The 56,871-nt window shown below is 55.5% G+C and carries 50 protein-coding genes, 1 tRNA gene and 7 pseudogenes (2 of these 58 only partly in view); 17 read left to right on the top strand and 41 right to left on the bottom strand.

Annotation, left to right across the window (positions count from 1 at the left end; all coding sequences use genetic code 11):
- Positions 1 to 519: pseudogene (locus tag BDD14_RS25170) on the top strand (IS6 family transposase) (it extends 183 nt beyond the left edge of the window).
- Between the two features lie 312 nt (positions 520 to 831).
- Here the strand turns inward: BDD14_RS25170 and BDD14_RS25165 are convergent.
- Both BDD14_RS25165 and BDD14_RS33855 read right to left on the bottom strand, forming a co-directional pair.
- Complete coding sequence (locus BDD14_RS25165) at positions 832 to 1,062, bottom strand: site-specific integrase (RefSeq protein ID WP_165420236.1); 231 nt, start codon at positions 1,060 to 1,062, stop codon at positions 832 to 834.
- Between the two features lie 99 nt (positions 1,063 to 1,161).
- Complete coding sequence (locus BDD14_RS33855) at positions 1,162 to 1,293, bottom strand: hypothetical protein (RefSeq protein WP_278045507.1); 132 nt, start codon at positions 1,291 to 1,293, stop codon at positions 1,162 to 1,164.
- 755 nt (positions 1,294 to 2,048) lie between these two features.
- Between BDD14_RS33855 and BDD14_RS25160 the strand changes: the two genes are divergently transcribed.
- The 5 genes from BDD14_RS25160 to BDD14_RS25140 all read left to right on the top strand — a co-directional run bounded on the left by BDD14_RS25160 (position 2,049) and on the right by BDD14_RS25140 (position 11,782).
- Positions 2,049 to 3,485 (top strand): hypothetical protein, encoded by a 1,437-nt coding sequence (locus BDD14_RS25160; protein ID WP_130422290.1) that lies wholly within the window; start codon positions 2,049 to 2,051, stop codon positions 3,483 to 3,485.
- A gap of 494 nt (positions 3,486 to 3,979) precedes the next feature.
- Positions 3,980 to 7,246, top strand: coding sequence for a TonB-dependent receptor (locus BDD14_RS25155; protein ID WP_165420235.1), 3,267 nt, complete (start codon positions 3,980 to 3,982; stop codon positions 7,244 to 7,246).
- A 90-nt stretch (positions 7,247 to 7,336) separates the two neighbouring features.
- On the top strand, positions 7,337 to 8,911 hold the full coding sequence (locus BDD14_RS25150; protein ID WP_130422286.1) for a hypothetical protein: 1,575 nt from the start codon (positions 7,337 to 7,339) through the stop codon (positions 8,909 to 8,911).
- Positions 8,912 to 9,151: 240 nt separating this feature from the next.
- Positions 9,152 to 10,231 carry a glycoside hydrolase family 27 protein gene (locus tag BDD14_RS25145; protein ID WP_242618185.1) on the top strand — a complete coding sequence of 360 codons (1,080 nt, stop codon included), beginning with the start codon at positions 9,152 to 9,154 and terminating at the stop codon, positions 10,229 to 10,231.
- A 207-nt stretch (positions 10,232 to 10,438) separates the two neighbouring features.
- A complete protein-coding gene (locus tag BDD14_RS25140) occupies positions 10,439 to 11,782 on the top strand; it encodes a hypothetical protein (protein WP_130422282.1) in 1,344 nt (447 codons plus the stop codon).
- A 720-nt stretch (positions 11,783 to 12,502) separates the two neighbouring features.
- Here BDD14_RS25140 and BDD14_RS34035 read toward each other — a convergent pair.
- A pseudogene (locus tag BDD14_RS34035) lies at positions 12,503 to 13,228 on the bottom strand (peroxidase family protein); the annotation flags it as partial.
- On the opposite strand from BDD14_RS34035, the pseudogene BDD14_RS34680 reads away from it, so the two are divergent.
- Both BDD14_RS34680 and BDD14_RS25125 read left to right on the top strand, forming a co-directional pair.
- A pseudogene (locus tag BDD14_RS34680) lies at positions 13,220 to 13,327 on the top strand (DDE-type integrase/transposase/recombinase); the annotation flags it as partial. The pseudogenes BDD14_RS34035 and BDD14_RS34680 sit on opposite strands and share 9 nt — an antisense overlap.
- A gap of 7 nt (positions 13,328 to 13,334) precedes the next feature.
- Positions 13,335 to 13,631, top strand: coding sequence for a LysR family transcriptional regulator (locus tag BDD14_RS25125; RefSeq protein ID WP_207231827.1), 297 nt, complete (start codon positions 13,335 to 13,337; stop codon positions 13,629 to 13,631).
- Between the two features lie 96 nt (positions 13,632 to 13,727).
- On the opposite strand, the gene BDD14_RS25120 is transcribed toward BDD14_RS25125, so the two are convergent.
- Complete coding sequence (locus tag BDD14_RS25120; protein ID WP_130422278.1) at positions 13,728 to 14,048, bottom strand: hypothetical protein; 321 nt, start codon at positions 14,046 to 14,048, stop codon at positions 13,728 to 13,730.
- Between the two features lie 11 nt (positions 14,049 to 14,059).
- Here BDD14_RS25120 and BDD14_RS34675 point away from each other — a divergent pair, with 11 nt between their 5' ends.
- From BDD14_RS34675 to BDD14_RS25105, 3 genes are all read left to right on the top strand, one after another.
- A complete protein-coding gene (locus BDD14_RS34675) occupies positions 14,060 to 14,449 on the top strand; it encodes an IclR family transcriptional regulator domain-containing protein (RefSeq protein WP_165420234.1) in 390 nt (129 codons plus the stop codon).
- Positions 14,450 to 14,774: 325 nt separating this feature from the next.
- Positions 14,775 to 15,035 (top strand): STAS domain-containing protein, encoded by a 261-nt coding sequence (locus BDD14_RS25110; RefSeq protein ID WP_130422276.1) that lies wholly within the window; start codon positions 14,775 to 14,777, stop codon positions 15,033 to 15,035.
- 61 nt (positions 15,036 to 15,096) lie between these two features.
- Positions 15,097 to 16,518, top strand: a complete 1,422-nt coding sequence (locus BDD14_RS25105; RefSeq protein WP_207231826.1) for a hypothetical protein — start codon at positions 15,097 to 15,099, stop codon at positions 16,516 to 16,518.
- 599 nt (positions 16,519 to 17,117) lie between these two features.
- On the opposite strand, the gene BDD14_RS25100 is transcribed toward BDD14_RS25105, so the two are convergent.
- The 9 genes from BDD14_RS25100 to BDD14_RS25060 form a co-directional block, all read right to left on the bottom strand.
- Positions 17,118 to 18,107: an L-lactate dehydrogenase gene (locus tag BDD14_RS25100; RefSeq protein WP_130422274.1), complete on the bottom strand. Its 990-nt coding sequence runs from the start codon at positions 18,105 to 18,107 to the stop codon at positions 17,118 to 17,120.
- A gap of 116 nt (positions 18,108 to 18,223) precedes the next feature.
- On the bottom strand, positions 18,224 to 19,291 hold the full coding sequence (locus BDD14_RS25095; RefSeq protein WP_130422272.1) for an NAD(P)H-dependent flavin oxidoreductase: 1,068 nt from the start codon (positions 19,289 to 19,291) through the stop codon (positions 18,224 to 18,226).
- A gap of 219 nt (positions 19,292 to 19,510) precedes the next feature.
- Positions 19,511 to 20,035 (bottom strand): cupin domain-containing protein, encoded by a 525-nt coding sequence (locus tag BDD14_RS25090; RefSeq protein ID WP_130422270.1) that lies wholly within the window; start codon positions 20,033 to 20,035, stop codon positions 19,511 to 19,513.
- Between the two features lie 110 nt (positions 20,036 to 20,145).
- The gene (locus tag BDD14_RS25085) at positions 20,146 to 21,489 is read right to left on the bottom strand and encodes an MFS transporter (protein WP_130422268.1); all 1,344 of its coding nucleotides are present in this window, start codon (positions 21,487 to 21,489) and stop codon (positions 20,146 to 20,148) included.
- Positions 21,490 to 21,710: 221 nt separating this feature from the next.
- On the bottom strand, positions 21,711 to 21,983 hold the full coding sequence (locus tag BDD14_RS25080) for an STAS domain-containing protein (protein ID WP_130422266.1): 273 nt from the start codon (positions 21,981 to 21,983) through the stop codon (positions 21,711 to 21,713).
- Positions 21,984 to 22,287: 304 nt separating this feature from the next.
- Positions 22,288 to 23,169 (bottom strand): universal stress protein, encoded by an 882-nt coding sequence (locus BDD14_RS25075; RefSeq protein ID WP_130422264.1) that lies wholly within the window; start codon positions 23,167 to 23,169, stop codon positions 22,288 to 22,290.
- Positions 23,170 to 23,394: 225 nt separating this feature from the next.
- Positions 23,395 to 25,017, bottom strand: a complete 1,623-nt coding sequence (locus BDD14_RS25070) for a DHA2 family efflux MFS transporter permease subunit (RefSeq protein WP_130422262.1) — start codon at positions 25,015 to 25,017, stop codon at positions 23,395 to 23,397.
- A 12-nt stretch (positions 25,018 to 25,029) separates the two neighbouring features.
- Positions 25,030 to 26,271: an HlyD family secretion protein gene (locus BDD14_RS25065; protein ID WP_165420233.1), complete on the bottom strand. Its 1,242-nt coding sequence runs from the start codon at positions 26,269 to 26,271 to the stop codon at positions 25,030 to 25,032.
- Positions 26,272 to 26,311: 40 nt separating this feature from the next.
- Entirely contained in the window at positions 26,312 to 27,811 is a 1,500-nt protein-coding gene (locus BDD14_RS25060; RefSeq protein ID WP_130422258.1) for a TolC family protein, read from the bottom strand.
- Positions 27,812 to 27,943: 132 nt separating this feature from the next.
- Here BDD14_RS25060 and BDD14_RS25055 point away from each other — a divergent pair, with 132 nt between their 5' ends.
- Entirely contained in the window at positions 27,944 to 28,531 is a 588-nt protein-coding gene (locus BDD14_RS25055; protein WP_130422256.1) for a TetR/AcrR family transcriptional regulator, read from the top strand.
- 1,145 nt (positions 28,532 to 29,676) lie between these two features.
- Here BDD14_RS25055 and BDD14_RS25050 read toward each other — a convergent pair.
- Together BDD14_RS25050 and BDD14_RS25045 are read right to left on the bottom strand one after the other, a co-directional pair.
- Positions 29,677 to 30,354 carry a response regulator gene (locus BDD14_RS25050; protein WP_165420232.1) on the bottom strand — a complete coding sequence of 226 codons (678 nt, stop codon included), beginning with the start codon at positions 30,352 to 30,354 and terminating at the stop codon, positions 29,677 to 29,679.
- A gap of 43 nt (positions 30,355 to 30,397) precedes the next feature.
- Positions 30,398 to 30,640 (bottom strand): hypothetical protein, encoded by a 243-nt coding sequence (locus BDD14_RS25045; protein WP_130422252.1) that lies wholly within the window; start codon positions 30,638 to 30,640, stop codon positions 30,398 to 30,400.
- A 312-nt stretch (positions 30,641 to 30,952) separates the two neighbouring features.
- Between BDD14_RS25045 and BDD14_RS25040 the strand changes: the two are divergent.
- A pseudogene (locus BDD14_RS25040) lies at positions 30,953 to 31,131 on the top strand (Tn3 family transposase); the annotation flags it as partial.
- Positions 31,132 to 31,957: 826 nt separating this feature from the next.
- Here BDD14_RS25040 and BDD14_RS25035 read toward each other — a convergent pair.
- The 3 genes from BDD14_RS25035 to BDD14_RS25025 all read right to left on the bottom strand — a co-directional run bounded on the left by BDD14_RS25035 (position 31,958) and on the right by BDD14_RS25025 (position 35,933).
- Entirely contained in the window at positions 31,958 to 34,783 is a 2,826-nt protein-coding gene (locus BDD14_RS25035; RefSeq protein WP_130422248.1) for a sigma 54-interacting transcriptional regulator, read from the bottom strand.
- A gap of 68 nt (positions 34,784 to 34,851) precedes the next feature.
- On the bottom strand, positions 34,852 to 35,115 hold the full coding sequence (locus BDD14_RS25030) for a hypothetical protein (protein ID WP_130422246.1): 264 nt from the start codon (positions 35,113 to 35,115) through the stop codon (positions 34,852 to 34,854).
- Between the two features lie 68 nt (positions 35,116 to 35,183).
- The gene (locus tag BDD14_RS25025; protein ID WP_130422244.1) at positions 35,184 to 35,933 is read right to left on the bottom strand and encodes an SDR family NAD(P)-dependent oxidoreductase; all 750 of its coding nucleotides are present in this window, start codon (positions 35,931 to 35,933) and stop codon (positions 35,184 to 35,186) included.
- Positions 35,934 to 36,163: 230 nt separating this feature from the next.
- Here BDD14_RS25025 and BDD14_RS25020 point away from each other — a divergent pair, with 230 nt between their 5' ends.
- Positions 36,164 to 36,502, top strand: a complete 339-nt coding sequence (locus tag BDD14_RS25020) for a winged helix-turn-helix transcriptional regulator (protein ID WP_130422242.1) — start codon at positions 36,164 to 36,166, stop codon at positions 36,500 to 36,502.
- A gap of 174 nt (positions 36,503 to 36,676) precedes the next feature.
- Here BDD14_RS25020 and BDD14_RS25015 read toward each other — a convergent pair whose 3' ends face one another.
- The 5 genes and pseudogenes from BDD14_RS25015 to BDD14_RS24995 form a co-directional block, all read right to left on the bottom strand.
- On the bottom strand, positions 36,677 to 37,153 hold the full coding sequence (locus BDD14_RS25015; protein WP_130422240.1) for a nuclear transport factor 2 family protein: 477 nt from the start codon (positions 37,151 to 37,153) through the stop codon (positions 36,677 to 36,679).
- A gap of 102 nt (positions 37,154 to 37,255) precedes the next feature.
- The gene (locus tag BDD14_RS25010) at positions 37,256 to 37,633 is read right to left on the bottom strand and encodes a VOC family protein (protein ID WP_130422238.1); all 378 of its coding nucleotides are present in this window, start codon (positions 37,631 to 37,633) and stop codon (positions 37,256 to 37,258) included.
- A gap of 27 nt (positions 37,634 to 37,660) precedes the next feature.
- Positions 37,661 to 37,981 (bottom strand): annotated as a pseudogene (locus BDD14_RS33840) (NAD(P)H-dependent oxidoreductase); the annotation flags it as partial.
- An 11-nt stretch (positions 37,982 to 37,992) separates the two neighbouring features.
- Positions 37,993 to 38,370 (bottom strand): FMN-dependent NADH-azoreductase, encoded by a 378-nt coding sequence (locus tag BDD14_RS33835; protein WP_207231823.1) that lies wholly within the window; start codon positions 38,368 to 38,370, stop codon positions 37,993 to 37,995.
- 470 nt (positions 38,371 to 38,840) lie between these two features.
- A complete protein-coding gene (locus BDD14_RS24995) occupies positions 38,841 to 39,881 on the bottom strand; it encodes an aldo/keto reductase (RefSeq protein WP_130422236.1) in 1,041 nt (346 codons plus the stop codon).
- Between the two features lie 315 nt (positions 39,882 to 40,196).
- Between BDD14_RS24995 and BDD14_RS24990 the strand changes: the two genes are divergently transcribed.
- Complete coding sequence (locus BDD14_RS24990; RefSeq protein WP_130422234.1) at positions 40,197 to 41,171, top strand: AraC family transcriptional regulator; 975 nt, start codon at positions 40,197 to 40,199, stop codon at positions 41,169 to 41,171.
- Positions 41,172 to 41,318: 147 nt separating this feature from the next.
- Here BDD14_RS24990 and BDD14_RS24985 read toward each other — a convergent pair whose 3' ends face one another.
- Positions 41,319 to 41,873, bottom strand: coding sequence for a TetR/AcrR family transcriptional regulator (locus BDD14_RS24985; protein ID WP_130422232.1), 555 nt, complete (start codon positions 41,871 to 41,873; stop codon positions 41,319 to 41,321).
- Between the two features lie 168 nt (positions 41,874 to 42,041).
- Here BDD14_RS24985 and BDD14_RS24980 point away from each other — a divergent pair.
- A pseudogene (locus BDD14_RS24980) lies at positions 42,042 to 42,242 on the top strand (SDR family NAD(P)-dependent oxidoreductase); the annotation flags it as partial.
- A gap of 276 nt (positions 42,243 to 42,518) precedes the next feature.
- Here BDD14_RS24980 and BDD14_RS24975 read toward each other — a convergent pair.
- From BDD14_RS24975 to BDD14_RS24945, 7 genes are all read right to left on the bottom strand, one after another.
- Positions 42,519 to 43,427: a hypothetical protein gene (locus tag BDD14_RS24975; protein WP_130422230.1), complete on the bottom strand. Its 909-nt coding sequence runs from the start codon at positions 43,425 to 43,427 to the stop codon at positions 42,519 to 42,521.
- Between the two features lie 11 nt (positions 43,428 to 43,438).
- On the bottom strand, positions 43,439 to 44,176 hold the full coding sequence (locus BDD14_RS24970) for a hypothetical protein (RefSeq protein WP_130422228.1): 738 nt from the start codon (positions 44,174 to 44,176) through the stop codon (positions 43,439 to 43,441).
- Positions 44,177 to 44,277: 101 nt separating this feature from the next.
- The gene (locus tag BDD14_RS24965; protein WP_130422226.1) at positions 44,278 to 46,926 is read right to left on the bottom strand and encodes a VirB4 family type IV secretion system protein; all 2,649 of its coding nucleotides are present in this window, start codon (positions 46,924 to 46,926) and stop codon (positions 44,278 to 44,280) included.
- Positions 46,917 to 47,120 carry a hypothetical protein gene (locus BDD14_RS24960; protein WP_130422224.1) on the bottom strand — a complete coding sequence of 68 codons (204 nt, stop codon included), beginning with the start codon at positions 47,118 to 47,120 and terminating at the stop codon, positions 46,917 to 46,919. The genes BDD14_RS24965 and BDD14_RS24960 overlap by 10 nt, the downstream gene beginning before the upstream one ends.
- 4 nt (positions 47,121 to 47,124) lie before the next feature.
- Positions 47,125 to 47,466 carry a hypothetical protein gene (locus BDD14_RS24955; RefSeq protein ID WP_130422222.1) on the bottom strand — a complete coding sequence of 114 codons (342 nt, stop codon included), beginning with the start codon at positions 47,464 to 47,466 and terminating at the stop codon, positions 47,125 to 47,127.
- Between the two features lie 10 nt (positions 47,467 to 47,476).
- Positions 47,477 to 47,926, bottom strand: coding sequence for a hypothetical protein (locus BDD14_RS24950; protein WP_130422220.1), 450 nt, complete (start codon positions 47,924 to 47,926; stop codon positions 47,477 to 47,479).
- 9 nt (positions 47,927 to 47,935) lie between these two features.
- Complete coding sequence (locus BDD14_RS24945; protein ID WP_130422218.1) at positions 47,936 to 48,325, bottom strand: hypothetical protein; 390 nt, start codon at positions 48,323 to 48,325, stop codon at positions 47,936 to 47,938.
- Positions 48,326 to 49,370: 1,045 nt separating this feature from the next.
- On the opposite strand from BDD14_RS24945, the gene BDD14_RS32040 reads away from it, so the two are divergent.
- Positions 49,371 to 49,538: a hypothetical protein gene (locus BDD14_RS32040; protein ID WP_165420231.1), complete on the top strand. Its 168-nt coding sequence runs from the start codon at positions 49,371 to 49,373 to the stop codon at positions 49,536 to 49,538.
- Positions 49,539 to 49,867: 329 nt separating this feature from the next.
- Here the strand turns inward: BDD14_RS32040 and BDD14_RS24940 are convergent, their stop codons facing one another.
- The 10 genes and pseudogenes from BDD14_RS24940 to BDD14_RS24895 form a co-directional block, all read right to left on the bottom strand.
- Positions 49,868 to 50,422, bottom strand: a complete 555-nt coding sequence (locus BDD14_RS24940) for a hypothetical protein (protein WP_130422216.1) — start codon at positions 50,420 to 50,422, stop codon at positions 49,868 to 49,870.
- A pseudogene (locus BDD14_RS34670) lies at positions 50,419 to 50,894 on the bottom strand (lytic transglycosylase domain-containing protein). The gene BDD14_RS24940 and the pseudogene BDD14_RS34670 overlap by 4 nt, the downstream one beginning before the upstream one ends.
- A gap of 5 nt (positions 50,895 to 50,899) precedes the next feature.
- Entirely contained in the window at positions 50,900 to 51,820 is a 921-nt protein-coding gene (locus BDD14_RS24925) for an AAA family ATPase (RefSeq protein ID WP_130422212.1), read from the bottom strand.
- Positions 51,813 to 52,094, bottom strand: a complete 282-nt coding sequence (locus BDD14_RS24920; RefSeq protein WP_130422210.1) for a hypothetical protein — start codon at positions 52,092 to 52,094, stop codon at positions 51,813 to 51,815. The genes BDD14_RS24925 and BDD14_RS24920 overlap by 8 nt, the downstream gene beginning before the upstream one ends.
- 190 nt (positions 52,095 to 52,284) lie before the next feature.
- Positions 52,285 to 52,518 (bottom strand): helix-turn-helix transcriptional regulator, encoded by a 234-nt coding sequence (locus BDD14_RS32585; RefSeq protein ID WP_207231822.1) that lies wholly within the window; start codon positions 52,516 to 52,518, stop codon positions 52,285 to 52,287.
- A gap of 92 nt (positions 52,519 to 52,610) precedes the next feature.
- Positions 52,611 to 53,720, bottom strand: coding sequence for a tyrosine-type recombinase/integrase (locus tag BDD14_RS24910; RefSeq protein WP_165420230.1), 1,110 nt, complete (start codon positions 53,718 to 53,720; stop codon positions 52,611 to 52,613).
- A 255-nt stretch (positions 53,721 to 53,975) separates the two neighbouring features.
- A tRNA-Asn gene (locus BDD14_RS24905) sits at positions 53,976 to 54,050 on the bottom strand.
- A gap of 21 nt (positions 54,051 to 54,071) precedes the next feature.
- Positions 54,072 to 54,245, bottom strand: coding sequence for a hypothetical protein (locus BDD14_RS32035; RefSeq protein ID WP_165420229.1), 174 nt, complete (start codon positions 54,243 to 54,245; stop codon positions 54,072 to 54,074).
- Positions 54,246 to 54,255: 10 nt separating this feature from the next.
- On the bottom strand, positions 54,256 to 55,653 hold the full coding sequence (gene uxaC, locus BDD14_RS24900; protein ID WP_130422206.1) for a glucuronate isomerase: 1,398 nt from the start codon (positions 55,651 to 55,653) through the stop codon (positions 54,256 to 54,258).
- Between the two features lie 212 nt (positions 55,654 to 55,865).
- Positions 55,866 to 56,871: the 3' portion of a hypothetical protein gene (locus tag BDD14_RS24895; RefSeq protein WP_130422204.1), read on the bottom strand. 788 nt of this gene lie beyond the right edge of the window; only the last 1,006 of its 1,794 coding nucleotides appear in the window; the start codon falls outside the window, past its right edge; it ends in the stop codon at positions 55,866 to 55,868.

The raw sequence follows: 56,871 nt of genomic DNA, 5'->3' as shown, positions 1-56,871 counted from the left end.
TCGCTATGCACGCAAAGCTGGCCGCTCGTGGCGCGTCGACGAGACATAGACGAGACATATCTGAAGGTGCGCGGCCGATGGGTCTATCTCTACTGTGCCGTGGACAAGGAGGGCAATACAGTCGACTTCCGGCTGAGTCCAAAGAGAGACGTTGCGGCGGCCAAGGTATTCTTCCGCAAGGCGCTCCGCACCCACGGGCGTGCTCCCATCAGCATCACTCTGGATGGCTATGCCGCATCCCAACGAGCAGTGCGCGAGATGCCGAGCGAAAACGAGGTATGGAAGCACACCAAGCTGCGAACATCGAAATACCTAAACAATCTCGTCGAGCAGGATCATCGCGGGATCAAGTCCAGAACTGGACCCATGCTCGGATTCAAGCGCTTCGACTATGCTGCCATCACCATTGCCGGAGTTGAGCTACTACGTCGTATTCACAAAGATCAATTCGCCCTCGGCCCCTTACGTCTCAAAGACCACGCTGCGCCCGCTCTCTGGAACGCTGTCCTCGCTGCATAGATCAATCCTTCTCCAGGACCTTACTCTGCCTATAGAAAATATTTGCACCAGAGCCCGGCGGAGGTCATGGGCGCCGAAGTGCTCGAGTCCGATTTGCTTGGATGACTGTTCAACTATTGACCAGATTGGCCAGTCACTCAGTGTGTCGCGATTGATCTTTCCGCTCTTGGACACTGACCGCAGCAGCCGACCATCTTCGATGCCGGCCGCGGTCATCCAGGCATTGATACCCAGTTTGACCCAGATCGGAATCGCCACGGTTCTGATGCGCCGGCCTTTGCCCTCGAGGTCGGCCAGCACCCACCGCCCTTCTCATTGCTGGATGGTCTCGACGTCGAGCTCAGCCAGTTCGTTACGCCGCAGCGCGCAACCGACCAGAAGTGCCAGGATGACGTAGTCACGCTTCCCTTTCAGTGTCGATCGGTCGGGAACTGCCAGCAGCTCTTTCGCCTGCTCGCGAGTCAGCCAGTTCCCCAGCCGGGTTCCCTTCTGGCTGATGTTGGGGATGTCGGTCAGACTGGCCGCCTCCTCCTGGCCGATCATGCCGGCGCGTTTGGGCTTCGCCCACCATTTTGCGCACGGCCGAGAGCCGGACGTTGATCGTCGAAGGGGACAGGGAGTCCATGCCACTTCGCCACTCCATTAATAAAGACCGGGAGAGAGGTCGGCGAACAGGTCATCGAGCGCCCGGGCGTAGTTCCGCTTAGAATGAGGCGAGGCAACCGCATCCAGCAACCGCTTGCGCAGCAGACTCTGGGCTGGGGTCAGGGCCACGGGCTCCCCTTCCCTGCTTTCCGGTGGCAAAGCCGTCAAAACGAGTGTCACTTTCTTTCAGAGATATTTGGCGTAGTGGTGGCTCTAAAAGTGCCGGATATTAGGTATGGTTGTGAGCGCCTGGGCAGGCATTCACCAAAACAATCAGAGACTTAACCCAAACCGTAGTGGCAGCTGCCCATTGTGTACGTTGGACTAGTGCCCACAGCCTCGATCGGTTACGCCAAATATCGCTGAAACATAGCGCCATAGCGATCAAAGCTACAACTCGATCGCCTTCGGGGTTGTCCGGATTTGTCGTATATTTGATGCCAACAAACTTGTATTGAATTGCATTTCTCCGAAGTTGAAGGGGAGTTCTTCGAAGCTGAACCGCAGAATCAAGGATTGAACAGTTTTGAACGCGTATCGCGTCGGAGTTCTGAGTGGCCGACGCTGATATAGGTGTGAAGGGCCCCCGCAGCAATCTTTTTTGGCGAAGCCACGAGCTCCCCGAGATCGACAACCCAAAGGCTGACGACTCCCTATAGGATATAAGACGTCGCAGCCTCTAAAACTCCAGTCCTTCATCGCGATCTGTAGAGCAACGGCGAATTGTTTGGGTGTTCGTCTTATCGCGAAGGGGCCCAGTTCGATTGTCCGTCGTGCGCACGAACTGCTAGACTTGCGACCGGGGGAAGGCACCCCTTGGGGAAAAATTGATAAACGGGCAACTGAGGCCGGTAGAGGATGAGCTATCCATTGAGGAGAATGAAGTGCAGCTGCGGCGGCTCGTTAACTCCGAGACTCTCCGTAACTCGTTGACATTGGTGCAGTTACTTGATTATTTGGGTCGCAAATCGCTTGAGGGCAAGACCGAGGGGCTCAAGGAATACACAATTGGCGTGGAGGCGTTCGGTCGCAAATCAACTTTCGATCCTAAAACGGATACGATCGTTCGAGTACAGATCCATAGGCTGCGTCAGAAGCTGAAGGAGTATTACCAGCAGGAGGGTATGCATGACCCGGTGCTGGTAGATATCCCCAGAGGGAGTTATCACCCAACATTTCGGCCCAAAGTGGTCGATGTCACTCAGCAGCAAGAGATTAATCCTGATGAAGTCCACGCTGGAATCGACCTAATCTCGAAAGTACGTAATCTGTTCTCGTCTTTACGCAGCAATCCATCTGAAATAGATCAGTCGCCGACGTCCGCCCAGGACCAAGCCACTCGCCCCCTCGCCGTTCCTACAGAGGTTGCACTAATCCTTTTTGCGTTGGCTGCCGGGTATTTCGCCGGAAACTATCAGGCCACTTCCGCGATTGCAGGGGATGCTCCCGCTGGAAGTACAAGCCATTTCGCCCGCAAGCCGAAAGATCCGGTCAAAATTCTTTGGGCGTCGTTTCTAGGCAACGATACTGCTCCGATCATTGCTTACCCGAATGCCGTTTTCCTTCTGGACGACTCCAACGATCTGTTCCGCTTCCGTCAGGGAGCAAGCGACAATCGAGGGGCCCGCGTAGATCCCGATCTAGCGCGTAAGTTCGCCGCCAATCCCGTAGAGGTCGGAAACGCCGGCCAACTCTATTACGAAGACGGATATACAGGAACAGGCGAACTCGAGAGCGTTGCGATGTTAACAACCCTCTTTGCCCAGATGGGATTGAAGCCCACAATTAAGACAAGCCGCAACATTACTCCCCAAGACCTGCAGCAACATACCGTCATCCTACTGGGATCGCCTTTTCAAAATATTGCTGTCAGTCAGCTGTTGGCTACGGGAGACTTCACCTTCCGAAACCCCGATTCCCGACGTGAGCAATGGCGAGCACAGATAGTGAATGCTCATCCTAGCAGGAATGAAGATCAGACTTATCACACGGAACGTGATCCTGAGACCCAGGTGCTCAAAAGGGATTACAGCCTGATTTCGATACAGCCGGGCGTAGTTGAGGGACACAATATTGTGGTGATCGGCGGTTTGGACACCAAAGGAACTGAGGGCGCCACCCAGTTCGCCACCTCACGTTCTGGGGTTGAGACGTTATCCGCCGCGCTTACCTCTGCGGGTTTTTCCGTGGCCGATGGCAAGAACGGTGCGAAGAGTGGAACCCCTTGGTTTCAGGCTTTGGTCCTGGTTCATCTCGAAAAGGGTGACCAGGTCCTGAGCTCCGAACTGAGGGCAGTGCATCCTTTTCCAGACAAGAAATAGCTTCCAACATTCGTTGCACAGCTATCCGCGATTCTCTGGAGTGTCCGGCCATAAAAGCGGCACGCAGTTTAAGAGATCCGTGCTCCTTTCTCGTAAACACTAGGCTTGGCGGCTCATACGTCTTGCGTCTGCGCACCGCCTATTTGCGAAAACTGCTTCGGCAGATCACAGAACGCTCTCTGTAACACGCTTTGTAACGTTCTGTAACTTATGTATTTTCATCCAGATAACTACATGACTTTTTACTGTAGCCCCACGGTAGCAGGCGTTTAGCTAGACTGCGGCTACTTCCAACCTCTAGTGTTCTCCCGCTACCAAAGACCAAGATTCACACCCTTCGGTCCACTTGGTCCCTGTTCCATCGCTCGGATCACGCAGAGGACTCTACGCGACAGAACGGCGTTCGCAATGCCTTAAGGAGGCCTATGAAATCGCAAATAAACTCTTGTCACAGACTCGCGGGATCCAACTCGCTATCCGCCTCGCTTCGAGGAATGCTGCTTATTTTGTCAGCGCTCGCGCTCATTACGTCTACCGTTATGTGCTTCGGGCAAGGTGTGACCGGGCGGATTCAGGGCACAGTGCAGGATGGAACGGGCGCAGTAGTCCCAAAAGCAACCATCACCGTGACGAACCAGGATACGGGCGTCTCCAGCAGATACACCTCCGGAAGTCAGGGGGAATTTATCGCAAACCTGCTGTCGCCCGGAAACTACAAAATTGAGGTAGCCGCTGCTGGCTTCCGTACGACTGTCTCTACCGGAAATGTTGTGACTGTCGATAATGCCACGCGGGCGGATGTGATCCTACAGCTTGGGGCAACAACAGAATCTGTCCAAGTCACTGGGGACAATCCCCTGGTGGATACGACAAGTTCCTCGATGGGTGAGGTGCTTAACACTCGTGACATCTCAAGCCTGCCGCTCAACGGCAGAGTCTTCTCGCAATTGGTGCAAACTGTTCCGGGTTCTGTCGCCACCGGGTTTGGCAGTGCGCCTGAAGCTGCTGCAGGTGCCGGAGCCTCGGGCTCGATTACCGCTAGTGTCAACGGAATGCCCTGGGGCGGCACGACCTACACGCTTGACGGTGTCAGCAACATGGAACTACTGAATGCCTTTATCAACATCACCCCCGCCCTGGATTCGATCCAGGAGATCAAAATCTCGACCAACAACGCAGAGGCTACGGTGGGCACCTACGGGGGCGCCCAGGTTAACGCTTTCCTTAAGTCAGGCACCAATGCATTTCATGGATCGGCTTATGAGTTCTTTCGGAGCGACAGCCTAAATGCCATCCAATGGCAGGCAGTCACCAAAGCACCCTATCGCGCCAATCAATTTGGCGGTTCGTTAGGTGGCCCGATTATCCGCAACAAGGCATTCTTCTTCGTGGACTATCAGGGACTGCTCCTCAACAATGGCATCGCCTATAACCTTACGGTCCCGACGGATCTGATGAAGCAGGGCAGCTTTCTTACCAGTCAATTCCCTACTCTTTATGACCCATCCACCGGCAACCCGTTCCCAATCGTCACCACGAGTCAAGGGCCTGCTTACCAGGTTCCCTCCTCTCGCCTCGATCCCACCGCAGCAAAAATGGTGGCAGGCGCAAACATATGGCCAGAAGCAACAACACAAAACAGCATCAATCAGAACTACAAGGCAAACACTTCCGAGACCGATAACAACCACCAGTTCGACATCAAGGTGGATTACCAACTGCCGAATGGCGACCACCTCTTCGCTCGCGAGTCCTATCAGCGTCGCGATCTGACCGCTCCATCACCAGGTACACGCTTTATCCAGATCAATGACGTGAATGCCCTGTCCAGGAACCACAACATAGCTGTGGGCTATGACCACACCTTCTCCCCAAGCGCGACCAACGAGCTCCGCTTTGGATTCAATCGCTTTTATACAAAGGATTTCGGCAATGACTTCCAGACCAATGAAAACAGTGCTCTAGGAATCCCTAATGGTAATAATTCCGCCTTCCCTGGCGCTTCCGGTTTAGCGATCTTCAACATCAGCAATGTCGCTGCCACCGGCTCACAGGATTGGACCAACTCTCATCGGATCACAAACGTCTACCAGATCACTGACAACTTCACCAAGGTACTTGGCAAGCATACGATCACCGTCGGAGAGGACTATCGGCGTCTTCAGGCGTCCCTGACCAATGCGAACGCCAGCCAGAACGGTAGCTTTTCCTACAATGCCGATTACACAAGCAGTTGCACGGGGCGGCCTAACTGCACTAGCAGTACCGGAGGAAATGCCTTCGCCAGCTTCCTCCTAGGCCTGCCATCTTCTCTTTATAGGGGTTTTGTCGATACGGATCCAGCGACACGTGCGAATCTCGCCGGTGTCTATGGGCAGGATGAATATCATGTCTCGAAGTCGCTGACATTGAACCTCGCCCTTCGCTGGGATGTGATCACGCAAGCCGTCGATAAATTCAATCGTCAGTCGAACTTCAATCTGTCGACCGGTCTGCTCGATATCGCCAGCTCTTCCAATCGCGCTCCGAACGTCAACAATTACTATGGCAACTTTGCTCCGCGCGTTGGATTCTCGTACTCACCCAACAACGGGCGAACTGCTGTGCGCGGTGCATTCGGTATGACTACGTTCCCCGGTAACTTTGGAGCGATTGGGGGTAATCTGGAGCGCAATTTCCCATTCTTCCAGCAGTACTACGTGAACCAGCAGCTTGCATACACGCCTTTTTGGCATGTGAATACCAACGGACTGCCGGGATTTGTTCCGATTTCGACCGCAGCACCTGTCACTCCACAACCTAACTCTTCTGTCACTTTGATTCCTCAAAACTTCCGTCCCGATAACGCGTACGCATGGAATCTTGGCGTGCAGCAACAGTTGACCGCATCTTCGTCATTCAGCCTCAGCTATGTGGCAACGAGAGGCGTTCATCTCTATCGCGACTACAACATCAATACTCCAGCACCTGGCCCCGGAGATCTGACGACACGCCGTCCGTATTACGGGATAGCGCCCGGAGTAACGTCGATCAATTACGCCACTTCCGATGGACTATCCATCTACCACTCTCTGCAGGCGGAGCTTAAGAAGAACTTCTCCCATGGGCTGCAGGGACGGATCTCCTATACCTGGTCGAAGGAGATTGACGATCAGAACGTCTTCTATCCTCAGCATGACAATCTAAATCGAGCCGTTGGAACAAGCCAGGCGCCCAACGTTCCGCAGAACTTCATTGCGAGCGTTGTTTATCAGCTTCCGTTTGGACACGGCAGACAGTGGCTGGCAGGCAGTTCGCGCCCCGTCGATTTGTTGCTCGGCGGTTGGCAGCTTAGCACGATCACAATTTTGCAATCGGGGCAGCCGCTGACCTTCGGCATCTCGAATGACAATCTCAACAGCGGCTTTTCCAATCGCGCGAATCTTGCCTGTCCCTCGATCCGGAAGATCGGAAAGACTTCGGAATGGTTCGACACCACTTGCCTAACAACACCGGCGCTCTATCAACTCGGCAACTCCGGCGTTGGCAAGGTGTTGGGACCAAGCTACAGGAACTCGGATGTCTCCCTCTCGAAGTCGGTCAAGATTCATGAGTCGATGGCAGCAAGCTTTCAGGTTGATGCTTTCAACCTCACGAATACGCCGCACTATGCCAATCCGAATACAACCTGTTGCACGGCCCAGAACCCTAGTTTCGGTCAAATTACAAGCACAAATGGAACGCCGCGAGATATTCAGCTAGGCGGTCGCTTCACATTCTGAGAATGAAGCGTGAAATGACAATACTTGGCATCACCTCTTGGGGTGGTGCCAATCATGACTTAGCAAATAGCAATTATTAAAGGACCAAAGATGAGTATGAGCAGAAGGCGCTTTCTTGCCGCGTCGCTGGCGACAACGATAACACCGACGATTTCTGGCATTGCGCAAAGTGCTGGATCGAGCGGCCGCGAAGTGATGAATTTGGTGCCCGCTGAGCCGTCTAAGGCGCCAAATTACTGGTGTACCTGGGCCACGCAGAACTATATGTATGGCCACGATCTCCCGAAGCTTGACGCCACTCTCCTCGAAGGGGAACCCGGAGGCGATCTGGCGCGTGCTGCCATGACGGAAGAAAACGTTTTTGCTCAGGGTGGCTGGGCAGACTCGTTCTATCCGAGGATTCGTAACGAGCTTTTTTTCCTGCTCGATGATGGTTGGGAGAGTGGAGGCACAGCAACGTTCGAGCTGGACACCAAGAAATTCCCCTCTTTCGACGGGACATCTCCGGAACGGCTCAGGAAGCTGAGCCTCGCGGCACAGAAGGCCGGATGGCGCGGAGCGGCACTCTGGTGTCGCAACACCCCCGATAACGATCGGGCGCACCACTTAGAGTCTCTCAGCGATTCTGCCGGGGTTGAGTACTGGAAGATCGATCTTGGGGATCCGAACTTTAGCCTGGTTCGACTGCGAAACGAAACTCACATTCCTCTGACCTTCGAGCATGTCCATGGAGAACTGCCCGTGAACGGAGACTGGCACAAGGATGGACGTTTCGGGGCGCAATCATGGGACTCGAGCCGCATGACCATCCTGCGCAACACGGATGTTTACAGGACCTATGACGTGACATCGATTCTTTCGTTGCCCACTACGCTGGATCGCCTCGCTGTGATGCTGGAGGGAGCAGAAGGTCATCCGGAGATAAAAGCCCTGTTGAACGTAGAGGACGAGGTCTATTTGGCGGCTGTGATGGGGTGCACCATGGGAATCATGCGCCATCCTCTCGTCGGGATGAGGCCTGGAGGGGATCCCGATCTTTTCTTCAACGGTCCCAGGCAGACAAAGAAGCGACTCGACGAAGTTGTTCGGGCCGTGCGATGGCAACGGATTGCGGCACCGTTCTCGCCTGGAACGGGGAAGACCGCCATCGACAAGGAAGTTCTTCTCGATAGCTGGACCTTTGAGTCGACGCAGACCTGGCAAAACGAACTCGTAGGAGCGACTATACGGCAGGGCGCACCTGCTCGGATCGCGAGAAACATCGACCTGCCTGAAGTAAAGACAAAGGGCGACAAACCATTTGTCTTTGCAGCACGCTTTCCGAATGGCGCAGTCGCCATTGGCGCACAACAGAGGACCCGGGTCGGCCAAGCCTGGTATATGCCGGAATGCGATGTAACGTTATCGGTGGCCGATGCCCCAGGGCCATTTGGGATCTTCGGTCACTTCGACAGTCTGACTTTGACCTTCAACAGAGCACCGCGAGGAAAGAAGATTCTGGCGCAAGATTTAGCTGGGGCGAGAGCCGTCGATATCACGGGTTCCGTGCAGTTGCGAGGAAATCGCCTGCATATCCCCGGAAGTATCATTCGCGACGTCGGCCTTCGTGCTGCAACACCCGGAGATCTATCGAGTCCGGGTTTAGTGATTGCGTTTACTTCATAGGTAAGCTCCGTCGACCGTAATACTCCACAGAACCAGCCCTAGGGGGTAAATCCTCGAACAGGGCTTGCACCACAGACCAGAAAGCCAATGACGAAAAACATGATCACTTATTTCCAGCCAAGCCGGGTTATTAGCCGAAGACGCGCGTCCGCATTCCTGGGTGTAGTTTTGACTCTGAGTGTCGCTGCACCAAACTGTGCTGTCGCCCAAGACTCCGCTCCGGAAGCTCGAACTCCGCCGATGGGCTGGAATAGCTGGAACCACTTTGCAGAGAAAGTCACGGATGCGGATGTCCGCGCAGCCGCAGATGCGCTCGTCGCGAGCGGTATGAGAGACGCCGGATATGTTTACGTGAACATAGATGATTCATGGGAAGGAGACCGGGACGCCGGTGGAAACATACAGTCCAATAAGAAGTTTCCGGACATGAAGGCGCTTGCGGACTATGTGCATTCAAAGGGACTCAAGATAGGGATCTACTCCTCTCCGGGACCGAAGACCTGTGCAGGCTATGAAGGCAGCTACAACCACGAAGAACAGGATGCCAAAAGTTATGCTGGGTGGGGTTTCGACTATCTGAAATACGATCAATGTAGTTTCGGAGATACTATCCGCCAGGAGGCGGGTGACGATCTTGTGAAAGCTTCGGCAATGCAGCGGGCAGCATACGAGAAGATGCATCAGGCCCTTCAGCATACCCACCACCCCGTCGTTTACAGCTTCTGCCAATATGGGCTTTATGCGGTCTGGAGGTGGGGCGCAGAGAGCGGAGCGAATCTATGGCGGACAACCGGTGACATAAAAGATAACTGGAGCCAAATGTCATTGATCGGCTTTCAACAGGCCGGCCTGGAAAAGTTCGCCGGTCCGGGACACTGGAATGATCCCGACATGCTCGAAGTCGGCAATGGTCATATGTCCACGATCGAATATCAGACCCACATGAGTTTGTGGGCCATCCTGGCTGCCCCACTTCTTGCGGGCAATGACCTGAGTGCAATGACAGAGGACACCCGTTCCATTCTGCTGAACAAGGACGTCATCGCAATAGATCAAGACAGGCTTGGACGAGCAGGCTATCGCGTGTGGGCTGAGGGTCCACTCGAAATTTGGGAGAGGCAACTAGAAAACGGGCATAAGGCGATCGCCCTCTTCAATCGGGGGGAATCTCCCATGAGCTTTCCTGTAGACGCCGCAACTCTGGGGATCAAATCTGGAGCCGAATTCACCGATGTCTGGCAAAAGAAGACAACTGTCCTCAAGAATGGTTCCGAACCCCTTGTACTCAACCACGGGGTCACCCTGCTACGGAGTAGATAGGACAAAATGCCGCCTTCACTTCGCTATTCGACTTTGTTGCTTCTCTGTTCGCTTTCTTCTCTCGGAGCGTTAGCACAGGGAGGAGCGTTAGCACATGGAGGAGCGTCTTCACCGCTGCTCCTCCAAACCTCAGACCCAGCGTTACAACAAACGTTCGACTGGGCAAAGACTCAAGCCCTTGCGTACGTCGGATCAGGAAACGACCCGGTGGGTGATTGGTATGAGGCAGCTCTGCCTGGGCGTAACTCCTTCTGCATGCGTGACGTTTCTCATCAAACGATGGGCGCTTATGCGCTTGGGCTTGCTTCGCATAATCACAACATGCTCCGGAAATTCGCTCAGAACATCTCCGCTTCCAAAGACTGGGCAAGCTATTGGGAGATTGATCGCCAGGGAAGGCCCTCGCGCGATGACTATCAGAGCGATGCAGACTTTTGGTACAACCTTCCCGCAAATTTCGATGTCATGAGCGCAGCTCTTCGAATGTATCGCTGGACCGGAGATACGACATATATCGATGACCCCGTATTTGCTAACTTCTACAAACACACAGTCTCCGACTATCCGAAACGATGGCACCTTGAGCCACCGTCGGCACTCGTCCGCGACCGCATTATGAATCAACGGACTCCCACAGGAAGGTTCGTTGAGGCTAGAGGCATCCCGAGCTATACCGAAGGTCAAAAAGACTTCGTAGTCGGCGTGGATGTCTTGGCTGCGGAGTATCGAGCATTGCGTTTCGCCGCCGACCTCGCCCACTCAAAGAATCACTTGGATGAAGCAAGGAAATATGATCTCCAGGCCATGACGGTCCAAAGGTTCCTCGAAACCAAGGCTTGGAACCCAGAGAAGCACCATTTCTACGGCTTCGCGAGAAACGGCCAGGACCTTTTTGGCGATGGCGACGCGTTCGTTCTCTATTTCGCCGCGACGGAGGATCCCGCTGAAATCAAGGGCGCTCTGTCCGCGATCGAAAAGAGGCTTCAAGCTTCAACTCCTGGGATTGAAGAACAGAGCTATCTGCCAGAGATCCTGTATCGGTATGGTGCGTCGGACGAAGCATATTCCCAGATTCTCGACCTATCCCGGCCGAATCGCGAAAGACGGGAGTATCCCGAAGTGTCGTATTCCATTATTGGTGCTATCGTCACGGGATTGATGGGGATCGACGTTGCGTCCTCCCTGCAACGGACTGATAGCCGAGCGCCTGCCGGTCAGACCGTCATCAGCACCCGGCCACAACTTTCGGGCAAGACGCAGTGGGTGGAGCTGGACCATTTGCCCGTTCGCACGAACGTCATCAACCTCCGTCACGACGGAAGCGAAATGAGCAGTCTGACAAACGTCTCCGGGCCGGCACTTCTCTGGCAGCCACGCTTATCCGGTCATTTCGATTACCTGATGGTTAACGGGCATCGAGTCGCGGCCATCGCAACCAATGATGATCAGCATCACCCCATGACCACCATAAGCGTTCTGGTTAAGCCTAAGTCCCGGATGGTCGTGAGCGAGATTGCCTCACGAGCTGCTCCAGATTCCATGGCCCATTGAAGAAGGATGCCCGGTTCAACCAACAGCTTCTGTATTTGGTCCGGAAATAGCGAGAGACCACAGATACCTGGATAGCTTGTAGACGACCGCCTCAAAGACCTCGTGCCACGGATCGCTTGTGGTACCGTCGACTTTCATGTGGAGCAATCGTGAATCCTGTGCTTTTCATCGATGACGATCGCTTGGCCCTTACAAGGAGTCGAGAATCTCTGAAGCGTTGGGACATTCCGGTACCCGGTTGCACTGGAACTACAATACTGCCGCATCTGCATGGGAGTTGGAACTGAACGCCGTCGCGAAGCCGCCGCTATCGCCCGGCGAATCATTGGCCTTCTCGCATTGACCGAAGCCGCCCAACCTTGGCCGCGCCGGTTGCTGCTCTTGCTTGAGCGTCAGTCACGGTACGGTATCCATCGCAGAGAATGCTATGTAAGTTATAGAAGGGATTGTTGTTAACGTGGTCGGGGTGGACGGATTCGAACCCCCGACCCTCTGGTCCCAAAGAATAGACTCCGGATATGGGCGGGTTTGTACTGATTTGTACGCGCTTGTAAATTCAATGGTTTACGCGAACCACCGCTGACCAATACAAGCCTGTCTAAACCGATATTCGCTACAGTATCCGCTACATCCGCCGCGTCGTCCTGGAAGGGCAGGATATGCAGACCAAGGGCTACCTTGCGGTAGCCCTTGGTCTGCCGAGGTGAAGTAACCGAAGAACTACGCCTTGCGCAGCTCGTAACGGTCGAGGTTCATAACCTTGTCCCACGTGGCTACGAAGTCCTTCACGCTCTTTCGAATGGGCCGTTGCGTAAACTTCCGCGATGGCCCGGAGCTGAGAGTTGGAACCGAAGATCAGGTCCACACGAGTGGCAGTCCACTTGATCTCACCTGTCACGCGGTCCAAGCCCTCAAATAATCCTTGCGAAGTAGAAGATGCCTTCCACTCCGTCGCCATGTCGAGCAGATTGACGAAGAAGTCATTTGTCAGGATCCCGGGCTTGTCGGTGAAGACGCCGTCCTTAGAGCCACGGTAGTTGGCGCCGAGGACGCGCAGGCCGCCGACGAGGACGGCCATCTCCGGGGCCGTCAGGGTCAGCAACTGAGCGCGATCGACGAGCAGATCCTCGGCACGCTTGGTATGGCCGAGACGGAGGTAGTTGCGGAAGCCGTCGGCTGTCTATTCGAGCGGGGCGAAGGAGGCAACGTCGGTCTGCTCCTGCGAAGCGTCCGTGCGGCCAAGCGCGAAGGGGACGATGACGTCGTATCCGGCTTTTTTCGCAGCCGCTTCAACCGCAGCGCAACCGCCCAGAGCATCAGATCGGCGAGCGAGACCTTCTTGCCCGTCGGGTTCAAGTCCTTCTGAATTCCCTCTAGCGAGCTGAGAACCTTCTCGAGCACCAGAGGCTGGTTCACTTCCCAGTTCTTCTGGGGCTCGTGGCGAATGCAGTCGACTTCCGGCTGAGTCCAAAGAGAGACGTTGTGGCGGCCAAGGCGTTCTTCCGCAAAGCGCTCCGCACCCAAGGGCGTGCTCCCATCAGCATCACTCTGGATGGCTATGCCGCATCGCATCGAGCAGTGCGCGAGATGCCGAACGAAAACGAGGTATGGACGCACGCGCGCAGCCGAGTTGGAGGGCATCAGTCAGCCGTCGCTTTCGCAGCAGATTCGCAAGTTGGAGCAGACGGTTGGCGCTCCGTTGTTTACCAGACTGGGACGGCGCACCAAGCTCACGGCAGCTGGCGAGACACTTTACGAACACGCCCGGAAGATTCTGCGTCACCAGCCGCGATGCCTCCCAACTTGCGCTACCGGCGCGGGGAGGTATACGACCCGAGTCATTGAATGAGCGGTACCACGATACTGGTAGTTCTGTTCGGAGCGAGAGTGACTGAAGCTCCCATGCTCTCGTCAAGGAGCACATTGATCGGGTGGTTCTCAGAACTCATCGGAACAGCGTAGATCCTATACTCCCCCGGCCGTCGCCGACAGCGTCTCGCTGGAACGTCTCGCCTGTCAATGACGAGCGCAGGACGACATAGGCTTGCCGGTCGACGCCACCTTCGGTATCAACGGTTCCGGCAAGGTTGGATGCTCCGCACCCCATCTGCACTTCAGCGGTTATGAATCCGCCACCATCGGGAACACTGAGGAGGTTCCCGGCGCCTTGAGGAGCCAACGAAGTTCTCGTTATGTAGGTGTCTTTGCCGCCGACAAGGCTGACAAGATACTGGCCTCCGGGAACATCTCTGTATCGCGCGGACACCGACAGATCCTTTGACAGGCACAGGAAAAATATCTCGATACACTGCTTCCGGCATACTGCACAGCCATGGGCCGCCTGCTTATTGCGTCACTGCCCCAGTTTCTTTCGAGAGCTGTCTTCGTAGCGTCGTTGTCACACCCTACACTGGCCGCACGACCAAAACGGTCGGGCGGCTTCGCATCGCGTTGCGATTAATCCAGCGCCGCGGCTTCGCCCCATGTGATCAAGAGTATGCGTTCGGATTCCGCTCCGTGGCCGTACCAATTCATTTGCGAAGCGGCAAGGTGGTGGCAAGTCTGAATGCGAGTACTTATGGCAGTGACCTTAAGGCCTACCAGACGGAAGCAATCTTTGTCCCACAGCTTCGCAGGGCAGCAGCGGAGTTGAGTTCATCTCTGTAACAGCCAAGCGATGTACTTGCGGCAAACCATGTACTTTGTGTGGTATGGCATCAAAGACTAAGTAGTCTAGAGTGTAGTTGCCCTCGCATGTGAAGCTTTGAGGCGCAAGAGCCCTTCGCTCATTCATCCTTTCCGTAAGAGCCACTTCAAACTCTACTAGAGCCGCCTACCATAGCTGGAAACACGATTTCCGCGAATTCCGCGAAAACCCCGACAACGAATCAGCCTAATTCAACTCCTTTTCAAGCATTTAAGAACGGCAATTGGCTTGCATTGGTAAACGCGCGTCCTGGCAGTAACTTAGGCTCGGCAGGGAGCGATGCCAATGACCTTCAAGATTGAACGGCTCTTCAGCAAAGAGAATGTCATCGTGTTGCATGTGTGTGGGCGAGTGGATATCGAATGTTTGAGCACGCTCAAGGAACTGATCGAAACGGAAGACGCCAAGATTGTACTCGACCTTTCAGAGGTGACGCTTGCTGGTCGCGACGCAGCCACCTTTCTTGCAGTTTGCGAGCTCAAGGGTATCGAACTCAGAAATTGCCCCCCTTTTCTTCGCGGATGGGTCGACAACGAGACGATATGACAACGATTCGTAACTATTCTGTTCCCAGGCTTGTTCTGCTTATTTCTGGAAGTGAGGAACCATGAGGACTATGCAGCAGTTAGTGAAAGCCGCCGGCTTGGTGAGTGCCGGTATCGTTGGTGCATATTTTCTGGGCGGCAACGTAGTTTCTGCCGCAGGCCAGGATGTGCAACCCGTCAAGAACAGCTACGCTCCAGTGGATGATAAGGAGAGTTTCGCCACGGTCCATGGTCGGATGGTCGCTGCCAAAGCTGGGATCATGAAGCGACAAATTGATCTATTGGAAGAGCGGTATGATCTGAGCGACCATCCAGCGAGCGGCGTGGTGATGGATCGCGCAAAGCCAGTGCAGGAAGGAGTGCGGGTCAAGCTACCGCAAGGTGTGACGTGGGCCGAGTTGTCCAAGGAGACGCCGGAGCAGATTCGCGAGAAGGGAACGTATCCGAAGGGGTTCCTGCCGTTGCCTCATGCGAACCATCCTGAGGGCGGTATGGTGTTTCCTAAGTCGGAGATTCAGGAGGTGCTGAAGCAAGAGGATCGCGACCTGACGCGCTTCGACCTGGACTTCGATATTCCGGAGCGGTTTCTGGCGGAATTTCCTGCGGCAATGTACCTGACGACGCGGCCTGACCTTGGCGATGTCTCGAAGGGCCAGTTGGTGACCATGGACAACTACTACGAGTTGTTCAGCGGCATTCTGAACCCAAAGCAGCTTGAGGGCCTGCGGTTGTTGCTGACACCGTTTCCGCAGCAACAGTTTAATGAGACGATCGATCGGCGCTCAGAGAAATCAAGCCGTGGAGTCGCGTGCTTAGACTGTCATACGAATGGCGGAACCAACGGTGCGTTCCACCTGGTAGGTGATATCCGGCCACAGGAGTTCCGTCATCGCATCGAGACGCCGGCACTGCGTGGTGTGAATATTCAGCGACTCTTCGGTTCGCAGAGGGCGCTGAAGACGGTAGAGGATTTCACGGAGTTCGAGCAGAGGGCAGCCTACTTCGATGGCGATCATGTGATTGCGGCGAAGAAGGGCGTGAATGTGCTGGATCGCGGAAGTCAGGTACACTTCATGGCCGAGTTCGAGGATATTCTAGACTTTCCTCCTGCGCCGAAGTTGGGATGGGATGGCAAGCTCGATCCCACGAAGGCGACCCCTGCCGAGTTACATGGGCAAGAGGTCTTCTTCGGCAAAGGCCGATGCGCAGAGTGCCACTCAGGCCCATATTTCACGGACAACACCATGCACGACCTGCATGCAGAGCGTTTTTACAAGCAGCATTTAGTGAACGGCATGATGATGGCCCACGACGGCGCGATCAAGACGTTCCCGCTGCGCGGAATCAAGGACACGCCGCCGTATATGCATGACGGACGACTGCTGACGCTGGATGACACGGTGGAGTACTTTAACCTCGTGCTGGGCACTAAACTGACTGACCAGGAGAAGAAGGATCTGGTGGCGTTTATGCGTGCTTTGTAACGTGACGGTATTGCTGTTCCCATACGCTCAAAAGGGGGCATGGGCCACTCCGCCCATGCCCTTCACTTTGATCTCACTGAGGCATTATGCAATTAGCTCGAGCCCGATTGAAGCAAGTGCCTGGCCGTGAATGTCTAAAGAGGGGACGACGGACGCGTGACGCAGGCCTGCGGAGGGAGATCGGATCCATGCTTGGGGTCTGAGCCTGATCTCAACAAACTACGCACTTACTAAAGCAAGTCGAATGCCATCCATAAGTGTTTTAAAATGCGGTCGAAGCGAATGATTCGTTACCGCGGAAGTCGTGGATTTCGTGTTGCTCTTAGGGGTTATCAGCTTTGGCAGAGCCTGGAAAGACCCCTGCGGGTGTGCAGTCTCTTCATCTTGGAAGCAGGAGTTGACGGTGGGATTCGCGGCCTCCGTTTGTACCGTATCCTAAGACTATCCGCCGGCGTAGGGCCATGAGACGAAGAATACGTTGATGTCAAAGTCGCCCCTTGTTCCTTTCGAGGCCCTCATCTCGCTTCGATGAGATCGAGTACCTGGCCTTAAGGTGGCAAGGGGATCCCGGTGAGGATTCGCTAAAAGAGGAAGGCCTCTTACGTCTTCAATGCGGCAATGTACTGTTTCAACGTCTCTGCGGAAGCCTCAAGTGCGTGTCTTTCCGATACATCAAGTGGGATGGACACAACGCGAGCCACGCCATCGCGAGTAATGATAGTGGGAAGGGACAGAGACACTTCGCCCAATCCCATCGACTCCGGCACTAAGCTAGACACGGTCAGAACTGCATGTTCATCCCGCAAAATGGCGCCTGTGATACGAGCCAGCGCCGTTCCAATGCCGTAGTACGTCGCTCCTTTTGCGCGGATGATTTCCAGACCGGTGGCGCGCGTATCGTTGGCGATTTTTCGTAGCATATCTTCATCGTGGGGTAAGCCCAGTTCCCTGCAAAAGTTTTCCAGTGACATGCCCGCGATCCGGGCCGACGAAGTCACGGGTACCTGGCTCTCGCCATGTTCTCCGATGACGTATGCGTGCACGTTGTCCGAAGCCACCCCATAGTGCTCGGCAAGGCGCCTGCGGAAACGAGAAGTATCCAGCGATGTGCCCGAACCTATAACGCGGTTCGGCGGAAGACCGGACCACTTCCAGGCGGCATAGGTCAACACATCAACGGGATTCGATGCGATCAGCAATATCCCGTGCGGATTGCAGCGCGCGACCTTCAGAACGAGGTTCTTCAATATCGCCGCAGTCTCATTCAAACTCTCTAGTCGGGACCTCTGTCCCGATTGACTAACGCCGACTGTAATGATGATCACGTCTGCCGAGCAACAATCGTCGAAGTGGCCGGCAACGACTCTTGTCGTGTGGGAAAATACTTCGGCATCTCGCAGGTCCTGAACATGACCGTCGGCTCGGCGCTTATCCCTATTAATCAATACAATTTCTGCTGGCGTTTTGGAAAGCAAGAGCGCATAGGCTGTCGTCGAACCTACAAGGCCTGTTCCCACGATTGCAACTCGAGGGATCCGTGATCGTACATAGTTCTGATCGATAGATTGAATAACCTCGACAACTGACATCCCGGTTCAACCTCCACGTGTAACTCCTCAAGGACCCAACTTGGGCACATCCAACCACTGGCCGCCGCCGAATGAGGCAGACGATAACACTAAGAGAGATTTTCGGCAGGAGGTGGCTACTGCCTCAGTTTTGCGCGAGTCTCCATCGCGAGCTGCTTTGTAAGTTCTCCAGCCGGGAGTTCCCTCCCCAGACGAGCGGATTGACCTGACCACAATTGCACGAAGTCTTCCGATCCTGCCGCCTCTGATTTCAACCTAAGGGGCGCGACGGCGGCGCTGGCAAGGGGAAAGGGTGGCGCCAGGTCGCACATCGGTCCAACTTCGCGGATAATCCGATTGACAATTGCGCGCGCCGGACGACCTGAGAATACGTTCGTCAGAGCAGTCTCATGATGCGCTGCGCTCCTCAGTGCTTGCCGGTGTACCGACCCAATCGTGGATTCCGGGCAAAACAAATAGGCCGTGCCCATTTGAACCGCTGACGCGCCGAGAGCGAACGCCGCTACAATTCCTCGCGCATCCGCGATGCCCCCGGCCGCGATGACTGGCACCTTCACAGCATCGACCACTTGAGGCACGAGCGCGAAGGTGCCTAACTGCGTAGATATATCCTGCGCGAGAAACATTCCGCGATGGCCGCCCGCTTCATAGCCCTGGGCGATAATCGCGTCGCAGCCCGCATCCTCGAGCCATCGCGCCTCGTCCACGGTTGTTGCGGAAGATAGAATCTTCGCGCCCGTATCCTTGATGTGCGCAAGAAGCTCCTTGTCCGGAAGACCAAAGTGAAAGCTGACCACCTCCGGCCTAAGTTCGACCACTAGATCGCACATCGCGCCATCGAACGGCGCGCGGGTAGGACTTTGAACCGGCGTCTCAGGATCCAGACCAAGCTCCAGATAATAGCCCGCCAAACGCTCTCTCCAGGCCATCTCCCACTGCAGATCGACCGCAGGCGAATGGTGGCAGAAGAAGTTGAGATTAATGGGACGCGCGGTGCTCTGCCGGATTTTTACCAGCTCGGCTCGTACCTGACCAGTGCTCAGCATCGCGCAAGGAAGAGAGCCAAGTCCTCCGGCCTCAGCCACGGCAACCGCCAATTCAGACGAACCGGCTCCCGCCATAGGCGCCAGAAGAATCGGAAGTTCAATACCCAGCAGATCCTGAACGCGCGTGTCCGGTCCCATGATCTCAGCCCTTCTCCGTGTCGCCTATCGAATACGAGCGACACCGCCATATTGAATTTGTGTTCACTTCGCCCCGAAGGTACTGCCCTCTTGCCTTGGATGACGTGCAGGAAGCTAGCGGTGGATCGGGTTGGCCCCCAGTTCAATTTTCACTCGGCACAGTTCCTTGGCTGGTGCGGCAAAGGAAAACATTCTTCGGCTGGGTTGACTCCCACAATGTCAGCCCAGATTTATCCCGATGGCTACGTTCTCTGATGGTGAGCCGATCCAATACTCATAACGCGCAGCCACTTCAAAAAGCTTCTGCATCGCCTCCGGTGTCGGGGCTGACGGCGGGGCGTTAGGATCAAGAGGCTCCGCCAACTCCCGGAAGAAGCAGTAAAGTTGTCGTTCACTCACCGAAACCATCCACACCAGCGTTGAGTCTGGGTTACGAAGCGCATGTTTGACCCCTCCCGCGATCGTTACGACTTCACCGGCGCTAGCTGTCTGCCATCCTGAAGATATTCCGTCGTCTTGATAGACCTCCATCGCTCCTTCAAGCACGTAGAATATTTCCGCGTCGTTGTGTCTGTGCAGTGGGATGACAGCTCGTGGCGGTAATCCGGCGCGCATCACGCCCAGATCTCCGCCGTTCTGGTCAGGTGTCGATACAAACTGCAGCAAAACTCCTACCACCGTAAACATGGGTTCGCCCGTTGCTTTGATAACTGGGTTGAAAAACCGTCTTTGTTGGGTATGCATTAAATCTCCCTTCAACTGTGAAGACGCTCCAAAGATTGGCGCCGGTTTGCTTTCTTTGGTTGATACTGCAATTCAGGAAGCTGGTCAGTCATTTGCTCGCCTCAGACAGCTCAGGTGTCCAATACGTGGCGTAACTCCGTCTCATGAGCCGCGAGGCTATCTTTCCCGTCGTTCCGAAGGTGTGCTGTTGGCGTCATAAACGTAGCCCCAAGACCTAGCATTGTTACAACTGCGATGTAGTGTGCCGGGCTAAACCGGTCGGTGCGAGCGAGCCACGAAACGACTAACGGAGTCAAACCGCCGAAGACCGCGTAAGCAATGTTGTAGGAGAATGAGACACCCGTAAAGCGGACCTGCGGTGGAAACGCGCGAATCATAAGAATGGGAGTCAGTACCACTCCGCCTGCGCCGAATCCTGCGAGCGCGTAAAGCGGGAGTAGTGCCGAGGGTGCATGTTGAGCGCCGAAATAGAGTCCGTAAGTCGCAGCAATCAGCAGCAGCAGGATTGGGATGGAGACGCGTCGAATGCCAAACCGGTCTGTTGCGGCTCCTATCGCTACTGTCGAGAGGCAAAGCGCCGCTGCACCGACGAGGTTTGCCATCTGGATCTCACGAGGCGCAAGCCCGAAGAGTTTCTGCAACAGCAACGGTGTCATTAGAATTACGACTACGATGGCTGCTGTCAGCATCCAGGTGCTGATCACGGAGGTAGCTACAGCTCGTCCGTGGCTTTTTAAGACAACACGTAGAGGCAGTTCACGAGATAGTGACGCCCGCCGTCGCATCTCTTCAAAGACAGGCGTCTCGTTGAGCCAACGCCGCAGGAACATCGCAATAAAGCCAAAGATACCTCCAAGCAGAAATGGAATTCGCCAAAGACCACCTGCTATCTCTGCCTGACTAGACTTGACATTGAGGACGACTGCTACCAAAGATCCCAACAGTATTCCAAAGCTCAAGCCACTGGTGAGCAATCCAACGGCAAGTCCGACCCGCTGCGGTCGAGCGTGCTCGGCGACAAACACCCAACCTCCAGGCGCTTCGCCGCCGATTGCGACTCCTTGCAATAGCCGCATCGTAAGCAGGAGCAAGGGTGCTATCACTCCTGCCGCATGATATGTTGGCAAACACCCTATCAGTAAGGTAGGAATTGCCATCAGCAGAATGCTCAAGGTAAACATGCGTTTGCGACCGTGTATGTCGCCGAAATGTGCCATCACAACGCCGCCCAAAGGGCGTGCCAGGTACCCGGCGGCAAAGATGCCAAAGGTCTGAATTTCCCGCATCCACTCTGGAAGACTGGCAGAGAAAAACAGCTTGCCGATCACAGCGGCGAAGAAAACGAAGATGACAAAATCATAAAACTCCAGGGCTCCACCAAGGGACGCGAGAGCAAGCGTCCGGATTTCTGCGAGCGTCAAAGGCCTAGGAGATGGGGAGTAACTGGTCTGCATAAAAGTCCTATTTCACCGGTTATCAGAATGATGAGTCGGTCAATTGGGGTTTTCCCTTTCGTCGGGCGGCGAGGACAATCTGGCGACAAGTAGTCACATCCATATTTTGGTTTCAAGATAGATTTCATATGCGCAACGTCTCATCTGCTCGTTACGTGCGACGTTCCCACCCATTTCGCGTATTGTGCACAGTCCGATGTATGCACACCCCTCGGCAATTGCTACGGTGTAATGCGTTCTTGTTCTGTGTCAATCCACCCACGAAGAAAAGCCGGGCAATTCCTGAGTTCGATACCCTTGAAGTCACCACCTGCTAGAGACGTGGCTGCCTCGCGACCAGCAAGCGTCACCTCTGAAAGGTCGAGTACGATCTTGGCGTCTTCCGCTTCGATCAGTTCCTTGAGCGTGTTCAAACATTCGCTATCCAATCGTCCACACACAATGAACACAATGGCATTCTCCTCGCTGACGAGCCGTTCGATCCTGAAGCTCATTGGCAGCGCCTCCCCCCCGAGTCTGAGTTACGGCCAAGTTGCGCGTTTGATAATGCAAAACGACTGCCATTTGTAAGTGTTTGAAAAGGCAATGGGGCAGGCTGATTTGTGTAGTGTGGTTTTCGCGGAATTCGCGGAATTCGTGGTTCCATCTAGGGCAGACAGCTCAAGTAGTGTTTGAAGCGGCTCTTACGGAGAATATGAATGAGCGAAGACTCGTGTGCCGCAAAGCGGCACACGAGTTTCTTCTGTCAATATGGATTCTGGCCCTGCACACCGCCTCCGAAAAGAAAACCTCGATTCCCTATACGCTCAGAACGGAAAAGGGAGAATCCCTCACAATTTCATACGTTAGGTCCGTCAAGCGGCCAGTCGACCCAGTTGGGGAGCTTCGACCGATGATCAGGACATCGGCCTCAGTGTGATCGACAAAGTCAAGGATGGTGTCCTTCGGAGACCCGATAGCAATTAGGGCAGAAGCGGGTACGCCATGTCGATGCGTGAGCGCCTCCAGCATGCCGGAAGCTCGGCGGACCTCCTCGAGATGAAGGTTCTCGTCCATATTCGGTGAAGCGAGCCTACCGCGCTTTCCAGAATTTACCACGTGGACGAGTGAAAGTTCTGCGCGAGCTTGTTCTGACATTGCCTTACCTGTGCGGAGTACGATGTCGGCATATGGCGTCAGATCAAGAGCGCATATCCACTGCCTATGCGTCAAAGGTCGAGGGGCGATTGTTTCTGCATGTCTGCTCGTGAGCACCGGACATGGAGCGTCGTTGATAACTCTCGCCGTAGTGGAACCGAGCAATGCCTGCCGAAAGCGGCCGGCGTGAGTGGGCATAATGATGAGATCGAAACTGTCATTCTTTGCGAGTTCGGAAATCTGTGAAGCGGGATCTCCTGAGAGCAGAACTCGAGGCGAATCGGCAAGTGGGAACTCCGAAGTTAGAAAGGCATCGAACCTTTCCCTTCGAACGACCCTGTGGTCTTCGAGGATGTCTGCAACCGGTCTCACGTAAAGCTCATACAGTTCGAAAAGGTCGAGTTCCGCAGGGTCCACTACATGAACCAACGACACGACTGCGTTGAAGAGCGTTGCTGCCCGCCGCACATATGGAGCCATGGCTATGCATGAGGGGGAGAAATTTACCGGGAAGAGAATCTTCTCAATGCGAGCCATTGTCATAGGTCACCATTCCTGAGAGCTTGTTCGAGAATTGGGTCGAATTGCCGAGTTTCACCATTTTGTTCTTTCCAATCACAAAAGTTCTCTCACTGACGAGAGTTCGTTGCCAGGCGTCTGAGCGATCATTTGCAATAAGACGCGACGCTTGATGAGTGTCGATAGGAGCGGCGCAGGCAAAGGGCCGCGCCGAGGATAAGCTAGGGTTTTCTCTCTTAGGGCTCATCATTAATGGCCCCCGGCCGGAGCCTGGCCTCCTTTGAACTTGCGAATGAGAATGACGAGGGGAATCATGGCGAGGGTCAGCCAGCCGATTACACTGAAACAATCCATGAACGCGAGAAACGCACTTTGGTGCAGGAGTTGCTGATAAAGAACTCCCAGTGTCGCCGGTCCCGCATCGGCGCTGGTAAAGCCGTATTGCATCAGGTGGTTCACCATACCCTGTGTACTCTGTTGCACGCTCTGCGAACTACTGCCAAGGTGTGATCCAAGATTCAATTGATGGAGATTGGCTCTTCGTTCCGCGGCTGTCGTGACAAAAGCGATTCCGAAGCTTCCACCCCAATTGCGGAAGAGGTTCGTAAGGCTTGAGGCCTTGTTGTTCTGGTCCGGCCGCAACTGCGAATAGGCGATCATGTTGACCGGCACGAGGAACAAGCCGTAACCAACTCCCTGCAAGGCTCGTGTCCATGCGTAGTGAGCTCCGTTCGTATCGAGGTTCATGTTGCTATACACGAACATCGCGGCCGCGATGAAGGACAGGCTCATGAAGACGAGTGTCTTTGCTGAGACGAGGTTACGCTGCAGAAGCTGTGCCGAAACCGGCGCCAGGCAAGTGATGACCAGGGCTCCAGGCCCGAGGATCAAACCGGCATCGATCGCCCGATAACCATAGAGCGACTGAAGCATCTGTGGAATTAAGGTTGTGGTGCCAAAGAGTCCGATTCCAAAGACAAAGAAGAGGACGCTTGCGATCGCGAAATTGCGATTGGTGAGCAGCCGGAAATCAATGATCGGCTCCTTGACGTACAGTTCCCACAGGATGGTGCCCACCCAGCCAAACACCGCAACGAGAATCATCGTAATAATGAAACCGCTTCCGAACCAGTCATCGATCTGGCCCCGATCGAGCGAGACTTCAAGCGCACCGGAGGCCAATGTAATGAGAACGATTCCAATCGTGTCAACGGACATGCGGCCCGCGACTTTCGCAGCGAGGCGTTCTTCCGTAAAGGCTTCAGGGTCATGGATCAGCTTGTTCGAGAGATAGAGCGAGAGAAATCCAACTGGAACATTGATGAAGAAGATCCAGCGCCAGGTGTAGTTATCGGTGATCCATCCACCGAGCACGGGGCCAATCGCCGGTGCGGTCACGATCACGACGGTGAATAATGCAAACGCGGCCGCGCGTTTCGCCGGAGGAAATGTATCAACCAGGATAGCCTGTGCAACCGGCGCCAGACCGCCTCCTCCGATGCCTTGCACGATGCGCCAGATGAGCATGAATCCAAGCGATGGGGCAATCCCACAGAAGAACGAGGAAATCGTAAACAGGATGACACAGAGCAGGTAGTAGGTCTTCCGTCCCAGTAGCCGGCTCAACCAGGCGGTCATGGGCAGCACAACTGCATTCGCTACAAGATAAGTCGTGAGGATCCAGGTCACTTCATCGTAACTGCGTCCCAGCCCGCCGCCGATGTAAGGGAGTGCCACATTGGCGATCGACGTGTCGAGCAGCTCCATAAACGCGGCGATGGTCACGGTCACGGCGATAAACCACGGATTGACCGCGCGGGCTGGGGATTGCAGCATGGAAGTGGAAGCCGCTGATGATGTCTGATGAGTCATACACTCCTCCTCCTAGCGCACACGAACCGTTGCTTCCACCGACATGCCGGGACGAAGATCGTGTTGAGGATCTTGATCGTGGTCGATATGAATCCGGACGGGGAATCGCTGCACGATCTTTACGTAGTTTCCGCTTGCATTTTCAGGGGGAAAGAGACTGAAGAGAGGCCCAGCTGCGCCTGCCATATCCTCCACCGTTCCTCTATAGTCACGCCCAAATGTGTCTACATGGAGCGTGACGGGTTCGCCGGGGCGCATGCGACGCAGTTGTGTCTCCTTGAAGTTCGCCGTGATCCAGATATCGTCCACTGGTACCACCGTCAAAAGCGTTTGGCCAGGCTGAACGCGATGGCCTAACTCGACTGTCTTGTGACCGACCACGCCACCGACGGGAGCGTAGACTTTCGTGTAACTCAGGTTCAGTTCGGCGGTGTGGACATCCGCCCGTGCCTGGTCCAGTTCTCCTTGTGCCGACTCAAATTGGGCCCGCACATCGGAGGACCGCTGTGGAGCCGTGCTTGCGCTGGATACCTGTGCGTCGCGTTGTGCGACCAGGCTTTGTGCCTGAGAGACCTTCTGCTTCGCTGCTGCAAGCGCTGCACGATCGGACTCGAGGGTCTGTTCCGTCGCGACAGCTTCCGTCGCTCGTGCATCGTAGTAGGACCGGGAAATCTCTCGCTTTTCGACAAGAGCTTCGTAACGCACACGATCGCGCTCCGCACGGTCCGCAACAGCTTGGTCCTGCTGGACCCTGTGCTGTGCGGCTGTCATATCGGCTTCAGCGGAGGCGACGTTAGCAACGGATTCTTGCCGGGCCGCGTTGGCCAGACGCAACTGGCTGTACGCCGCAGTATCCGTAATCGGTATCTGCAGTTGGGCCGCATGCACCTCAGCTTCCTTCGTCTCCAGGTTCGCTTTCGCGTGTTCGAGCGCGGCCTCGTAGTCTCTGGGGTCCAGTTCCAGCAGTAAAGTACCAGCCGGAACATGTCGGTCGTTTTCGACCAGCGGATTGACGTAAGTGACCGTGCCGGTGATGCGCGTGCTGAGTTGTGCGAAGTGTCCGTCAATCTGTGCGTCATCCGTGAATTCGTAGTGGCGCGCATGCAACCAGTACGCAAGACCTCCCGCCAGGCCTACGGCGACCAGCACAAGAATCAGTAACCGCTTCAAAGCGGTGGTCCGTGTTGGAGTTTTGTCTTGAGTTTCTGGAGAGAAACTGTCTTTGTTCTCTTCAACGATCGCTACTGTAGCCATATCGGCCTCCTTGGTTGCTCGTATTATTTTGTGTCTGTCTTTATCGCTCGCTAAAAAACGTCGTGAGACGGCTCTCAGATGAGCCCAGCGCCCTGGCAAGCGCAATCTTCGCCACATTGAACGAGAAGAGGCTGGCGATGTAATTCTCGTTCGCGGCCACCATGGCCTCCTGCGCCTGCAAGACTTCGAGATAATTGGTGACCCCATTTTTGTAACGGTCCTCGGACTGCGTAAGCGCCTTCTCAGCCAGCGTCCGGTTCCCTGCCGCGACTTTGACTGCCGATTCCGAGGCCTGAGCGTCCAGACGAGCAACCCGAACGTCATAGTCGACCCGCCCTGCGAGATCGCGATATTCGGCTCGGCGCTGCACCAGCGCCGCGTCTGCTGCATGAACGTCCGACCGTATGCGTCCACTAGTAAAGATGGGAACGGAGACGGTGCCCTGCACGCCGTAGACCTGGTTGTAATTTGCTGGGTTCACTCCGCCTCCACCATAACCGGCGACAAGCGACACTTCAGGCAAACGCTCTGCTCGCGCGGCCTTGACGCCAAGCTCGGCGGCTGTGACCGCCTGCTTCATGCTCGCAATGTCGTATCGTGTCTCGGACGCGTGGCTCTCTTCGCTCTTGAGATCGAGCAGCGGAACGTATCCGTAGTCGCTGCTCGGCGCCCAAAGTTGCTGTAGGGGAACTCCTGTCACCCGATCCAGCGTGAGCTTGTCTTTTTCGAGATCATTGGTCGCGTCAACGACTCGCTGCTCGGCAGTACTCAGCTCAACTTTGGCGCGGAGCGAGTCGATTTCCGGAGACACCTCCGACTTGTATTGGTCCTCTACCTGTGCGTTCAACTCCTGTGCCGAGGCCAGCGCTGCCTTCGTCGTGTCCAACCGCGCCTGACTCGCCACGACCTGGAAATAGGCTGCGCCGACGGCATACACCACGACGTCGCGAGCATCCTTAGTGCTAAGAAGCGAGGAGGCCTCAAGCGCCTTCTGCTGTTTGTATTTGTCCCGCAGGCTTAGGTTCACGACCGGAGACTGCGCAGTGATTTGGGCTTCCGAGTAGCCGAAGTTGCCGCTTGTGGGAGGAAGCTGAAATCCTGCCTGGACGGGCAGCTTGATGTTCAACTCCCGGTAACTGAGTTGTTGATAACTCTGCTGCGCACGAGCCGAAATCTGTGGCAGAAGTTCGGAGAAAGCATGTTCTCTTGCGGCTCTGACGCCTGCGTCCGCCTGCTCGCTATCAATCAGGCCAAGATTGAAGCGAAGTCCTCGGGAGACGGCATCGCTCAGACTCAGCCTGATCTCACCGTCAACGACCTTGTCGTCCGGGGTGCTTCCCAGATAAGGATTGAGGGTCTGCGTCGCCCGTGCGCTTGGGTTGGTCGTATTCGCCGCCGGATTGATGGGGCGCGGCGTTGCGACTGAACCGAACGAGGGCAACGGCCCACTGCTGTCAACCGACTGCGCTGTGGCTGCGGCCGCCAGCAGCAGGGAAAAAAGTGCCATCAATGTAATCCGCCCTGCCTTGGGTCTTCCCATAAAGAGCCTCCTTGAACCGCCACTCGAAAGGAGTAGAGGTAATCACGAACATAAAGATGATGGATATCATGATTGCGATTCATAATCATGACGCGTATCATCTAAATAGTCGATTCCGAGGAGGAACATGCGATGAAAGTAAGCAAACAGAAGATGGCGGAGCACCGGGAGCAGATCATCGAGGCCGCTGCGAAGCGATTTCGGGAGAAGGGATTCGACGGCATCAGCGTCGCCGAGCTGATGAAGGAAGTAGGCCTGACCCATGGAGGGTTTTACGGGCACTTCACATCCAAGGAAGAGTTGGTGAGCTTAGCCTCACAGCGGGCCATGAGGAGCACTTCAGCGAAGTGGGCAACGGTCATCGATGAGGCGTCTGGAGACCCACTTGCAGCCCTGGCAAAGGACTATTTGTCCACCCGGCACCAGGAGCATCCGGAGGCCGGCTGCCTGTTTGCGGCTCTCGGCGGCGAACTTGGGCGTCAGCCGGTGTTGGTCAAGCAAGCAGTAATGGAAGTACAACTACAGTTTCTCGACATATTGTCCCGAGTTGTGCCCGGCCGTACTAAGGCAGCACGGCGGAGGAAGGCTATTGTTGTGTTTGCGGAATTGATCGGCGGCATGATTCTGGCACGCAGCGTGCCCGATCCCGAATTGTCCCAAGAGATTCTCAAGACAATGGCCGCAATTATCCCATACAGCGTTCAAGAGGCTATTGTATGAGGCCATTTGCGGCCGCGAGGTTGAAATCGGCAAGAGGAAACAGTGCTCTTGCGCCCATGATCCTCCGCCCATCCGCTTCGTCGCTAGTGGCGGCATAACGTTGCAGCGGGTGGCGGTATAACGTTGCAGCCAGCACTTACGACTCTCCACTATCGCGTGCACGCGTATCGAATACGTCGAAGTGTTTCCCGGTACCCACGCACTCGATATACAGGCCAGAAACAGTCTGTACGGCGATACCGCGTGAATCGAGAGCAAATTGTGCGCGTGCGTTACGGATGCTGGGTTCATTACACATCGTTGTGGTAGCGAACTTGCATGCGGTAGCGTGTATCGCATCCGGCAGAACCAGCATAATCTTTCTATCATCAGGTCATGAGGCGGTCGCCATCGGCGAGCTCCCTGTGCGCGCTGTATCTGCTTTTCAGTGGGACAAGGCAGTACGGCTCCAAATCGCCCAGTCGTTTCCACGCAAAGGTAAGGAGTCGGTCGACATTTTCATCACTCGTCTTGAGTAGTAGAGACGTTTCTCTTCTCGAAAACTCGAGCACCTCCCTCAAAAACAACACCACGCACTCCTGTCTAGGAAGCCCTTCAATTCTCGCTTCTATGGATCGGTCTGTACGGAACTGTTCTGAAGGCTCCGGTTGCATGGGCGCGTCGCGTGCAACGGCGAGCGCCTCTATCACCAGAGAACGAATGGCATACGGAAACTCGAATCCATTTGCGACGGTTGCCCCTTCTACACTCACCAGAGTCCGACTCAGCACGGCCTCGGGGGAGCATTTATCTCCTACCAACATCCGCGCAGCTAGCAGGAAACATGACCGACGCTCGCGAAATAGTACGCTCCATTGTTCGGTCGCTATTCTCAAGGTCTATTGATCCCTTCATTGAGGAGTTATCAGTGCACGAGCTTATTTTCGATAGATCGATTCATGCGAGGTCGGTAGAACCGAGTATTCGATTTCCCAAGAGTGATGATGAGGCCAGAAGTCGTCCATCAGGTCTTTCCATTAGATAAGGGTCTCCATCACGAATCCTCTGTTTCGAGATCTGAGGATTTCGTTTGTACTCGGATGTAAACATCCGCAGGAAGGCCCGCTTCACGCCGGCGAATACAACCACGCTAACCAGGATATTGATCATGGCTGATACATCCTCCCGGTCGGCTCGCCTGAGAATCGTCTGACTCTCGCTGCAGATTCGCTCGCTTGCTTCGCCACTTCCGATGTCGGAAAGATAGTTTTGTCCGGCTCACGCGAGTGCCGGACGATTGCCAGCTGTACTGGTTCGAAACAATGGGGACAACACCTCTGGTCCTGAAAGGGACTGTTGCCAGGGAGAGTATGGGGAAATGCCCTGAGACATTCTGGACAGGAAACAAGCACGGTCGAGGTGTCCGAACGGTCTATTGGCATTCCCTGTACCCAGATTGGCGCGGCGGCGCGAGCTGCATATACATCACGCCTGTTCTCTATCGCCCTCACAATCTCAACCAACTGTGCGACGTTAGTTGTGCCCTTGGCATAGAACGCGTCGGCCGCGATCCCCGGTAGGACATTTGCGCCTGGATCGGCCCCGCTCATTGCGATGGCCACAATCTCCGGAAACCGTCGCCGGACGACTGATAGCAGTTCGAATCCGGACATTCCTAGCATGTTAAGGTCCGAAAGAAGAACGTGCGGGATCCTTATCCGAATCTGTGCCAAGGCGGCGAAACCACCGGTGGCTGTGCGAACGGTATAGCCACACTCTTTGAATATCTCCGAAATCACGTTCAGCAGGACCTGGTTGTCGTCGACCACGACGATATCGGTCAATTCACTTGGCATCTTCCCTCCTCGTTTTGCACGGCTTGACCATTCAATCGGTTATCGAGTATTCGATCGGCACAGGCGTCGGCAAACTCACCGCATAAGGCTGGCCTGTTCTTTGGAGACGCACCCACAAAGAAAGGCGGGGAGTTCCTGAGTTCGATACCGTCGACTCGCAAGCTGCAAGAAACGCGGCTGCGTCGTCATCAGCAAGCGTCACATCTGAAAGTTCGAGAACGAGATGTGCGCGTTCCGCTTCGACCAGTTCCTCGATGGTGTTGACACATTCCATCTCGAGACATCCACACGCGCAACACGATGGCATCCTCCTCGCTGACGAACCGTTCGATCTTGCAGGTTATTGGCATCGCTCCGCGCCGAGGCGTAAGTTACGGCCAGGATGCGATTCCCAATGCAAGTCGAATGCCATTTGTAAGTGCTTGAAAAGCCGGTCGAGGTAAGCTGACCCCTAATCGGGGTTCTCGTGGAATTCGCGGAAATATCGAGGCTCTATCTACGAGTGGACGACTTTAGCGATGTCTGTAGGTGCCGACCAATTGCTCGGATGACGGTCAGCTATGAATGATCCTGGAACTTGCGGCGCATGATCCAGCTCTCGCTCGTCTACATCAACACCCTGATGATTCAGCAGGTCCTTGCCGAACCTGCGTGGGCTGAGCGCCTCAACGCTCAGGACCTCCGGGCATCACCCCGCTTGTCTACGGCCACGTCAATCCTTACGGCCGCTTCTGTCTCGATCTGCATTCGCGCCTGCCCATCGATCCGCCCCGTTTCGGCCCACAGTCTGCCCGGAACCCAGATGCTGCTCGTTTACGATCAACTCACAGCTTGAGAGCTACTTTGCGGCTCGTGACAGCAATGTTGGGTTTAGGCCGGGTTGTAGAGGTGGGCCAATATAAGTGAGCGAAGCGGGCCAATCTAGGGCTCTTCCTCACTTTTGGTGAAAATGATTCTCAAGACAATGGCCGCAATTATCTAATACAGCGTTCAAGAGGCTATTGTATGAGGCCATTTGCGGCCGCGCGGTTGAGATCGGCAAGAGGAAACAGTGCTCTTGTGCCCGATGATCCTCAGCCATCCTCCACAATAACTGTTCGCGCCCGTCGGCCTGGCACGGGCATACGCATAAATTTCGGCTGACTGGTCCACATGTCGCCTTTTGTCCTTTATCCTCGGAGTCAGCTTCCCTGCTCGCCTGTGCCTGCCAAGGCACCCCACGTTCGATGCCCGGAACAGGGTACTCTCTTTGATCTGTATCGCAAGGTCGACACCGCAAAGCTGTGGCATCATGACGTCGGAGAGGACGCACCTATTTCGCGTATTGCGCCTCCACGCGTCCGGAACGGACTCTTACCGAAGTGTGTCCGCCACCTTAACGATCACCGCTGCGACATTCTCCTCGCTGACGAGCCATTCAATCCAGAAGGTCATTGGAATAGCCTCCCTGCCGAGCCTACGTTCCGGCCAGAATGCGCATTTATCAGTGCAAAGAGATTGCCATTCATAGGTGCTTGAAAATGCGTCGAAGTAGCCTAATTTGTCATCGGGATTTTCGCGGAATTCGCGGTTCCATCAAGGGTAGACGGTTCTAGTAGAGTTTGAAATGGCTCTTACTGATTTGCAGTTTCTTGATCCTGGAATCAAGGGTTGAGGGTGGGATTTGAAGCTTAACTGCAGCTCCCTTAGGACCGTAAACCCGGCCTCCACTTTTGACGAGTGCCGCTTCAATGATCTGCCGCTCGCGACTCGAGTCGCCGTTCGTTGGCTCCGGCATCTGTTGCGCCAACCGCGTCTTCGCTGCGCCTGTAGACAGCCAGGCTTCATCAACACAAAACACGTCATCAGGACTTACGATCACCGATCTCTCGACGACGTTCTGCAACTCGCGGACGTTGCCTGGCCAATCATACGATCGAAACAATTCGACAGTACGCTTGTCGATCTTCGAGAAGGTCTTACCTAGCTTTCGGCCAAAGCGCTGGACGAAGTATTCAAGCAACGTCAGAATATCGTCCTTCCGCTCACGCAGGGGTGGCATTTGGATTGGAAAAACGTTGAGCCGATAAAACAGATCCTCGCGGAACGTCCCATTTGCTATCGCGGCTTCCAAATCGCGGTTCGTGGCCGCGACCACACGGACGTCGACCTGGATCGATTGCGTTCCTCCGACTCGCTCGAATTCCCGCTCTTGCAGTACTCTGAGAAGCGCAACCTGAATATCGGCTGGCAGCTCACCGACTTCGTCGAGAAAAATCGTTCCGCCGTTTGCCAGCTCAAAACGGCCCAGCTTGCGCTGGGTCGCCCCTGTGAACGCTCCCTTTTCGTGACCGAATAGTTCCGAGGAAATCAGTGAAGGCGCCAGAGCTGCGCAGTTGACGCTGACGAAGGCCCGTCGCGAACGCGCGGATCGCTTGTGAATAGCGCGCGCGATTAGCTCCTTGCCCGTACCAGTCTCGCCTGTGATCAGCACGCTGGAATCAGTAGGGGCAACCTTGACCACCCGAGACACGACCGCTTGCAAAACCTGTGATGTCCCCAGGATCTCTTCGAACATGGAGACGCGATCCACTTCATCCCGAAGCGCCAGATTTTCCCTATAGAGCTTGTCTCTTAAAAGCTTGACCTCCGCAAGAGCATTCTCCAATTCGATCCTGGCCTGCGTCTGCTCCGTGGTATCGAGAACAGCACCCACAAATTCAATGAGGTTGCCTGCTTCGTTCAAGACCGGGTGGCCGATGGAATGCATGTACCTGATAGCTCCATCGTCACCCAATATGCGGTGGTGGTCTTCAAAATCGACTCGCTCGCTTACAGATTTTATAAACAGTTCCCGGACACGCTCCCGATCTTCCGGATGCATCTTGTTAATAAGATAGTCATTCCTCGAACAGTCTTCGCCCGGTTTGAAGCCAACTAATCGAAGCATTTCAGGCGAGGCGGTCGCAATTCCAGACGCAATATCCACGCTCCAACTGCCGGTGTGGCCCAGTCTCTGGGCCTCCAGCAGATTCCATTCACTCCGCCGTAATCTCTCCTCCGCCTGTTTGCGATCGTCGATATCGGTACCGGTCGCATACCAGTGGATCACCCCTCCTTGTGGATCCAACAGCGGCTTGTATTGAACCAGGAACCAGCGATACTGACCATCCCTGCGGCGCACTCGTCGTTCGAACTCGAATGGAACCCCTCGCGAGATCGCCGCATCGCGCTCGTCGCGCAATCTCTGGGAATCCTCCGGATGAAAAGCCTCACGAAACTTTTCCGATCCGACTACTTCCCTCGTCAGCCCCGTGTACTCCAGTAACGCCTGATTCGCGTACTGAAGATTTCCATCGGTGTTAATCACGACGATGAGCTGCGGTATTGCATCCACGATTATTCGAAGTTCAGCTTCGGATTTGGCTGCTTCGTCAAGAGCCCTGGTTAGCGCCGCCTCATTGCGCTTCTGCTCAATCACAATCGCCGCGAGATGCGTCACCTGCTGGATGTTTTTTTGGTCCTGCTCGGTTGGGAAGTGCGGCTCGCGCCAATAGATCGCGAAGGTGCCCAACACAAGGTCATTTGAGGCCATTATCGGGGTCGACCAGCACGCCTTTAGACCGTGCGCCAGCGTGGCCACGCGCCATCCATAAGCGTCCCATTGCCTGTCCGCAGCCACGTCCGATACAACCACTTGTGTCTTGCGGCGCGCCGCCTGAGTGCAGGGTCCTCCTTCACGATCCACCGGGGTGCCTGGAAACCGGTCACGATAGCTGGATGGAAGGCTCGGAGCAATAGCCTGTTGGATCTTCGAGCCACTGGGATCAATCAACAGGATGCTGCAGCAGCATCCGCTGGCGGACTGTTCTACAACTCGGCAGAGGGCTTCGAGAATGGATTCCAGCGAACTGCCCTTGGCGGTCATTTCCAGAACGAGATTCTCTCCGGCGAGCAAGTATTCCGCGCGTTTTCGGTCTTCGACGTCGATGTTCGTTCCGACCCATTTGACAACCCTTCCCTCGTTGTCAAACGACGGAGCCGCACGGAACAAGAACGATCGATATTCTCCGTCATACCGGCGCAGGCGTGCTTCAATTTCACCGGCCTCCCCGGAATCCAGAATCGATCGCCAGTAGTCGGTGAGGCCGCTCAGATCCTCTGGGTGAACCGCGTCGGTCCATCCCCAGTTACGTGTCTCCTCAATACAGAGCCCGGTGTAGTCCAGCCAGCGCCGGTTGAAGTATTCAGCTGAACCATCGGGACGGGCAGACCAGGCCAGCGCCGGAATCGTGTCGATGATTGCCCACAGTTGATCCTCCGACATCTTCAATGGACTATCTGCCAAGCTGCCCTGACTAGAGACGAAATGCGCTGTGACTGCCTCTAACGAGGATGATGGCCTCTCCTCCGGAATTTGTTTAGTTTGAGTTGACATCGCCTGCTCCTGGATCGGGTAACCAGCTGCACTTAATTAATCATAATGGAACCCGAGCTGCCGAGGACTTAGGCGAACCCCTGATCCGCCAGCCTGTCTACTAGCAGATCGGTCCAGCGGTCCACCGGCAGCCCGCGCTTGCCGACGCCAAAACCCGTGGCCGCCGCGGGTGAAGATGTGCAGCTCGGCCGGGCGATCGTCTCGGGACCGAAGACAGCCGGGCTCCCGAAGGTAATTTCCGGCCCAACGCAGGGCAGGCTGCTGGGTGGCCCGTCAGGCCAGAGCCGGATCACCGTGTTCAGCTCATTTGGATCGTTTGCAAATGAAATCATCTGCAACCTCGGTCACCGATTCGCTATTTTGAGAGGAGATCCCTTGGCGCAGCCCCTCTCTCACTGAATCAGACCTGCGCCATACCGCCATCGACGAATACTTCGCTTCCTGTCATGAAGCTGCTGTCGTCGGAGGCGAGGAACAAGGCAACTGCGGCTGTTTCGTCCGGGTTGCCCACACGTTCAAGGGGTGCCTGACTGGCAAGACCGGCAAGAAGAGCCTCTTGCCTTCCCGTCCTCGCCAGTCCATTGAGAAGACCAGGTGTCGTTGTAGCTCCCGGCGAGAGCACATTGACCCGGATGCCTGTCCCCTTGAGATCGAGCGCCCAGCATCGTGCAAAATTTCGGATAGCGGCCTTGGTTGCGCTGTACACGCTGAAGGCGGGCGATCCCATCGAACCTGTCGTCGATCCCGTGAGTATGATGGAGCCGCCAGTCCGCATCAGCGGAAGCGCCTTTTGCACGGTAAACAGGGTTCCTTTGACATTCACGGCGAAAACCTTGTCGAACTGGTCCTCGGGAATGGAGCCCAATGGACTCATTCCGCCAATCCCTGCGTTGGCGAACAGTACGTCCACATGCCCCTTCTCTGCCTGCACTGTTGCGAACAGCCGGTCGAGGTCGTCCAGGTTGGATACATCTCCCTGAACTCCCGTAACCCCTGAGCCGAGGGTCGCTACCGCCTTATCCAACTCGTCCTGACGCCGACCCGTGATGAAGACGTATGCGCCCTCGGATACAAACCGCTTCGCCGTCGCCAAGCCGATACCACTATTGCCGCCAGTGATCACGGCAATCTTTCCTGTGAGCCTTCCCATATTTCTGACCTTTCGTATTCCATGAAGCACCAGCTCAGGACCGCCGCTCGCGATCCTGATGCTTTCGCCTTGTGAGCATGGCGGAGGATTCCGCGAGTTTTTCGTAGAAGAGGACGTCTGCTACCCGCTTCCTTCTGCAATTACATTGATTCAAGGCTAGATCATTGCTTTACAATCGACCAGTACCTACTTTTAGGTAAGTATCAACAAATCCTTGGGAGGTTCTGTCAATGTCGGATTGCGGACTGGATGTCGTATTGGGTCTGATTGGAGGAAAGTGGAAGATGCTTATCCTCTTTCATCTATGCCACGGATCTCGACGGTTCGGCGAACTTCGGCGGCTGCTGCCAGGCATAAGCGAGAAAATGTTGATCCAGGATCTCCGGCAAATGCAGGAGAGCAACTTATTGGTGCGGAAGGATTACCAGCAGGTTCCACCTAAAGTGGAGTATTCCATCACACCATTTGGAAAGGCGCTGGGTAAATCAATGGCTCCTCTTTGCGCCTGGGGAGCCAAGAACAGGAAGCGTGTATTGGGAAAGGAATTCCCTCAGAAAACAGCTGTTTGAACAGGCCGAGACGGGGGAAAGGCATGATTAAGAAATCATGCCACGTGTTCACTGGTTTGGATCGAATCGATAAACGCAAACCTCGTCATTGACTTCTGGATTGGTTCAGTTCACTGAATGTCCTTGGCGGGTCACTTTGGCGATGCGCAAACGACCCGCCACAGGTGGACAGAACTACAGGCCCAAGTCACTCAGTCCGGGATGATCGTCAGGCCGACGTCCGAGAGGCCAGTGGAAGAGGCGCTCGCTCTCCTTGATGGGCAGATCATTTATGGAAGCGTGACGATGATGCATCAGCCCATCTTCTCCGAACTCCCAGTTTTCATTTCCGTAGGAGCGATGCCATTGGCCTGTCGCATCATGCGATTCATATGCAAAGCGGACGGCTATTCTCGTGCCGTCGAAAGCCCACAGTTCCTTAATGAGGCGATAGTCGAGTTCCTTTGACCATTTGCCGCTGAGAAATCTAACGATCTCCTCGCGGCCTGCCACGAATTCCGAGCGATTACGCCATTTGCTATCGATGGAATAAGCGAGCGAGACACGTTCTGGATCACGCGAGTTCCAGCCATCTTCCGCGCCGCGCACCTTACGGATGGCAGTTTCACGTGTAAATGGCGGTACAAGAATGGGATGTGCGGTGGTAGCCATGTTCAGACTCCTCAATTAGTCTTCTAAGACAGATTTATTCGAATGGATTGATTGGACCGGACCATTCGCACTTCGGGCAGGTGATGTTCTGTGGTTCCATCACTAGCTTTTATGGACGACCTCGAACGAATACCCGTCCGGGTCAAAGATATCGGCGGCGTAGTATCCCGGATAGTATTCCAGTCGTGCGCGGGGTGAAATATTGTCTCTGGCGCCAGCGGACATTGCCGCCTTGTAGAATTCATCGACCTTATCCTCATCTCCGGCCATAAAGCCCCAGTGAATGGCTGCTGGATCAGGCTTCCCCTGCTTGATCCAGAAGCACGCCCTCTTGCCATCACCAAATCCCCACAGATCGGGATGACCGTCTTCGCCCTTGTACGGCATGAAGAATTTGATGTTAAGTGGCTTCAGCGCCGCCTCATAGAAGGCTAGCGAACGTTCGACATCGCTGACAGTCAGAATAATGTGGTCGAGCATAGTTCTCCCTCTCAAATTACGAGTGCTTCAACGGCCTTCGTTCTTTCCTTTCGCGTTCGTGGGTTGCACTGGTGGAGGCAGCTGGCAGATGGGGTTCGTCGCGGGTGTGGCCCGCCGCGACTTCCATTGCAACTGCCGCCACCGCTGCAGCCCTTTTTCGCCATTGGGTACAGCACGGATCGCAAGCGGCGGTATGTTCATACCTTCGGCCCGGACAGTCTGGACGTCTTCAATTCCAATGAAGCCCAGGATCTGGCGCAGATACGGCTCCACGAAATCCAAGCCTTTCCAAGGCCCTTCACTGAAGACTCCCCCTGATGCGAGCACCAGGATCGCCTTCTTGCCTTTCGCTAACCCCTCTACCCGGCACCGGCGTAGTTGAAGGTCTTGCCAGCGCGCACAACGTAGTCAATCCACGCCTTCAGAGACGGCGGAATTCCGAAATTCCACATGGGACAGGCAATCACCAGAAGGTCCGACATCATCAGTTCGTCAACGAGTTGGTCGGACAGGTATGCGGCTTCCTTGAGCGATTCTGCCTCGACCGGGTCTTTCGTAGAAATTGCTTTCAGGGTCGGTTGATCCAGCTGGGGAAGTGCGTCCTTCACAAGATCACGCTCAATTATCGTGGCCTCTGGATATTGCATCTCAAGCCGCTCTCTGAGCTTGCCAGTCAATTTGCGGCTGGCGGACTCGGTTCCCCGAGGGCTTGATTCAACAATAAGGATGTGTGTCATGTGTGGCTTCCCCTTGGTTTCAAGCTACAAGGTTGCCATAGCAAGCCAAGCGCCATTCGTAAGTGGTTGAACGGATGAGTTAATTAGGGTAGCTCGGTATCGTGGTTTTCGCGGAATTCGCGGAATCGATGTTTTTCATCCGTGGGTAACCAGTTCTGCCGCCAAGGATGCCGAAACCTGGAACGCGACCGATGTCGTCGGGAATACCTGCTCGGCCCAGTGCTGTCGCTTCGGCCACCATTTTGTTCACGGCAGGATTGTCGCGAACGATGCCTCCGCTGAAATCGGTAGTTGCTGACGAGATCGCAACACAGGGTAGCCTCTGAAGTCTGCATCTCGTTGTAGGCGAGGATGGCAGGATGAAGCTCTCTAGAGTTCGCAACCGCCTCGTTCCGAGCGTATTACAAAACTCCATCGAGTTCTCCTCGCCACCTCAGACCATGACGAGAATGGACGAACGGGATAGATAATCACCTTCTGGAGTTTACCAATTGAGTGCGGCGGAAGTGGCTCCAGAGCTCGATCATCCAGGCTGGATATTCGGCAGGAATCTTACTGACCTCCGCAATGGCTGCTTGCTCCTCGTCGGTGAGTGAGACATTAGCAGCCCGGAGATTGTCTTCCAGTTGGTCCATGCGCTTGGCTCCGACAACCACACTCGATACGACCTTTTGGTGTAGCAGCCAGGCAAGTGCGATCTGCGCGACTGAGACACCGTGTGTTTCAGCAATACCGCGCATCACGTCGAGAGCATCGTAGGCCCGGTCGTAGTCGACCGGCGGAAATGCAAACGCCCCACGTCGGCTGCCTTCCGGAGCTTCCGCGCCACGCGGCTGCTTGCCGCTGAGCAGGCCGCCTGCGAGAGGACCCCAGACCAGCAAGCCAACTCCTTCGTTGTCCAGCAGCGGGACGATTTCTCGCTCCAGATCGCGCCCCGCGACCGAGTAATACGCCTGGAGAGCACTAAATCGCGAGAGACCGAGATGCGCTGAGATGCCGAGCGCCTTAGCAATCTGCCATGCCGCCCAGTTGGACACGCCAACATAACGCACATACCCTTGCCGGACGAGGTCGTCCAGAGCGCGCAACGTTTCTTCCATCGGCGTTGCCGGATCAAAGCCATGAATCTGATACAGGTCGATATGATCGACGCCCAGCCTCTTGAGGCTTGCCTTTGCGGCGTCGAGCAGATGCCCACGCGAGGCGCCCACGTCATTCGGCCCCTTGCCCATCGGGCCGAAGGCCTTGGTCGCAATCAGGTAGCTTTCACGGGGCACGCCCAGGTTCCGAAGGGCTTCGCCGAGGAAACGCTCCGAATCACCGAGGGCGTACACGTCCGCCGTGTCGAACAGATTCACTCCTGCCTCGAAAGCTTTCGCCACCAGTGCGCTGGCATCCTTCTGAGTTAGGCCCCCAAGCGTCGGCTGCCCCTCCATCTCGCCAAATGTCATGGTCCCGAAACTCAACTCCGACACGAACAAGCCGGAAGTTCCAAGCCGGTTGTATTTCATCTAGATCCTCCAATGTTGTGATTGTGGTTGAACTAACCTAATTCGCGCGGTCGTGACTCTAGTAGGCTCCGAATGCAAGCGAATCAGGCAGGTTGAACCTGGGGAGGTTGGTAGTCCCCGATATGTCCAACCCAGAAGGCAAAATCCGTCTTTTCATGAAATCCTGAAGGTAAATACTCCTTAGCCAGACCTTCCTGGCAGGTCAGAGATTATGTGGAACGATCCCTTTTTCGTTAGCCTGATTTCATCTATTTGCTGCCTAATCCTCTCAGAGCATGGTTCTGAGAGACATCCTCGTGGCAAGATGAGACAGACATGACAAGCGCGTCCAAACGCAATCGCGGAACCAGACCTTCAGCGCCAGTTCAGGGGCCTTCGGCCGACATCTCGGCTTCAATGAGAGACGAAATCGAAGAGCGAATCAGACGCTTCTCAGAAGCGAACACGAGGTATCGCACGCCAGTTCCTGGGCTAAGCGTCGCCCGCGTCACCGCGCCTGTGCCTCCCACAATCCACATAGACAGACCCTGCATGTGCATGTGTATTCGAGGCCAGCGAAGGGTTTCAGTCGGCGAGACTATCTTTTTTCACGATGAGAACCAACTTGTGTTGACCGCAATTGATCGCCCCACGGTGTTTGCGATACCACACGCCAGTTCTCAAAAGCCATATACCGCGTTGCGAATTGATCTAGACCTCGAAATCGCGCGGCAAATGATGGCGCACATCGATGTCAATGAATGCAACGTCGCTCCCACCGCGTCTGGACTGACTGCCGCAGTTACGCCCGAGCTGCTCGATTGCGTCCTCAGACTCACGAGGCTTATCGAGCGTCCGAGCGAGATTGCTGTATTGGCGGATCTGATACACCGGGAGATTCTTTACCGCTTGCTTTCCGGGCCGGCAGGCAACAGTCTTCGGCAGATTGCGCGCCTTGGCTCGCATGGGCAAAGGGTCTCGAAGGTAGTGGCGTGGCTTCGGGAGCACTTCCGAGGGCCATTGCGCATCGATCAACTTGCGAAGATGGCCGGGATGGGAGTATCTACGCTCCATCGGCATTTTCATGAACTGACGGATATGAGTCCGATTCAGTACCAGAAGCGACTACGCTTGCACGAAGCGCGTCGATTGATGCTTGAAGAGTCGTACGAGGTAGGGACGGCTGCGCTCGATGTCGGTTATGAAAGTTCGACTCAGTTCATTCGGGAGTATCGTCGGCTCTTCGGCGACGCTCCGCTCAGGAACATAAAGGCGCTTCGCACTACGGGGTTGACGTCCGCCGCACTCTAAGTTGCGGTTCGATTCAGGGTTGTGGTCCGCCGGCACCAGATCGTCCAACACCAGGAAACAAGATCCTCTGGCTCTTTGACGCCCTGAGGGACCCTCGGCACCTCTTACTCAACCCATGACCTCTGCCAACTGCGTTGTCGCCTTCGATTAGAGAGTTCGAAGGGCTGTCATAAAGTTTTCGATCTTGCGGTTCGACGAGATTTTGCCGGATTTAAGGTTACGCTCAATGCACAATCCGGAGAAGAAGGAAAGCACCATCTCGGCAATTGCAGAAGCAGCCATCTTAGACTTTTCCGCCTCGATATTCATCGCGAGAAGGCGCTGCAATAGTACCCGATTCTCCGCCACAACCCCATAAGCCTCATCCGGAAGGATAGCGAACTCCCGCATAGAGTTGACGGAAAAACATCCCTGCAGTTCCCCCTTGCTGAGAGGACCATTCTTGAGAAAGGTTTCGACGTTGTTCCAGCCAAGAGGTTCCTTGGTGAGAAGCCCCCTCTTCTCTTGGCTCTCAAGATAGTGCCGAAGGCACGCTACAAAGAGATCTTCCTTGTCTCGGAACTCCGTATACAGCCCTGACTTGTTCACGCCTGTGGCTCGTTCCAGGTCCTGAAGACTCGTGTCCGAAAATCCATGCTTCCAGAAGACGGGCATCGCCTTCTCCAACACTTCCTCTCGGCTAAAGTTCTTTGGGCGGCCCATCCACATATTATCCGGTAAAAAACTAAATAGTTCAATATATCTTGCATCCTCGCCTAACCTTCATCATCGTATAGAACTGAGTGGTTCAGAACCGGGCCGACACGATCGGGCAAGATCGCAACCGAATCGGCTTCGTGAATTGTTCCGCGAAATAACAAAGGAGATTATATGTCTAAGTTAGCGAAGAAAGTGGCACTCGTTACCGGCGGTTCCCGGGGCATTGGCGCAGCGATTGCGAAGCGTCTGGCCGCCGATGGAGCAAGTGTAGCCATCACGTATGCAAAGGACGCAAGCGCAGCCTCGGCCGTAGTCAAAGCGATTGAACTCGATGGCGGAAAGGCCAGAGCGATCCAGGCGGACGCTGCCAACGTGGTGTAGTTCATCACCACAAGGGCAGTGACAACGTACTTGATGAGACTTGTTCCCAGGCCGCGCGCGTCGCCGCCATGCAGGGCTGCTTGGTACATCTGCCAGAGGAAACCCACCAGCAGCACGACATAAGCTGCGTTTTGCATTCCTGACGTGATGCTGGTCGAGTTAATGCCAGATATGGCTTCCGTCAGAAACCGCTCGAAAAGGCTTAGCTGCGTTCCCTGAAAGAACGCGAGTAAGGCGACATTGGGATGAAGGAACATCATGATCGTGTCACCTGTTCGTCAGCGATCCGTTGATAAGGTTGTTATTGCCTGTGTTGTCTGTGGTTGCGAGCTTCGCGACTTTACTCTGATTGGCAAGGTCTATTCCGCGAGTTCGCATCAACTCGGCGAGCGCGGCCTGTGTGTAAGCATTGGCGCGGACGACCCAGACATCCGCTTCCGCCTCAAGGATTGGAGCGCTGCCCGGCGCTGCCTGGGTGATCTGCTGCCCCATTTGGTCGGCTTCGCTGAGTTCCGCGGTCGCCAATGCGTCGATCTCAATCGCCCTCTTCATGGAGTCTTGAGCCTGAGCGTCGGTCATATCAGTCATGGTGCGAACCGCAGGTGATGTCGTATTTTGGGCCATGACGACGCCATAGACTTCTTGGAACTGAGTCGAAACCGTGGGCACGTTCGCCGCATTCCGCGATAACAACAACGATTCGAGGTTATGTGATTGTGGCAGAGTCGCGCTTGAGACGTTCACCGTACGGAACATATTGCTCATTTGGGTGAATTGGTTTTCAGATTGCACCACGGAACTCTTGGCCTGATTGATCGCGGTCAGCGGATATATCACTTGCTGCTCGTACTTTGCCGCGCTTTGTTCGTACTGGTTCATCGTCTTGAGTGGCGCTGCGATATAGGTGTTCATGAGCGACTGCATCTTTGACAAGGCCGCCATGATCGCAGCCGTATCGATGCCGAACTGCCCGTGCGCGTGGTTGGGTACGATGAGGAGGACACAAAGGGCAGCACCTCCGATCTTGAGCGGAGTCGATCTATACCAGGGGTGTTTCAAAGGTTGGGGATCGGTGTCGCTCAGCATCGCCGGCTTTATGGCCTCACGCGCGGACTGTCTCTTCCAGCGGAAGAATGGTTTGCGAACTTTGTCGGGACTTATCTTTGGGTCTGTCATGGCGGCTCTCCTTATCTGGTCAGCGCCCCAGTGATGAGGCTGTTAACTGCACCGGTCATAGTGGTTCTGCGCTTCACGAGAACATTGTCGTGAGCGATACGGCCGGCCTCCTGGCGCAGCTCTGCCGCAATCATCATCTGCATGTAGGCCTGGCAACGGAGGTTCGCGACTTGTGCCTGTGCAGTGAGGTATGGATTCGAGCCCGGCGTGCTCACCGCAACCTGGTTTTCCATCTGGTTTGCGGTCTGCAGGATGAGATCTTCACCTTGATCCGCGATAAGCGTGGTCTTCAAATTCTGTTGACCTAAAGCATCGTCCATGTCCATCATCACGCGATCCTGCGGCAATGCAGTATTAGCCTGGGGAATCGTCCCGTAGTTCGTGGTGAAGCTCGTCTGAAGTGAAGGGATCTGGGTGGACAGCCGACTATGCAAAATGGACTCGAACTGTTGCGCACCGGGCGTAACCGCACTCGTGAACGGTGTGTTGAATACCTGATTCATTGAGTTGCGAAAACTGGAGATCGAAGTGGCGACAAACCCGCGAGCTTGATTGAGGGCAGCCAGGGGTGCCACGGTCGTCTGATGGAGCTTCGTGACCTGCTGCATGATCTGATTGACAGAGCTCAATGAGCTGCCGATGTCGCTCTGGATGGAGCTGAAGATGGAGTCGAAGACGCTCAGGAACTGGGCGTGTCCCAATGTCGGCAGCGCAACAGTGGTCGCCAAAATCGCAACAGCAATGCCCATCCGCATTTTCCGTTGAGGCCGGGAGGTCAGTCTTTGAGCCGATTCGCTCGCGACAGAAGGATCGACATTCGAAATCTTTTTATTTGATTTGGTCTCTTCGTTCATTGCGCCAATGCCTCCTGCATTTCACCGGACAACTCCACAGGAAGGGGTCCGATCTCAGCGAGTCCACGTGGGTACTGTTCCGCAAGCCGTTCGTAGGCTTCGATCCGCCGCAAGTGCTGGTGCTTACGCAGCCACCACCTGCGGTAGGCGCGTTCTCGCGCGTAAGTCGTAGTAATCCAGTAATCAACCGCGCTCGGAACAATCCGGATCGAATGGGTAGATTCGGCCTTTTCCCCAATCGCGATTAGGAACTCCGCGCTGTGTCCCTTCTTTGGGTGGGCGAAAGTCTTGATCTGATTGAGAGCTGTTTCGTTCAAATGGACGTGATCTCGCAGCGCAGTCATATCGCCGGGTTGTTTGCCGATGATCTTCGTCGTCGCATTCTTGACGATGCCTGCACCATGCTCGTTCGGGCGGTCCGGCGTCCCGACAAAGTCTTCCGGCGTCTGGCTGATACCCCACACACTCGCATTGCGTTTACGCGCGGTGCGAAACAGTTGCACAACCACGCTCGCCAGAATCGGTGATTCAAGAAGCGCCCAGCATTCATCCAGCAGGACGATACTCGGTTGCCCAGTCATCCCGGAGGCCCGGTAAGTCGCTGTATGCGCGATGAGCAGGCTCATCGCTCGTTCCAGGCGGGGATCGTCCTTAAGCTTCTCCACATTGAAGTAGAGCCACGGGTTGTCCAGTTTGACAGTGGTTGGTCGGTCAGAGAGACGCGCGTAGGGTCCATCATCAACCCACGCGCGAAGTTTGGTCGATGCCATTTGGGCCATCGCGTTGATCTTCTGATTGCGGTCGCGATCCTGCCAGTGAGCAAGTTCTGCGGCCAGGTCCCCATACAACGGAACAGGGTTGGACGTCTTCGCGCCGCAGCGTTTGTAGGTGGAGGCGATTGCCTCGAGAAGAACGCTGTCGAGAAGATCGATGTCGAGGTCCGGAGGAGTGTTCTCACCCAGCATGTGCCGCGTCAGATTCTTCAGGAATGAGATCTGATCATTGGAAGGCTTGGTCTCTCCCTGTGGTAGATCCCAGGGATTGATGGTTTGGTTGCTATCGAGCGACATCTCAATCATCTCGCCACCCATCAACTCGACGAGGGGCTGGTAGGAGTCGCCACGTTCGAGAATGGAGATCAACGGATTCGCGCGAGCGGCCATCAGCAGCATCTGTTGCGCAGCAAGTGTCTTGCCTCCTCCGCTCTTCGCCATCAGCAAGCCGTTTGCGTCGGAGAGGTCGGGATCAAACATTGAGAAAGGGATGAGCTGGCGGTAGGGTGTTTCGAACAGGATGAGAGGGCTCCTACGAGTACCGGTCCAGGGCATCTCCACTGGCACAAGATCCGCGACGTTCGATGTCAGCATGTCCTGATCCCGCTTATCCGCCTCGGCCATGCCCGGCAGTGTGCCAAGAAAGATGCGGCGCTTGGCAATCGTCTCCATCACCGCCTTCGAGCCGTTCATATGCGTGAAGGCGTTCAGAACTTCCTGCGTACGATTGGCGAGGTCGCGCTCGCTTCGTTCGAGGTCAGTGAAGGTCACAGCCGTCTGTGAAGTGCGAACCACAACGGAGAGGCTAAGTTTTGCCGTCTTCAGAGAAGACGAGATGATGTCCCGTTGCACCTGAATGAGCTGCGCCTGCGCCACTTCGGCTTCGGGATTTGATTTGAAGTTGCCGTTTGCGTCCTTCTGCGCTGCCGTCATCTTCTGCAGGCGCTTCTTGTAACTCTTGAGCACTTTCACCTGATCGGGAATGACCACTTGGCCGGTGATGACCACCGGAAAACCAAGCGTCGAGAAATTCTGGAGCATTCCAGGGAAGGTCGCGTCCGGCAGTTCCTTCAAGCTGATGACGGAGTAGAGATAGCCATCGATGTTCAGGTATGTCTCTGTCTCATTGAGGATGCTTGCCTGCGTCGCCTGTTCTCGCGCGCTGCGATATTCGAGCATCTCCTCGCCGGGTACAAAGCTGCGGTGATCGCGCCGAGTCGGATGCTGTGAGTGTTTGAGTTCCTCGAACAGATCTTGTGTCGAAAGTCTTCGGGGACCGAGATTGGCCCCCTCCATCGACCCCTCGATGCCCCGGAGAATGGATTCGAACTCCGCTAGGTATGTCTCATGCTCCTTGCGAGTCCGCTGAATTGCTTTCTTCTGGCTGACAGTGAATCCACCAAGCTTTCGATTCTGTTGCATGGAGTGATACAGCTTGGCGTGGATGCGGGGGTCCCAGATGAGATAGACGTGCAGTCGATTCTCGAAGAAAAAGCCGTTATGCTCTTTTTCCATCCACATCCTGAGCCTGTGAGCATCTAGGGCCATCACCTCAGCCTGGTCGGCCCTCTGCTGGCCGACATAGCTGTCGAGCAGGTCGCCAAGATGCTCAGATATTTCGTACCGGAACTGAATGCGCATGCTGACGTCGGGTACGCTGCGGAATAAAGCTTCCAGCATCGATTTGGTCTGATTTCGGTCGTTGTCTGTCGCGAAGTAGGCCAGGATTCCGCGGAGTTCATAGCCAGCCACGAACGCTCCATTGGTGCGCACCATCACGTTATCGCCGCTTGGAAGGTCGCGGAGAGGTAACAGTTCACATACGGCGGGCGACTTCAATTTCTTTTCGTGTTCCGCATAGGTCATTGGCATAGCTCTGTTCTCCTTCCGGTCACACGCGGCTGCGTGTCGCCATGTAGTCTCTCCGCCGCCATCACGGCGAGGGGTGCAATCCCTTCGTGGAATCGCGACGCGAAGACCACGCTGGCGAACACAGCCTGAGCTGCCTCTGGGTCCAGCCGCCAACTCACCATTCCGTCCGCCTCTGTTTTGATCGAAGCCTGCATACGGCTATTCCTCCTCGACGACGTAAGCTTCTGCCTGTTGCGAATCTCGCTCAAGTGCGCACCACGCGCGGGGCGAGAAGAATGACCGCACAAGATCGGTCAGATATCCCCGAGGACGTCCGTACTTGAAGAGGATCAAAAATGGAACGGCCAACACTGGCACGACAAACTCCATGAAGATGTTGAGTGGCATCCCGAGGAAATGAGCATCGTTCCCGGCAAAGTGGGCAAGCAGGTTCATGAGAGCTGCCAAAGCGAGCACGAGGATCAGATCCTCAAACTCGAGACCAAGAAATGTGACCTTCGTATGAAGGTTGCGGTGAACGGGCGTCAAATCCAAGCTCATGACATCCTCCTCAAATTCCGTGCGCCTGCGTCACCATCGATTCGGCGAAGCGCACGATGCCTGAAACCATCAACGCAGCCACTGCCGCGATGAACTTACGAATCCAGGTCGAACCCGGATAGATTTCAGAGACCACGCCACCCATATGGAGCGCCATCGCTGCGAGTTGAGTGAGCGCGAACATGGGCAGGATTACGTTGGCCGTCCAGTTCACGAGACTCATCGTCGCCATCCAGAAGCCATCGCCACTCGTCGGTCCAGCATTTTGCACAAAGCCCTCGAGCGCGCGAAGCATCCCGGAACACATGAGCGAAGCGAAACCACCGTAGAGAAGGTGCTCGAAAGGGGAGCTCTTGCTGTAGCGGTAGACAGCACCGGCGAAAAACATCCCAGCCATCGTTGGCATCATGGTGTTTCCAGCCCAGGAGGCGAGGTTCGTGATTGCGCCATTCAAACTCATCGTTTTCTCCTAGGCCGCCATAGCCTGAAAGAGTGTGAGCAGTCCACTCACGCTCAGAAAAGAAATTGCGGCAAACACCATCCGGGTCCACGGCCTATGGCGGACGAAGTTGATCACCGCACCAACACACGCCAGGCCTGCCGCCGCGGGCATGATCTGGCCGACGATGTAGTTCCACAGGGAAGTGAGCATGTCCGTGGTTGCGTACTGGCCTCCCGAGTTCCAGCCCTGCATCAGTTGCATGGTGGCGGAGAGTGACATTAGAAACAGTGCGGCGATGATGGACGGGAGCGGATTTTCGCCGGCCGCTCCATCCAGGGTCGCTTTCAGAACGAAGTAAGCTGCGAGAACCGGAACCAGTTTGGCCACCACGATCTGATTGACGAATGCTTTGAACACCGTCTCCATACTTGCGAGCCAGCTGGTTCCAACCGATCCGCTCCCAGATGGAACGGTGATGCCTTCCTGATGCAGCCCGCACCAAGAAGTTCTTGCCGGTGTTTTTCCCAGAGACGTTTCCTTTGATGGGACCAAGATCGAGGCCGAGTCCTATCGCGTCGATCTTTTCTCGCTTCTCATCGCGGTTCCCATCCAGCAATCGAATCTCGTCAAACTCCACGCTGACAAGCCCGCTTCGATCAGCCGGTACGAGCTTGCCATAGATACGGGCGCCAGCAGGAACCACGATTCTGTCTCCAATGGCGTATGTGTACTCCACAACAGCCACGACCGGTTCCTGGACAGCACTCGAGATTTGGGTTTCAAGCTTCGCCTGTATCCTCATGCCGGGTGTCATCTCTAATACTGGCGCATCGTCGTCATCACTGTTGAGCCTTGGCGTCGTCGATGACTGACTCTGAGTCGGACTGCGAACAAAGATCAGAGAAGCTTCCTTCAGCGCGTTTTGCTGCTGCGTCTGGATAGCGGGACTCGACGCAGGTTCTCCGTAAGGCTGAGGTTCCTCCCATTTCTGTTGTGTATCAGCGAAGGATGGAACACCTCCCAAAGACGAAGCCGCTGCCGGTTTCGCCGCCATAGGCTTCCGCGAAAACTGAGAGCTTGCCGCAGCTGCGGCTTTGCCGTCCGAGGAGCGGGTGCGTCGTATATCTCCCGGTCCAAGCTGCCCGCTGGAATTATCGGGAGCTGGAGTGTGAACGGTTTCCATCACGGGCGTTACGCTGCCTTTAGGCTGCGTCGGCCCCGAAAGACTTGCCTGCGAGCCATTCGGTTTCGCAGTGGTCTGTCTCTTCGGGGACCTTCCGACGATCGCGGTAAAGACAAAAAACAGTACCGCGACAGCCAGACCTCCTCCAAGAAGAATGAGCTTGTTCTTGCCAATGCCTGGAGTCCCGTTGATGCCCGCGCGCGTCGCAAAATGGCCAGTTCCTCGAGTTAGGGCCTCCTCAGTGGGCTCAGGCTCGTTCGGTCCCGGCGCCGGAGGAGATTGTGCACCGATTCGGTCGGGAGACTCATCGATCTGGACGGGTACACTCCGGCTGCCGTTGCTGTTGTTGTCATGGACGCTCATATTCTGCACGATCCTCTCTACGGGCGTTCTGCCGCGATGGGTGGGGTGAATGGAAGACGGATCAAGATCGGGCGATCGACCTGATCTGCCTGGGCAAGTTGCAGGAACAACTTCTCCGTCGATTGCTTGAAATTTGGGCGGTCGAACACGACCACACCGTCTGCGCGTCCGCCAGGCTCTAGCCTTGTCACGCTGAGTTTGTAGTCGCGGATTTCGAGTTGATCGGAGAGGATGCCCTTGCCTTCTTTCTTCTTCTTCTTCTCCGTCTTGCGGCCGGTGATTTGGATCTGTGGAGCGACGATCTCAACCGGCTGGTCCGAGCTGTTGTAGACCGAGTAAGAGACGACCGTCTCGTTGCTCCATTGACGAATGTCGCCGATCGAGGTCTCGATCTGTTTTCCGTCCCACTTGTTCTACTTGGGAGCATTGAGTTTGGTTTGTTGCTCAAACTCTTGATCGATGGCTGAAGGAACTACAGAAGGAGAGTGGGGTGGCGACGCACCCGAGGAATCCGGCTTCTCAGCGGTCTTCGGCATTACCGGGACGGTCGCATCGGAGACGATCAGAAAGCTTCGCGAGACACGATACTCGATCAGAAAGTCAACCGGCTGGTTGGCGTTGTTAGCACTGGCCCCGTCGCTAATAAGCTCCAGCGTCACATGCTGACCGGACTTCGTTGCGATGAGAAGGTTGGACTGCACAGGATCTTTTGTGATGGGTTTGACGTAGACATACTGCGGCTCGCCCTCGTTGTGTTCGGCTTTGAAGGAACTCGGACTTCCGAGGATGACAGAAGTGATCTCCTCGGGCATGCGAATCGTCGACTCGAACTCAGGTCGGAGATGGAGTGCCGTCACCTGATTTAGATTGATCGTGATCGTGGCAACACGTGAGCTTACGGCTGGTCCGGTAGCTCCGAGTCGGAGCGGCAGCAATACTGCAATGGGAATGAGCCAACGAAGTTTCATCTTGTTTCTCTCCTTGATGGTCTTGGGGCCGCTTGTTTTCGCATCACGTACTGCCGTCGAACCGCCTCAACATAAGCAATGACATCGGGGTTGCAGTAGTTGAGTTGCTTTTGTCCTATCCAACGATCACCCGCGTAGTACGCCGCAGCTACCAGGCGAAGATCACCTCGGAACTCCCACATCAATGTGGTCACATAGCGGGTGCCGGCCGCGATGTTCTGCTCGACATCGAAGGCTCGACAGCACCGTAGCGCCGAGCTGTATCGGGCATCAGTTGCATCAATCCCATTGCTCCCTTGTTCGACAGTGCGCGAGGATTCCAGCGCGATTCGACGTCGATCAAAGCTGCGATCAACTCAGGTGGCACCCTATAGTGAGCCGCATAATGCTGGACACATCGTTCGGCCAAAGGGGAAGGGACATCGGCCTTGGAATCGTTGGGCAGTAGGAGGAACAGCAGCAAAGGAAGCATCCATTTCATGTTCGTGGCTCTCCTTCAAGCGCCATCTTTTGGGCGAAGCGAGCACCGTCATCGAGGAGGCTTTTGAAACCCTCGCGGAGGAGCAGGTGGCGACGGTCTTTATCAGTCTTAGCCAGGAACGGCAGCAGGACGTCCCGGTGCTCTTCGGTCACATGTTCGGCGCCAAGCAACTGTAGGGCATTGGCAAAGTCGATCATCTCCGACACGGATGGCGGTTTTTCGAGCGAATAATTGCGAAACGAGAGCGCAATGCCAGCCATCTCGCGGTGAAACTCTGCATCGGCGTTTGGCGTGCGGCTCGCGATGATTTCCGATTCCCGTTGTGGCGTCGGGTGTTCGACGCGTACATAGAGACTGCGCCTGCGGATCGGATCGCCGAGACGTCTCTCTTCGTTGCTGGTCAGAACGACGAATGGAATGCTCCTGGCTCCAACCGTTCCGAATTCTGGGATGGAGAGCTGCCAGGCGGACAAAATCTCCAACAGCATCGCTTCGAATCCGTCATCCACTTTGTCGAGTTCGTCGATCAAGAGCACACAGGGCCGTTCGCACTCGAGAGCACGCATCAGCGGACCGGGTCGAAAGAAGTCGCGTCCCTTCAGACTCGCCTGTACGGCCTGCCAGTTCTCGTGTTGGCTCTTGGAGAACTCCATATAGAGACGTTGCAGACCTTCATCGAAACGTCCAATGGCCTTGTCCGCGCTGACGCCGCGATAACACTGGAGGCGCTCCACATGCGTTTCAGCCGCAGCCGCCACGGAGAGGGCGAGCTGCGTTTTGCCCGATCCCGCAGGTCCTTCGAGCAATAACGGTTTTCTGAGCTTTGCAGCAAGATAGACGACTTGGACCATCACGGGATCGATGAAGTAGCCCGTTGCTGATAGCTTGCTCGAAAGGTCAGTCAACGAATCAAACATCGATCTCCTCCGCCAGCTCAGACAAAAGATCGTTTACCGGGATCGACACCACTACCCGACGTTCCCGCTTCGCCTGCCGCAGTTGGGAACACGAGTGAACCCAGATGTGCAGAAGTGTCGTGGCCCATACGGCAGCCAATAGGAGCAACAGCAACTTGCTCCAGATGACTACCGCGAATGCTCTCCAGACCAAGCCGCCGTAATACGTGACCACGGCCGCATCGAGCGCCGTCACTGAAATTGCAATACCGAGCCAAGTCGTCCGCTTTCCCACATGCACCTCCTCGATGCGGTGCCATCATGAGGTGGTTCCAAAACTCGGTCAAATTCCCCGTTGCGATTGCAGATGAACGCCAGTTCCGCTCGGGTCCACTGCTCCGGTAGCGGCAAAAGGGGATCTGCGCACCGTCTCGATAGGGCAACGTTCCTCGCACCTTCGCGATCCGGTGAAGGAACGAGAGCAATCACGCCACCGGGTGCAGTCGGCTGCGGGGAGGGCCGACAGGCTTCAGTCGCCCACCGTTTCCGCCCGTCGGCAACCCATCCACCCATCGCATGATTGCTTCAAGGCGATACCGCACAAGTGGGCCCACCTTCACGTACTCTGGGCCTTCTCCGCGGAGCCGCCACCGTCTCAAGCAGGCCAAACTGACCTGGAGCATTTCTGAAAGCTGGGTTTCGTTCAAGAACGTTTCCATGATGTCCTCCTCTTTTCTAAGCGGGCCCTGGGGCAACTTGGCCGAGAACTTAACCTGAGATGAGAACTCGGTCAAATCGCCCCATAGGTGCGCTATTGCGATGGAGAGGCGTCCTGTTGCGACGTGGCGCTCAGCCTGGAAGAGCTCCGACGTTTGACTGCGACCGCCTCCAGGGCCTCTCGCTTTGCTTTCATCCGGATATGGCTGTAATGGCGAAGCATCTGACGATCGACGTGCCCGGCGATCTCCATGATGGTCTCGTCGCCGGCGCCACTTTCAGCAAGCTCCGTGATGAGGGTGTGCCGGTTATCGTGCCACCTGCCTGTCACCTTCGCGTTCTTGCGCGTGGTCTTCCATGCGGTCTTGAACGAGGTAATGTGCCGCGTGGGATCAGAAGGCATCGGCCTTCCGAACGGAAACAAATACCAATCGTCTTGCAAAGCTCCAAATCGCTCTCGATACCATTCGCTGTGATTTACCAGCGCCTCGTGAAGTTCTGAGTTTAGGGGGATGATTCGGCCTTCTCCGGCGTCGCTCTTGGCTTTACCAACCTGCAGAGTCCCAGCTTTCAGCTTGACTTGGCCCCAGGTCAACGTCTTGATCTCCGTATCTCGCAGGCCCGCGTTGCGGGCGAGCATAAATGCCGGAAACATGTGCGGGCTTCGTGACAGTTTCGCCTTCTCTGTCAGACTCTGGGTTTCCTCAGCGTCGAAGGCTTTCCCGATCCGTTTTCTAACCGCCAATTTGAGCTGTTTCTTCTTCCTCAGATGAGCGCGTATCACCTCACCTGAGTCTCCAAGCATCTTCAGCAGGAAACGCACCTCTTCGTTAATCGACTTTGGCGCCGCTTGCTCACGCAGTCGATCTTCCTGATACTTCAGGACCGCCGCTTCATCGATATCAACAATCAACTCGGCTCCGAGAATCCGCGATACATGACCAAGCGCGTAGGTGGCAAAGGTCGCTGATCGATATCTCAGCTTGTAACCGATCAGATACTCATCGACTACATCCCTGAGGTATCGAATGCGATGCTGGCGAACCTCTCTGATGTTGTGGAAACCAGTCTCTAGTTCCCTTCTCCGCTGTTGTTCAGCATTCTTCGCGACCGTCTTCGACGTTGACTTGGATGACTCGCGGATCGGTTGGCCGGCAAAGTAGAACTTGTACCACCACACCCCGCCTCGCTTAAAGAGAGCCATATCACTTCCTCTATCGTTCTCTGTCTGGGCAGCCCGTTGCATTGGGCGCGGAGGGAGATTGAAGCAGAAGTGGGATTCGGTCAAATCGCGGAGCTGTAATTGAAGTTAAGGACGAGAGGCTAAGGGGCCAACTGAGCACGGTTGCTATGGATACAGCATCCGTTTTGAAAGAGCGTGGGCACAAAAATGGGCACAATCAGCCCTTTTGCGTCGTTTTCGAACTGCTCTTCCCTGCTCTAAGTTCTTGATTTTGATTGGCTCCTGAGGTAGGACTCGAACCTACAACCCTTCGGTTAACAGCCGAATGCTCTGCCATTGAGCTACTCAGGAGTGCCATGGAGCACGTCCAGATCAGGGACGCGCTGCGCTTTTATTGTTATAACAAATGCGGGTATCTCGGTCAAAGGCAAACTCGCTGGCGAGATGACACGAAGTTCCGTTTCGCGCCGTAGCGTCTGCGCCTGCGCACTCTCCGTCGAGAGAGACAAAGAAGCCATCCGGGCCTGCCGGAGGCTCCTTCTTCATACTTCGTTTCCTAGAGTTTGTAAGCCTTCCTGACAAGATTCACCGTCAGGTCCTGGACAACCTGAAAAGCCTCTTCCTCGTCCAGACGATGTTCCGCCACCAGGCGACCCAGAAACGCGCAATCGATCCTGCGCGCCACGTCATGTCGCGACGGAATCGACAGGAAGGCCCGCGTATCGTCGTTGAATCCCACGGTATTGTAGAAGCCCGCAGTCTCCGTAGCCGTCTCACGGAACCGCATCATGCCCTCGGGAGAATCGTGGAACCACCATGGCGGTCCAAGCCTCAGTGCAGGATAGTGACCCGCAAGCGGCGCCAGCTCTCGCGAGAAGGTCGACTCATCCAGCGTAAACACGATGAATGTAAACCGTGTATCGTTCCCGTACTTGCTCAGCAGCGGTCGAAGGTTGCGAACATACTCCGTAGGAGACGGAATATCGGCGCCCTTGTCGCGTCCGAACTTCCCATACAACAGTTTGTTGTGGTTGCGGATACTTCCCGGATGGAGCTGCATCGTAAGCCCATCCTCCACCGACATCCCCGCCATCTCCGTCAGCATCTGGGCCTGAAAGATCTGTTGCTCTTCCGGAACCGAACGGCCAGAAAGGATGCGCTGGTAAAGCGACTCGGCCGTCGACGGATCGAGGTCGGTCGTCATCGCAGTCAGGTGTCCGTGATCGGTCGCCGTCGCTCCCATCGACTTGAAGAACGCGCGGCGGCTACGCAGAGCATTCAGATAGCCCTTGAAGGTCCCGATGTTCTCTCCCGTAATCGCACCCAGCTTTTCGATGTTCTCGAGAAAGCCTGCGTACTCCGCGTCGATCACCGCATCCGGCCGGAAAGTCGGAAGCACTCTTCCCTTCCATCCCGATTCCTGAATGGCCTTGTGATACTCAAGAGGATCGAGTGGAGAATCGGTGGTAGAAAGCACCTCGATCCGAAACTTCTCAAAGAGAGCACGCGGACGAAACTCAGCTGTCTGAAGCGCTCGGGAGATCGTGTCGTAGTAGTCATCCGCGTTCTCCGCGTTCAGGCGCTCGCTAAGACCGAACAGCGTGCTCAGAGAGTAATCGAGCCACAGACGCGTCGGCGTCCCCCGGAACAGATAGTAGTGCCTCGCAAAGATGCGCCACACCTCGCGCGGATCGGCCTGTTGCTTGCCGTCCACCTGCGGAATTCCCAGAGACTCCAGCGATACTCCCTGCGAGTACAACATGCGAAAAATATAGTGGTCCGGCTGAATAAACAGAGCCGCGGGATTGGGAAAGGACTCATCCTTGGCAAACCACGCCGGATCGGTATGTCCGTGTGGAGAAAGAATTGGAAGGTCGCGCACTGTCTCATAAAGCTTCGCCGAAACCGCACGGGCCGCGGGATCGGATGGGAACAACCGCATCGAATCAAGCATTCAAAGCACCTCGGAAAGCAACTGGTAAAACAATGGGTAAGAGGGCGTCAACCGTCTTTCAATTAAGTGCGAGTCCGAACAAACTCGACCCCAGAAGCCTATCAAACCTGAGGGACAAGTGGTTGACCAATTTACCTCCGTTATCCATCTCCGCCTTAAATGACGAAAGACGTCCTCTCAGGACGTCTTTCGTCGGACCGGGATCCGGTGGTTTAGGGAATGTAGTAACGCATTCCAGTGAAGACCATATTGTTGGTCGCCTTTGGGGCGCCGCCTACACCGGTCCACGCCTCGCGGGTCAGGTAGCTGTACTGCATCTGGTACTGCAACCGCCCAAACCGCGGATTGGAATAGACGCGATAGGTGAACCCTGCCGTGCCTTGAAGGATTGCGCGGGTCGCACCCAGGCAATTTGCCGCCGGGCCGGGGTTGTACGGTGCCCCACCGGCGAGTCCGTTGCCCGATCCCGATGGAACTGCCTCGGTATTGCAACCGGTGTTGTTGCCAGTCACTGGAGCATAGCCGACCAGCACCCCACTCGCGTTCGCGAAAGTCGTCCGTTGAGCATACTCGCCGCCGGCGTAGCCGAAGACATCGAGCTTCTTCAGCGGATGCCCTTCCAGCGAGATCAACCCCTGCTGCGACTTGATCGTGGCAAGCGTTCCGTCCGGATGAACCGTGACGTCCGGCAGCGTTGACGTTCCGTAGCGGCCTACGCCGGTTCCCGTCATCATATGCACGCCCACGTCGAGATACTTCGTCGCCGGCACGCGAATATTGGCGAAGAAGCCGCCGCCAGTCTTGGTGTCATTGGTGGCTCCGGCGCTCGTTGTCCCGGCAGGGTAATAACGATCGCGGAACCAGCGACCGACCCCACCCGCTTCGAAGTGTCCATACTTCGCATCATAGGTTCCCTTCACAACCACATCAGGCGCAACGTTGTTCGAATAGTTCGCCGTCAGGTTGTACAGACCGCCACCGGTTCCAGCAGCGCCGATGAAGAAGTTCGACGGTGCATTGGAAGCCGAGTAGATATACTCCGCCTGCTCCAGCGAGGCCGCGGCCGTGAACTTGCCGAATCTCTGCTGAAACCGCATCGCCGGTTGCCGAGCCCAGCTGAAGCCCACGTGATACTGGGCGTCGATCGTCATCGGCAGGTTCTCGGTCCGGTTATCGGTAGAGGTCTTCGTCTCCGTCACCAGCGACCACATCTGTCCA

Origin of the sequence: Edaphobacter modestus (assembly GCF_004217555.1) — a bacterium.
GTDB classification, from domain to species: domain Bacteria; phylum Acidobacteriota; class Terriglobia; order Terriglobales; family Acidobacteriaceae; genus Edaphobacter; species Edaphobacter modestus.
Note: the sequence above shows the minus strand (reverse complement) of the source record. Positions and strands in the feature narration are given on the sequence as shown.

What these genes read in the sequence shown, in the direction of transcription:
- BDD14_RS25055 (WP_130422256.1), top strand. Translation starts at nt 27,944, where the DNA reads ATGAAAGTAAGCAAACAGAAGATGGCGGAGCACCGGGAGCAGATCATC.
- BDD14_RS25145 (WP_242618185.1), top strand. Translation starts at nt 9,152, where the DNA reads ATGGGCTGGAATAGCTGGAACCACTTTGCAGAGAAAGTCACGGATGCG.
- BDD14_RS24965 (WP_130422226.1), bottom strand. Translation starts at nt 46,926, where the DNA reads ATGCCAATGACCTATGCGGAACACGAAAAGAAATTGAAGTCGCCCGCC.
- BDD14_RS25100 (WP_130422274.1), bottom strand. Translation starts at nt 18,107, where the DNA reads ATGTCAGTTGTCGAGGTTATTCAATCTATCGATCAGAACTATGTACGA.
- BDD14_RS25095 (WP_130422272.1), bottom strand. Translation starts at nt 19,291, where the DNA reads ATGGGACCGGACACGCGCGTTCAGGATCTGCTGGGTATTGAACTTCCG.
- BDD14_RS24910 (WP_165420230.1), bottom strand. Translation starts at nt 53,720, where the DNA reads ATGGCTCTCTTTAAGCGAGGCGGGGTGTGGTGGTACAAGTTCTACTTT.
- BDD14_RS25010 (WP_130422238.1), bottom strand. Translation starts at nt 37,633, where the DNA reads ATGCTCGACCACATTATTCTGACTGTCAGCGATGTCGAACGTTCGCTA.
- BDD14_RS24960 (WP_130422224.1), bottom strand. Translation starts at nt 47,120, where the DNA reads ATGCAGGCTTCGATCAAAACAGAGGCGGACGGAATGGTGAGTTGGCGG.
- BDD14_RS32585 (WP_207231822.1), bottom strand. Translation starts at nt 52,518, where the DNA reads ATGGAAACGTTCTTGAACGAAACCCAGCTTTCAGAAATGCTCCAGGTC.
- BDD14_RS25020 (WP_130422242.1), top strand. Translation starts at nt 36,164, where the DNA reads ATGTCGGATTGCGGACTGGATGTCGTATTGGGTCTGATTGGAGGAAAG.
- BDD14_RS25080 (WP_130422266.1), bottom strand. Translation starts at nt 21,983, where the DNA reads ATGAGCTTCAGGATCGAACGGCTCGTCAGCGAGGAGAATGCCATTGTG.
- BDD14_RS25105 (WP_207231826.1), top strand. Translation starts at nt 15,097, where the DNA reads ATGAGGACTATGCAGCAGTTAGTGAAAGCCGCCGGCTTGGTGAGTGCC.
- BDD14_RS25025 (WP_130422244.1), bottom strand. Translation starts at nt 35,933, where the DNA reads ATGGGAAGGCTCACAGGAAAGATTGCCGTGATCACTGGCGGCAATAGT.
- BDD14_RS24975 (WP_130422230.1), bottom strand. Translation starts at nt 43,427, where the DNA reads ATGACAGACCCAAAGATAAGTCCCGACAAAGTTCGCAAACCATTCTTC.
- BDD14_RS25085 (WP_130422268.1), bottom strand. Translation starts at nt 21,489, where the DNA reads ATGCAGACCAGTTACTCCCCATCTCCTAGGCCTTTGACGCTCGCAGAA.
- BDD14_RS24925 (WP_130422212.1), bottom strand. Translation starts at nt 51,820, where the DNA reads ATGTTTGATTCGTTGACTGACCTTTCGAGCAAGCTATCAGCAACGGGC.
- BDD14_RS24940 (WP_130422216.1), bottom strand. Translation starts at nt 50,422, where the DNA reads ATGAAACTTCGTTGGCTCATTCCCATTGCAGTATTGCTGCCGCTCCGA.
- BDD14_RS32035 (WP_165420229.1), bottom strand. Translation starts at nt 54,245, where the DNA reads ATGAAGAAGGAGCCTCCGGCAGGCCCGGATGGCTTCTTTGTCTCTCTC.
- BDD14_RS24950 (WP_130422220.1), bottom strand. Translation starts at nt 47,926, where the DNA reads ATGAGTTTGAATGGCGCAATCACGAACCTCGCCTCCTGGGCTGGAAAC.
- BDD14_RS33835 (WP_207231823.1), bottom strand. Translation starts at nt 38,370, where the DNA reads ATGACACACATCCTTATTGTTGAATCAAGCCCTCGGGGAACCGAGTCC.
- BDD14_RS25035 (WP_130422248.1), bottom strand. Translation starts at nt 34,783, where the DNA reads ATGTCAACTCAAACTAAACAAATTCCGGAGGAGAGGCCATCATCCTCG.
- BDD14_RS25015 (WP_130422240.1), bottom strand. Translation starts at nt 37,153, where the DNA reads ATGGCTACCACCGCACATCCCATTCTTGTACCGCCATTTACACGTGAA.
- BDD14_RS25060 (WP_130422258.1), bottom strand. Translation starts at nt 27,811, where the DNA reads ATGGGAAGACCCAAGGCAGGGCGGATTACATTGATGGCACTTTTTTCC.
- BDD14_RS24970 (WP_130422228.1), bottom strand. Translation starts at nt 44,176, where the DNA reads ATGGGCATTGCTGTTGCGATTTTGGCGACCACTGTTGCGCTGCCGACA.
- BDD14_RS25090 (WP_130422270.1), bottom strand. Translation starts at nt 20,035, where the DNA reads ATGCATACCCAACAAAGACGGTTTTTCAACCCAGTTATCAAAGCAACG.
- BDD14_RS24985 (WP_130422232.1), bottom strand. Translation starts at nt 41,873, where the DNA reads ATGGGCCGCCCAAAGAACTTTAGCCGAGAGGAAGTGTTGGAGAAGGCG.
- BDD14_RS24995 (WP_130422236.1), bottom strand. Translation starts at nt 39,881, where the DNA reads ATGAAATACAACCGGCTTGGAACTTCCGGCTTGTTCGTGTCGGAGTTG.
- BDD14_RS25030 (WP_130422246.1), bottom strand. Translation starts at nt 35,115, where the DNA reads ATGATTTCATTTGCAAACGATCCAAATGAGCTGAACACGGTGATCCGG.
- uxaC (WP_130422206.1), bottom strand. Translation starts at nt 55,653, where the DNA reads ATGCTTGATTCGATGCGGTTGTTCCCATCCGATCCCGCGGCCCGTGCG.
- BDD14_RS24990 (WP_130422234.1), top strand. Translation starts at nt 40,197, where the DNA reads ATGACAAGCGCGTCCAAACGCAATCGCGGAACCAGACCTTCAGCGCCA.
- BDD14_RS24955 (WP_130422222.1), bottom strand. Translation starts at nt 47,466, where the DNA reads ATGAGCTTGGATTTGACGCCCGTTCACCGCAACCTTCATACGAAGGTC.
- BDD14_RS25070 (WP_130422262.1), bottom strand. Translation starts at nt 25,017, where the DNA reads ATGACTCATCAGACATCATCAGCGGCTTCCACTTCCATGCTGCAATCC.
- BDD14_RS25125 (WP_207231827.1), top strand. Translation starts at nt 13,335, where the DNA reads ATGGCTATGCCGCATCGCATCGAGCAGTGCGCGAGATGCCGAACGAAA.
- BDD14_RS25045 (WP_130422252.1), bottom strand. Translation starts at nt 30,640, where the DNA reads ATGGAATGTGTCAACACCATCGAGGAACTGGTCGAAGCGGAACGCGCA.
- BDD14_RS25075 (WP_130422264.1), bottom strand. Translation starts at nt 23,169, where the DNA reads ATGACAATGGCTCGCATTGAGAAGATTCTCTTCCCGGTAAATTTCTCC.
- BDD14_RS25150 (WP_130422286.1), top strand. Translation starts at nt 7,337, where the DNA reads ATGAGTATGAGCAGAAGGCGCTTTCTTGCCGCGTCGCTGGCGACAACG.
- BDD14_RS25165 (WP_165420236.1), bottom strand. Translation starts at nt 1,062, where the DNA reads ATGATCGGCCAGGAGGAGGCGGCCAGTCTGACCGACATCCCCAACATC.
- BDD14_RS25110 (WP_130422276.1), top strand. Translation starts at nt 14,775, where the DNA reads ATGACCTTCAAGATTGAACGGCTCTTCAGCAAAGAGAATGTCATCGTG.
- BDD14_RS25065 (WP_165420233.1), bottom strand. Translation starts at nt 26,271, where the DNA reads ATGGCTACAGTAGCGATCGTTGAAGAGAACAAAGACAGTTTCTCTCCA.
- BDD14_RS25155 (WP_165420235.1), top strand. Translation starts at nt 3,980, where the DNA reads ATGCTGCTTATTTTGTCAGCGCTCGCGCTCATTACGTCTACCGTTATG.